The sequence below is a fragment of the Vibrio sp. D417a genome, assembly GCF_030248595.1.
GTDB classification, from domain to species: domain Bacteria; phylum Pseudomonadota; class Gammaproteobacteria; order Enterobacterales; family Vibrionaceae; genus Vibrio; species Vibrio alginolyticus.
Map to the genome: position 1 here is coordinate 1 of NZ_JAHGAM010000018.1, position 57,671 is coordinate 57,671.

Annotated in this window: 45 protein-coding genes (1 of these 45 running past the window's edge); 21 read left to right on the plus strand and 24 right to left on the minus strand. The window is 44.1% G+C overall.

Features of this window, described 5'->3' with window-relative positions; genetic code table 11:
* Nucleotides 1-105: 105 nt before the first annotated feature.
* Entirely contained in the window at nt 106-1,794 is a 1,689-nt protein-coding gene (ushA, locus tag KI742_RS17185) for a bifunctional UDP-sugar hydrolase/5'-nucleotidase UshA (protein ID WP_017634888.1), read from the minus strand.
* A gap of 752 nt (nt 1,795-2,546) precedes the next feature.
* Between ushA and KI742_RS17190 the strand changes: the two genes are divergently transcribed.
* The gene (locus KI742_RS17190; RefSeq protein WP_017634886.1) at nt 2,547-3,062 is read left to right on the plus strand and encodes a GNAT family N-acetyltransferase; all 516 of its coding nucleotides are present in this window, start codon (nt 2,547-2,549) and stop codon (nt 3,060-3,062) included.
* Between the two features lie 147 nt (nt 3,063-3,209).
* On the opposite strand, the gene rplY is transcribed toward KI742_RS17190, so the two are convergent.
* From rplY to KI742_RS17215, 5 genes are all read right to left on the minus strand, one after another.
* Entirely contained in the window at nt 3,210-3,488 is a 279-nt protein-coding gene (gene rplY, locus KI742_RS17195) for a 50S ribosomal protein L25 (RefSeq protein ID WP_005378066.1), read from the minus strand.
* 284 nt (nt 3,489-3,772) lie between these two features.
* On the minus strand, nt 3,773-5,122 hold the full coding sequence (locus tag KI742_RS17200) for an ATP-binding protein (RefSeq protein WP_285384791.1): 1,350 nt from the start codon (nt 5,120-5,122) through the stop codon (nt 3,773-3,775).
* Nucleotides 5,112-5,771, minus strand: coding sequence for a response regulator transcription factor (locus tag KI742_RS17205; protein ID WP_005378073.1), 660 nt, complete (start codon nt 5,769-5,771; stop codon nt 5,112-5,114). Before KI742_RS17205 ends, KI742_RS17200 begins: the two co-directional genes overlap by 11 nt.
* A gap of 76 nt (nt 5,772-5,847) precedes the next feature.
* Nucleotides 5,848-6,273, minus strand: coding sequence for a PepSY domain-containing protein (locus KI742_RS17210; protein ID WP_025766855.1), 426 nt, complete (start codon nt 6,271-6,273; stop codon nt 5,848-5,850).
* Nucleotides 6,274-6,368: 95 nt separating this feature from the next.
* Entirely contained in the window at nt 6,369-8,120 is a 1,752-nt protein-coding gene (locus tag KI742_RS17215) for a DEAD/DEAH box helicase (RefSeq protein ID WP_285384792.1), read from the minus strand.
* Nucleotides 8,121-8,241: 121 nt separating this feature from the next.
* Between KI742_RS17215 and rsuA the strand changes: the two genes are divergently transcribed.
* From rsuA to KI742_RS17230, 3 genes are all read left to right on the plus strand, one after another.
* Nucleotides 8,242-8,943 carry a 16S rRNA pseudouridine(516) synthase RsuA gene (gene rsuA / locus KI742_RS17220; protein WP_285384793.1) on the plus strand — a complete coding sequence of 234 codons (702 nt, stop codon included), beginning with the start codon at nt 8,242-8,244 and terminating at the stop codon, nt 8,941-8,943.
* A 437-nt stretch (nt 8,944-9,380) separates the two neighbouring features.
* Nucleotides 9,381-10,583 carry a Bcr/CflA family multidrug efflux MFS transporter gene (locus tag KI742_RS17225; RefSeq protein ID WP_017820848.1) on the plus strand — a complete coding sequence of 401 codons (1,203 nt, stop codon included), beginning with the start codon at nt 9,381-9,383 and terminating at the stop codon, nt 10,581-10,583.
* Nucleotides 10,583-11,245, plus strand: a complete 663-nt coding sequence (locus tag KI742_RS17230) for a DUF2913 family protein (RefSeq protein ID WP_005378053.1) — start codon at nt 10,583-10,585, stop codon at nt 11,243-11,245. Before KI742_RS17225 ends, KI742_RS17230 begins: the two co-directional genes overlap by 1 nt.
* A gap of 30 nt (nt 11,246-11,275) precedes the next feature.
* Here KI742_RS17230 and KI742_RS17235 read toward each other — a convergent pair whose 3' ends face one another.
* Nucleotides 11,276-12,727: a DUF2867 domain-containing protein gene (locus KI742_RS17235; protein WP_064353822.1), complete on the minus strand. Its 1,452-nt coding sequence runs from the start codon at nt 12,725-12,727 to the stop codon at nt 11,276-11,278.
* A 94-nt stretch (nt 12,728-12,821) separates the two neighbouring features.
* Between KI742_RS17235 and KI742_RS17240 the strand changes: the two genes are divergently transcribed.
* The 8 genes from KI742_RS17240 to fabV all read left to right on the plus strand — a co-directional run bounded on the left by KI742_RS17240 (nt 12,822) and on the right by fabV (nt 25,181).
* On the plus strand, nt 12,822-14,198 hold the full coding sequence (locus KI742_RS17240) for an MATE family efflux transporter (protein ID WP_104979009.1): 1,377 nt from the start codon (nt 12,822-12,824) through the stop codon (nt 14,196-14,198).
* Between the two features lie 187 nt (nt 14,199-14,385).
* Nucleotides 14,386-15,057 (plus strand): ABC transporter ATP-binding protein, encoded by a 672-nt coding sequence (locus KI742_RS17245; protein ID WP_005378040.1) that lies wholly within the window; start codon nt 14,386-14,388, stop codon nt 15,055-15,057.
* Nucleotides 15,038-17,491, plus strand: a complete 2,454-nt coding sequence (locus KI742_RS17250) for an ABC transporter permease (RefSeq protein WP_005378038.1) — start codon at nt 15,038-15,040, stop codon at nt 17,489-17,491. The genes KI742_RS17245 and KI742_RS17250 overlap by 20 nt, the downstream gene beginning before the upstream one ends.
* Nucleotides 17,491-18,615: a lipocalin-like domain-containing protein gene (locus KI742_RS17255; protein ID WP_025766852.1), complete on the plus strand. Its 1,125-nt coding sequence runs from the start codon at nt 17,491-17,493 to the stop codon at nt 18,613-18,615. The genes KI742_RS17250 and KI742_RS17255 overlap by 1 nt, the downstream gene beginning before the upstream one ends.
* Before the next feature lie 330 nt (nt 18,616-18,945).
* Complete coding sequence (nhaA, locus tag KI742_RS17260; RefSeq protein WP_005378034.1) at nt 18,946-20,097, plus strand: Na+/H+ antiporter NhaA; 1,152 nt, start codon at nt 18,946-18,948, stop codon at nt 20,095-20,097.
* Between the two features lie 717 nt (nt 20,098-20,814).
* A complete protein-coding gene (locus KI742_RS17265; RefSeq protein ID WP_005378033.1) occupies nt 20,815-21,450 on the plus strand; it encodes a TetR/AcrR family transcriptional regulator in 636 nt (211 codons plus the stop codon).
* A 71-nt stretch (nt 21,451-21,521) separates the two neighbouring features.
* Nucleotides 21,522-23,804: an acyl-CoA dehydrogenase gene (locus tag KI742_RS17270; protein WP_017634878.1), complete on the plus strand. Its 2,283-nt coding sequence runs from the start codon at nt 21,522-21,524 to the stop codon at nt 23,802-23,804.
* 174 nt (nt 23,805-23,978) lie between these two features.
* Nucleotides 23,979-25,181, plus strand: a complete 1,203-nt coding sequence (fabV, locus tag KI742_RS17275; RefSeq protein ID WP_285384794.1) for an enoyl-ACP reductase FabV — start codon at nt 23,979-23,981, stop codon at nt 25,179-25,181.
* A 73-nt stretch (nt 25,182-25,254) separates the two neighbouring features.
* On the opposite strand, the gene KI742_RS17280 is transcribed toward fabV, so the two are convergent.
* Both KI742_RS17280 and KI742_RS17285 read right to left on the minus strand, forming a co-directional pair.
* Nucleotides 25,255-26,937 (minus strand): aspartate:alanine antiporter, encoded by a 1,683-nt coding sequence (locus tag KI742_RS17280; protein WP_005378028.1) that lies wholly within the window; start codon nt 26,935-26,937, stop codon nt 25,255-25,257.
* A 175-nt stretch (nt 26,938-27,112) separates the two neighbouring features.
* Nucleotides 27,113-27,379 (minus strand): GrxA family glutaredoxin, encoded by a 267-nt coding sequence (locus tag KI742_RS17285; protein ID WP_005378026.1) that lies wholly within the window; start codon nt 27,377-27,379, stop codon nt 27,113-27,115.
* Between the two features lie 377 nt (nt 27,380-27,756).
* Here KI742_RS17285 and KI742_RS17290 point away from each other — a divergent pair, with 377 nt between their 5' ends.
* Complete coding sequence (locus KI742_RS17290; RefSeq protein ID WP_017634877.1) at nt 27,757-29,001, plus strand: iron-containing alcohol dehydrogenase; 1,245 nt, start codon at nt 27,757-27,759, stop codon at nt 28,999-29,001.
* Between the two features lie 76 nt (nt 29,002-29,077).
* On the opposite strand, the gene KI742_RS17295 is transcribed toward KI742_RS17290, so the two are convergent.
* The 5 genes from KI742_RS17295 to KI742_RS17315 all read right to left on the minus strand — a co-directional run bounded on the left by KI742_RS17295 (nt 29,078) and on the right by KI742_RS17315 (nt 34,795).
* Nucleotides 29,078-29,932 (minus strand): MurR/RpiR family transcriptional regulator, encoded by an 855-nt coding sequence (locus KI742_RS17295; protein WP_005378021.1) that lies wholly within the window; start codon nt 29,930-29,932, stop codon nt 29,078-29,080.
* A 311-nt stretch (nt 29,933-30,243) separates the two neighbouring features.
* The gene (panP, locus tag KI742_RS17300) at nt 30,244-31,890 is read right to left on the minus strand and encodes a pyridoxal-dependent aspartate 1-decarboxylase PanP (RefSeq protein ID WP_258495016.1); all 1,647 of its coding nucleotides are present in this window, start codon (nt 31,888-31,890) and stop codon (nt 30,244-30,246) included.
* 211 nt (nt 31,891-32,101) lie between these two features.
* Nucleotides 32,102-32,614: a hypothetical protein gene (locus tag KI742_RS17305; RefSeq protein ID WP_017634875.1), complete on the minus strand. Its 513-nt coding sequence runs from the start codon at nt 32,612-32,614 to the stop codon at nt 32,102-32,104.
* Between the two features lie 208 nt (nt 32,615-32,822).
* Nucleotides 32,823-33,728 (minus strand): lysine exporter LysO family protein, encoded by a 906-nt coding sequence (locus KI742_RS17310; protein WP_005378011.1) that lies wholly within the window; start codon nt 33,726-33,728, stop codon nt 32,823-32,825.
* A gap of 146 nt (nt 33,729-33,874) precedes the next feature.
* Nucleotides 33,875-34,795 (minus strand): HDOD domain-containing protein, encoded by a 921-nt coding sequence (locus KI742_RS17315; protein ID WP_285384795.1) that lies wholly within the window; start codon nt 34,793-34,795, stop codon nt 33,875-33,877.
* A gap of 369 nt (nt 34,796-35,164) precedes the next feature.
* Between KI742_RS17315 and KI742_RS17320 the strand changes: the two genes are divergently transcribed.
* On the plus strand, nt 35,165-35,752 hold the full coding sequence (locus KI742_RS17320) for a TfoX/Sxy family DNA transformation protein (RefSeq protein WP_005378007.1): 588 nt from the start codon (nt 35,165-35,167) through the stop codon (nt 35,750-35,752).
* Between the two features lie 193 nt (nt 35,753-35,945).
* On the opposite strand, the gene KI742_RS17325 is transcribed toward KI742_RS17320, so the two are convergent.
* From KI742_RS17325 to KI742_RS17335, 3 genes are all read right to left on the minus strand, one after another.
* On the minus strand, nt 35,946-36,494 hold the full coding sequence (locus KI742_RS17325; RefSeq protein WP_005378006.1) for a hypothetical protein: 549 nt from the start codon (nt 36,492-36,494) through the stop codon (nt 35,946-35,948).
* A 291-nt stretch (nt 36,495-36,785) separates the two neighbouring features.
* A complete protein-coding gene (locus KI742_RS17330) occupies nt 36,786-37,283 on the minus strand; it encodes a response regulator (protein ID WP_130546680.1) in 498 nt (165 codons plus the stop codon).
* Entirely contained in the window at nt 37,280-39,220 is a 1,941-nt protein-coding gene (locus KI742_RS17335; protein ID WP_213910998.1) for an ATP-binding protein, read from the minus strand. Before KI742_RS17335 ends, KI742_RS17330 begins: the two co-directional genes overlap by 4 nt.
* A 186-nt stretch (nt 39,221-39,406) precedes the next feature.
* Between KI742_RS17335 and KI742_RS17340 the strand changes: the two genes are divergently transcribed.
* From KI742_RS17340 to KI742_RS17350, 3 genes are all read left to right on the plus strand, one after another.
* Nucleotides 39,407-40,675: a DUF945 family protein gene (locus KI742_RS17340; RefSeq protein WP_285384796.1), complete on the plus strand. Its 1,269-nt coding sequence runs from the start codon at nt 39,407-39,409 to the stop codon at nt 40,673-40,675.
* A 137-nt stretch (nt 40,676-40,812) separates the two neighbouring features.
* Complete coding sequence (gene serC, locus KI742_RS17345) at nt 40,813-41,907, plus strand: 3-phosphoserine/phosphohydroxythreonine transaminase (protein ID WP_285384797.1); 1,095 nt, start codon at nt 40,813-40,815, stop codon at nt 41,905-41,907.
* Between the two features lie 83 nt (nt 41,908-41,990).
* Nucleotides 41,991-43,322, plus strand: coding sequence for a D-serine ammonia-lyase (locus tag KI742_RS17350; RefSeq protein WP_206957341.1), 1,332 nt, complete (start codon nt 41,991-41,993; stop codon nt 43,320-43,322).
* A 97-nt stretch (nt 43,323-43,419) separates the two neighbouring features.
* Here KI742_RS17350 and cydC read toward each other — a convergent pair whose 3' ends face one another.
* The 3 genes from cydC to trxB form a co-directional block, all read right to left on the minus strand.
* Entirely contained in the window at nt 43,420-45,141 is a 1,722-nt protein-coding gene (cydC, locus tag KI742_RS17355; protein WP_104979018.1) for a cysteine/glutathione ABC transporter ATP-binding protein/permease CydC, read from the minus strand.
* Complete coding sequence (gene cydD / locus KI742_RS17360) at nt 45,134-46,921, minus strand: cysteine/glutathione ABC transporter permease/ATP-binding protein CydD (protein ID WP_285384798.1); 1,788 nt, start codon at nt 46,919-46,921, stop codon at nt 45,134-45,136. Before cydD ends, cydC begins: the two co-directional genes overlap by 8 nt.
* Nucleotides 46,922-47,024: 103 nt before the next feature.
* Nucleotides 47,025-47,984 carry a thioredoxin-disulfide reductase gene (gene trxB, locus KI742_RS17365; protein WP_005377991.1) on the minus strand — a complete coding sequence of 320 codons (960 nt, stop codon included), beginning with the start codon at nt 47,982-47,984 and terminating at the stop codon, nt 47,025-47,027.
* 359 nt (nt 47,985-48,343) lie between these two features.
* Here trxB and KI742_RS17370 point away from each other — a divergent pair, with 359 nt between their 5' ends.
* Nucleotides 48,344-49,000 carry a 2OG-Fe dioxygenase family protein gene (locus tag KI742_RS17370; protein WP_005377989.1) on the plus strand — a complete coding sequence of 219 codons (657 nt, stop codon included), beginning with the start codon at nt 48,344-48,346 and terminating at the stop codon, nt 48,998-49,000.
* Nucleotides 48,984-50,219, plus strand: coding sequence for a cysteine desulfurase-like protein (locus tag KI742_RS17375; RefSeq protein WP_005377986.1), 1,236 nt, complete (start codon nt 48,984-48,986; stop codon nt 50,217-50,219). The genes KI742_RS17370 and KI742_RS17375 overlap by 17 nt, the downstream gene beginning before the upstream one ends.
* A gap of 90 nt (nt 50,220-50,309) precedes the next feature.
* On the opposite strand, the gene KI742_RS17380 is transcribed toward KI742_RS17375, so the two are convergent.
* Nucleotides 50,310-51,134 (minus strand): DUF2797 domain-containing protein, encoded by an 825-nt coding sequence (locus KI742_RS17380; protein WP_005377984.1) that lies wholly within the window; start codon nt 51,132-51,134, stop codon nt 50,310-50,312.
* 333 nt (nt 51,135-51,467) lie between these two features.
* Here KI742_RS17380 and KI742_RS17385 point away from each other — a divergent pair, with 333 nt between their 5' ends.
* Complete coding sequence (locus tag KI742_RS17385; RefSeq protein ID WP_031781257.1) at nt 51,468-52,805, plus strand: GGDEF domain-containing protein; 1,338 nt, start codon at nt 51,468-51,470, stop codon at nt 52,803-52,805.
* A gap of 142 nt (nt 52,806-52,947) precedes the next feature.
* On the opposite strand, the gene KI742_RS17390 is transcribed toward KI742_RS17385, so the two are convergent.
* The 3 genes from KI742_RS17390 to KI742_RS17400 form a co-directional block, all read right to left on the minus strand.
* Nucleotides 52,948-54,318, minus strand: coding sequence for a DASS family sodium-coupled anion symporter (locus tag KI742_RS17390; protein WP_017634863.1), 1,371 nt, complete (start codon nt 54,316-54,318; stop codon nt 52,948-52,950).
* A 219-nt stretch (nt 54,319-54,537) separates the two neighbouring features.
* The gene (locus tag KI742_RS17395; RefSeq protein ID WP_005388862.1) at nt 54,538-55,272 is read right to left on the minus strand and encodes a vancomycin high temperature exclusion protein; all 735 of its coding nucleotides are present in this window, start codon (nt 55,270-55,272) and stop codon (nt 54,538-54,540) included.
* Nucleotides 55,273-55,426: 154 nt separating this feature from the next.
* The gene (locus KI742_RS17400) at nt 55,427-57,115 is read right to left on the minus strand and encodes an NAD-dependent malic enzyme (protein WP_005377977.1); all 1,689 of its coding nucleotides are present in this window, start codon (nt 57,113-57,115) and stop codon (nt 55,427-55,429) included.
* A 213-nt stretch (nt 57,116-57,328) separates the two neighbouring features.
* Between KI742_RS17400 and KI742_RS17405 the strand changes: the two genes are divergently transcribed.
* Nucleotides 57,329-57,671, plus strand: partial view of a helicase-related protein gene (locus KI742_RS17405; RefSeq protein WP_161441510.1) — the start only. Its footprint extends 2,012 nt past the window's final position; only the first 343 of its 2,355 coding nucleotides appear in the window; it begins with the start codon at nt 57,329-57,331; its stop codon lies off the right edge, out of view.

The window sequence follows — 57,671 nt, forward strand, 5'->3', positions numbered from 1 at the left end:
TTAGGGCTGAAAATAAAAAACCGAAGCACAAAGCTTCGGTTTTAAGGAAAGCCCTGACGAAATTGCTTGTAAAAGCTCTTAGTGCCAGGGGTAAGGTGTTGAGTATTAGCTACCAGATGCAGGACAGCCTTTTACTGGTTGGCCATTACTGAAGTACTTGATGTTCTCTAAGTTCTTGTTGTAGTTATCCGCAGAGATTTGTGGGTTGTTTACGAAGAACTCGCGCAAAACGTATGCATCGGTTAGCTGTGTAGATTGAACATCGATGATTGGATAGTTATCGCCACCAGCAGCACTGAAGCTGATTACAGAGAATGTGTACGTTGCGTCTAGATCGAAGCCTTTATTGTTAATATCGGTAATGGTTACTGAGCCAGCATCACAATTTACATCTAAAGTGATGTTATCTAGTTGAGCGTAAGCACCAGAGCCTGCAGATTTCGTCGCAACCACATCTAAGTATTCTTTAACTTCTTTACCTGTCATAGTTGCTTTAGTCACGAAGTTACCAAATGGCTGAACCGTTAGTACGTCACGGTAAGTGATATCACCATCTTGGATTGAATCACGCACGCCGCCAGAGTTCATCACACCAAAGTCAGCATTTACCGTTTTGTAAGTACGGTATGCCTCGCCGAGTAGGTGACCTAGGTTAGTTTGTTGAGAGCGAACTACGTTACGATCACCTTCTAACTTACCCGTCGTATTAGAAATCTTCTCATCTAATAACTCTTGACCTTGTTGTTGGTATGGCAGTAGTAACGCTTTTACCGTTGCATCTTGTTGAATTCGTTCACCGATAACTTCATCGTTTTCGTCTAGAAGGTTTACAGGAATCAGTGCGTAATTCGCTAAGTGAAGCTTGCCGTCGTAGTATTCGAAGTCTGCACGACCCACATATTTACCCCACTCATGCGCTTGCATAATCCAAGTGCCTTTTTGTTGGTCTGGGGCACAATCATCCCCAGGTTTGAAATCAGCATACTCATTGGTACCTGGTTCCATACATACAGGGTTTTGCGAGTGACCACCGATGATAGCGTTTAGCTGTCCTTCTTCAAGAGAGCGAGCGAGTTTCACGTCACCTGGTGCTTCACTACCGTTTTTACCATCTTCGTAGTGACCCATGTGCGTCGTTGCAAATACTAGGTCTACCTTTTCGTTCTCTTCGATTTCCTTCAGTACCTTTTTGATTTCTACTTGAGGGTCTTCGAAGTGGATGTTTGATACGTTGTCTGGATTGACTAGCTTCGCAGTGTCTTGCGTTGTTAGACCAATAACAGCGATCTTAAGGCCGTTGATAGTAAATACTTTGTAAGGGTCGAAGTAACGCTCGTTTGTATCTTTTTTATAGATATTCGCAGCCAGCATAGGGAAGTCAGCTAGCTCGGCTTGCATATCGAGAATATCTAGTGAGTTATCAAATTCGTGGTTACCGACAGCCATTGCATCGTAACCAAGTAGGTTCATCCCTACGAAGTCTGGAACCGCATCTTGCATGTCTGATTCTGGTACACCGGTATTAATATCACCGCCAGATAGCAGAATGGTTTCACCGCCTTTTGCTTCGACTTCTGCGCGGATAGATTCGATTAAAGTGTGACGCGCAGCCATGCCGTATTCGCCGTCGCTGTTATGCCAAAAGCGACCATGGTTATCGTTAGTGTGGAGAACGGTGAACTTAGTACAAGAATCTGCAGTCTCGCAGGTTACTGGAGAATTGTCGCTGTCTGAGCCGCATCCTGCTAGCGCAGCGCCCACTGCCACTACCAAAAGAGATTTGGAAAACTTCATAAGGGATCCTTTCTTTGTGATTTTGTTATTGTTACGGCGTGAAATATACGGAATTAATGTGAAACTTTAGTGATCTATCTCTTATTTATACTTCTATCGGAGAAATGAATTAATAAGCCTGCAAACTACGTCTATAAATAAACAGAATTGGTATTTAGTATTTATTTTATATCGCTAGCTCTATTTTTTGTGAGGTAGTTAATTGAATGTGTGTTGTTTGTGTGAATCAATGCGCATTTTTACGAAGTATTACGCTGATTTTGGTGATTATTTTGCCAAGTTTATGTTTTTCCTAATAGGTATGACACAAATCGTTATAAATTTTCGCTCTGATGATGAGGGGTGGCGGTTTGTATGCATAATGAACAGCACAGAGCTTAAACTCATTTGATCATGGCTTTATTCTGCCAAACTCTATCAAAAATTGTATTTATCTCTTTACTATAATTGCGATCGTTTAGAAACCTTATGCTTTAAGCATCGTTTATTTATCCTCATCCGATACCTTATCGTGCTTATTCCGCATTTGACACTCGAGTGTTTAAACAAATAGATTCAACCTAATGAGTCAAAATGAAAAGTAAATAATGGATCGTTCTTCTTCGAATATTATGATGTGAACTATCATTTAATTAATGAAAATGAAATGGATTAATGTAAAGCGTTGCGACTGTAGCCGTTATCTTTGAGCTTTGGTTTAAAGGGTAGGGTTAAAAGAATTTGTAAGTGGTGAACGCTAATAAAGGATGCTTATGAGATACACAGTAAGGGACGCACTCAAAAAGGAAGCAGCCCAAATCGCCAAGATACACGTTGATTCTTGGCAGGTGGCGTATAAAGGATTAATGCCAAAGAGCTACATAGAGCAGTTTACGATTGAGCGTCGAGAAAGGATGTGGGCACGAGTGATGACGGAGCAACTGGCCCAATTGATCGTAGTTGAGAGGCAAGGAGAAATTGTTGGCTTTTTAAGTTACGAGTTACCTAACCACACCAGCGAAGATAAAACGGCATTAGTGACATGTTGCTACGTTACGCCGCTACATTATGGGCAAGGAGCAGGAAGTGCACTGTTAGATGAGTTAGAGACACGTTTGCTCTCTACGTCAGTTATGCAGATCAGTTTGAAAGCACTGGATACTAATCAACAGGGGCTTAACTTTTACAAGAAGTGTGGTTTTGTGCGTACTGGAGAGGAAGAGTCGGAAGTGATTGAGAGTATGACGCTGACCGATCTCACTTTAGTGAAGTATATTGCCCGCTCATAAATCAAATGCTATATGCCAAATATAGTAAAACCCCGGAGGTGGTAAGACTCCGGGGTTTTGAAATTTTTTAGATGTCTCGGTTGGTAAGTCCGATTATCTTTTATGCAAAAGGTTTGGATTTAATCCGATTAATTCCTTGGTAGGGAATTAGATACGGATGAAGTCCATGTGTTCAACTTTTGGCTTGAACGCGTGACGTTGAACGTCTTGTGGCTTAACTTTAACTTCTTTGCCATCGATAACTAGAACGATGCCTTCGTAGAATTCAGGCTTGTCCATTTGGTTTACGATGTCGTCGTGGTTAAGAACGATAGCTACTGCTGCTTCTTCACCGCCGTATACAACTGCAGGGAATTTGCCAGCGTGACGTAGGCGGCGGCTCGCACCTTTACCTAGTTCAGTACGTACTACTGCTTCGAATTTCATAGTATTTACTCTCAAATTAGTAAAAATCAAATGTTCACAATCAACAATGCGACCTTGTTGTTCGTGGTAAAGCTTGAAACAGGAACTGTTCAAGCGAGCGCGGATACTATCATTCCACTTATAAATGGGCAACCCAAATCGTATCCAAATCAACAAAAAGGTATGATTTAGCGGGGTGGAAGGCTATCCCTTTTAACGCTTTGCTTGGATTTTGTTCACATCGACTTCATTTTCATCGGTTTACTAATCATGGTCCGAAGAACAAAGTTTATGTGTTATATGCTTTATGTTCGGCTGAGATGTAAGACTAAAGATGCTTTTAATCCACCTAAAGCGCTTGTATCCAATGTTAATTGACCTCGGTAACTGTGTGCCATTTCACTGACTATGTTTAGACCAAGACCTGAGCCAGGGGTTGTTTCATCCAATCTAACTCCTCTCTTGATTACTTGACTCAGTTTCTCTTTAGGGATGCCTGGCCCATCATCTTCAATAATGATGTGTATATTTTCCTTATCCTGAGAGGAGTGTACACGAATCATGCTGTTGGCCCACTTATAGCCATTTTCTAGCAAGTTACCTAGCATTTCATCGAGATCGGTCTGCTCTACTGCTACATTCAGCTCTGAATCAAGTTCATTAATTAAGGTAATGCTTCGGCTCGCATACACTTTATCAAACGCCATTGAGATAGCATCCACACGATCTGCTGGGTTCGACTTCACTGACAATATGTTCATCGATCCGGCCATACGGGCACGACCCAAATGGTAATCGATATGGTCTTGTATTTGATTTATTGGAGCTCGGAGACGGGATTGTGCCTCAGGTTCTAACGTCTGAACTTCATTTTTTAGAACAGAAAGTGGCGTTTTAAGTGCATGAGATAGGTTACCTGCATGATTGCGAGCTCTCTCTAGTAATTCTTGGTAATGGAACAGTAGAGCGTTGAGGTCGAAGATTAGAGGAGAAATCTCTTTTGGGTAGGTTTCTTCTAGACTCTTTTTATTACCAGACTTCAGCTCGGCTAATTCTTTTTGTAGCTTTGTAAGCGGACTCAATGACCAAGCAATTTGCAGTAAAATGACGGTAAGTACGCCCGCGAATAATAAACCCAAAATAAGCCAAAGTTGGCCGATTAACGTCTGAAGGGTATTTTTAATGGGCTCTTCGTCAATACCAATAATAATGTGAATAGAACCATCGTAATCAGGAAGATACAGCGCTTTTTCTAGCGTAATTAGTTTTTCGCCTCTTGCTCCATACGCATCTTTATCCAAACCTTTGTATTCGATTTTTTTGTCCCACAAAGAACGAGAACGTTCGAGGCTTGCCTCTGTAGAGGCACTCCAATACAAACCACTGTAAGGTCGGTTAAATCGAGGGTCTGATAGCTGAGCTGTGAGTGAAAGATGCCCGGTGTTATCGACTTCTAACTGTGCGGCGACTTCATCCATAAAAATGCTGAGCTGTGAGCGAGTGTCATCAACCATATAGTTGTAGACCTGCGTCGGTATCGTCACACCAGCGGCGAGGATCATTGCCGTTAACCAAACGATCGCCGCTAAAACGAGGCGACTTTTGATACTCAGTCGTTTTATTGCGTTTAACGGTAGCCTGTTTCTATTCGGCATTTAATTGGTATCCCAACCCTCGGACAGTTTTGATGATCTTTGGTGCGATTTTTTTACGAATTCGGCCGATAAAAACTTCGATTGTGTTGGAGTCACGATCAAAGTCTTGTTTGTAAATGTGCTCGACGAGTTCGGTTCGAGAAATCACTTTTTCCGGGTTATGCATAAAGTAAGCGACCACTTTATACTCTAGCGCCGTCAAGCTTACCGCTTGACCTTGCCACATGACTTTAGAAGTGCGTGTATCCAAGCTCAAGTCGCCAATTTGCATCACAGGAGAGGCATTACCAGAGGCTCTTCGCAGCTGTGCACGAATACGAGCGATAAGCTCAACCATTTCAAATGGTTTAGTTAGGTAATCGTCTGCACCTGCGTTTAAGCCTTCAACTCGCTGCGTTAGGGTGTCGCGAGCGCTTAGAATCACGACAGGAGTATTAATGTTTTCATCTCTGATGCCTTTTAGGACGGTAAGACCATCCAGTTTTGGCAAGCCGAGGTCGAGAACAATGGCGTCCCATTCTTCCGAAGTCGCGCGATACAGAGCGTCTATGCCATCTTGGGACAATTCTGGTACCCAGCCGGTACTTTCTAATGTTTCGATGATTTGCTCGCCTAAACGAGGATCATCTTCAACAACAAGTATTTTCATATTGATGATTCTTATTATGTTTGGATTTTTATCGAAGTAAGTTACGCATCGTGTCTGGATTACGCATTAGACAAGTTTAGTTGTTTTGCGGCTTTAACGCTTTGTTAAAGCTGCGACCTTTGATCTCAAGCATTTCCAGCGTGGCGGCGTCGTACTCAACTTTCAGGACGCTATTGTTGTACAGAATTTTCAATTCATACACCCAAGCACCTTCATCTTCTTCAAGCTCGACCTTGATGATGCGGCCGTATAGGTCGTTTTCTACTGCGGCGTAAAGTTCCGAAAATGGTCGTATATATCCTTGTTGAACCGCGCGATAGACCTCATCTTGATCTTCATCGAATTCGATGCGTGTTCCTGGCTTTTCGACATCTTGCACGATGGCGTGGCCATTTTGTGATGTGTACTCGTTGCCATGCTTGGCAAAACTTGGTGCACACATGAATGTCGTGATAAGGCCGAAAAGTAACGCAGAATGTAGAGAAGTCGTTGCTTTATACATAGTCAAACCTTTTCTGGAGCGTTAGCCGCAGTATATCGGAGATAGATGAACAGAGAGTGAATCAGCTAATTAAGTTTTGCCATGTGTTGTCGATGTTATTTCAACTCATCTTCAAAAATTTTATCTCGCAGCTTCCAAAAGCGACCAGATTTTCTAGCAATAACAAACTGAGGCAAACGGAAACGATGTTGATTAGCGACAACGCGTGTCGGTGAAGCCTCTTCAAAAGGGAGATGCTTGTCTGCTAAGTGGGGACGTACGAACTGATCTTTAAACGTTTGTTTTTGTTTTTTGGTACCCAATGACCAAAACTCATGAACTAACGCATTGCCTTCGCCTTGGTATGGTTCACCAGAATACGTCACTTTTAGCTGAGATTTACCATCACTGGACTTAAATACAGATAGGTCCATTTCTGTGCATTCAAAGATTAATGCATCTTTGAGATTAAGGGCTTCTTTTAGCTTTTTATCTGGGTCAACGAGCGTCGCGTCACACTCATGACAAATTCGTGCAGCGATATCGTTGTCCGCACCACATTCACCACAGTATTTGGCACGAAAACGGTAGCCACAGTGTTCACGTTCGCCTGTGTCTTCATCTTCAAAGTAACCTTGGCAACGTCTGCCAAAGTGTTCAACCAAGAAACCGTTACTATCCAACTTACCCCAGAAGTTGTTATTGAATCCGCAAGCCGGGCAAGGAATCGTGATAATTTCACTGTCAGAGTCTGGTTTTGGATCACCGACTTCAGGTTGGTATAAATCGTAGCTGTTGCCTGCGTAATCAAGCACTAAACATTCTGATTTTCCGTCTGATAAGCGTAATCCTCGTCCTACTATCTGCTGGTACAGACTGACTGACTCTGTTGGTCGCAAAATCGCGATTAAATCGACATGCGGCGCATCAAAACCGGTTGTCAGTACCGAAACATTGACCAAGTATTTTATTTGACGATTCTTGAACGCTTGGATGATCGCATCGCGCTCCGGCGTAGGTGTATCACCAATGACGATTTCAGTTTCGCCTTCTGGCAATAAACTGTGTATCTCCTGTGCGTGTCGAACAGTTGCAGCGAAGATCATGACCCCTTGGCGCTCTTTCGCATATTGCATGATTTGCTCAACAATTTGTGGAGTCGCACGTTTGGCTTTATCGATCACCATGTCCATTTCTGCTTCTTTGTAGCGTCCGGTGTTAGCGGGCTTCAGCTGAGAGAAGTCGTAAGACAAAACGGGCGCATCCATCATGCGGGCTGGAGTGAGGAAGTTTTCGTCGAGCAAGTAACGGATCGGCAGTTCGAAAATACAATCGCGGAAGAATCGAGGCTCTTCGGTTCGCACTTGACCTCGGGTGTGATACTGATAAATCCAGCCCATTCCTAAACGATAGGGCGTTGCAGTTAGTCCCAGCACCTTAATGCCAGGGTTCAGTTCTCGTAAGTGAGTTATAACTTTTTGGTAGCTGCTGTTTTTGTCATCTGGCACACGATGGCACTCATCAATAACGAGCAGAGAAAACTGGTTTTTGAACGAATCTAAGTTACGTACGACCGATTGAACCGAAGCAAACACGACTTGCTGGTCAGTTTCTTTTCGTCCCAATCCTGCTGAGAAGATAGAACCTTTTAAACCATAACCTTCATACTTCGCGTGGTTTTGCTCGACCAGTTCTTTTACGTGGGCGAGGACTAACACTCGTCCTTTCGCAAGGCGAGCAAGTTCTGCGATCACCAAGCTTTTCCCGGCACCAGTTGGCAGCACGATCACTGCTGGTGTCGAGTGTTTACGAAAGTAATGAATAACGGCTTTAACCGAGTCGGCTTGATAAGGACGAAGTGTGTACATGAAAATATGTGAAATTGCTCAACTATTCGAACGAGGAACGCTATAATACCTGACTTTTATACCCAAGTGACCTTTAAACCAAGATTTAGAGGTCACTTGGGTATAATTCAATGAGGTATTCATGCGTTTAGATAAATATTTGTGTGACGCTCTGGGTGCAACACGCAAACAGGCAACAAAGATCATCAAAAGTGGAGACATCACCGTTGACGGCGAGGTTCAAAAAAGTGGTGCATTTAAAGTACCTAAAGGTGCGGAAGTGATGTGGGAAGACCGTGTTATTGGTGCTCCTGGTCCTCGTTACATTATGTTGTATAAGCCTGCTGACTTTGTTTGTTCACATGAAGATGGCTACAACCAAACTGCATTCGCATTGCTTGATGAGCCTAAAATTGAAAACCTTCACTTTGCGGGCCGATTAGATGTCGACACAACTGGTTTAGTGTTGATTACGGATGATGGTAAGTGGTCTCACCGTATTACCTCACCTAAGCATAAGTGTGAGAAAACGTACCGTGTTTGGCTCGTCGATGCTATTCAGTCTGATTATGCGGAAAAGCTCGAACAAGGCATCATTTTGCGCAATGAATCAGAAGCAACATTGCCTGCTCGTTTGGAAATCGTGAACGAGGCCGAGAATGAAGTATTGTTAACTATCGTGGAAGGTAAGTATCACCAAGTGAAACGTATGTTCGCGGCGTTAGGAAATAAAGTTGAGTACTTACATCGTGAGCGTATTGGTTCTATCGAACTTGATGAGGCACTAGAACCAGGTGATTATCGCTACCTCACGCAAGAAGAAATTGATTCTATTTGGAATTAATTGTCGGCATGGGAAATTCTTTAGTTCCTAATAGGAACTAGTCTTTTGGTAGGAATTGGCTCAAAATAAATTTTCCTACCAAAATTAGTGCCTAGACAATTCCGGTGTGTTTACTCATCTCAGTGATACGCCTTTGCATTTAGCTGAGGCATGCATACTCTTATTGCAAAGCCTTCGGCTACGGTGAATGGAATGATGGTGTCAACGCCATCATTTTTACTGCATTGTGTTTGTTTCCCATAAACACATTTCGCTTTCACATGCTTTTCTATGTCGAGTTCGTCAAGGTCACACCTTGGTACATATTTGCCCTTATGATTCTCGAACGTTGGATAGAACAGGTTTTTGGCTTCTACATTCAGCGATATAAGAACTGTCCGTTATTTTCACTTTGTTCTGCAAGTATTGACGGTAGGGCTCCAACAAGAGGTAAAAGAATGACAGAAAAAGCTCAAAGTGCTCCGCAATCCCAAATCAGTTTTCTATTGTTTCTGGTACTAGGAGCGATTGGTGCTTTGACGCCTTTGGCGATCGATATGTATTTGCCTGCGATGCCGACAATTGCGAAAGATTTGGGGGTCGCGCCTGGCGCGGTTCAGATTACGTTGACGGCTTATACCGCGGGTTTTGCGATCGGCCAGTTAATTCACGGGCCGCTCGCCGATAGCTTTGGTCGCAGACCTGTGTTGATTTTAGGCGTACTTTTCTTCGGCTTGGCTGCCGTTGTGAGTGCGACAACAAATGGCATTGATGCGCTGACCTATGTACGTACGGCACAAGGTTTTGCTGGCGCGGCAGCGGCGGTCATTATCCAAGCCGTCGTGCGTGACATGTTTGACCGTGAAGACTTTGCACGCGCAATGTCCTTCGTTACTCTGGTCATTACTATTGCGCCGTTGGTGGCACCGATGATCGGTGGCCATCTCGCGATTTGGTTTGGTTGGCGTTCCATTTTTTGGGTACTAGCTATTTTCGCTGTAGTTGTGATTTTTCTCGTACTTTGGAAAATCCCTGAAACGTTACAGCCTGAAAATCGTCAGCCTCTTCGTTTCCGCACGACGCTGAGAAACTACGCCAGATTATGCTCCAATCCTGAAGCGATCGGTTTGATGCTCTCAGGTGCGTTTTCATTTTCCGGAATGTTTGCATTTTTGACGGCGGGTTCGTTTGTTTATATTGATTTATATGGTGTTCGACCAGACCACTTTGGTTACCTATTTGGTTTGAACATTGTGGCGATGATCATCATGACCAGTATTAATGGTCGCTTGGTGAAGAAAGTTGGTTCCCATGCCATGCTTCGTTTTGGGTTGTTCGTGCAACTTTTGGCGGGGATTGGTTTATTCGTAAGTTGGTTAATGGACTTCGGATTATGGGGCATTGTACCTTTTGTTGTGCTGTTTATCGGTACATTGTCGACGATAGGTAGTAACGCGATGGCGCTGCTTTTAAGTGGTTACCCATCAATGGCGGGTACGGCGTCGTCTCTAGCGGGGACATTAAGATTCGGTATCGGTTCATTGGTTGGTGCGCTGGTGGCATCACTGCCCGGGAATGTTGCTTGGCCGATGATCATCGTAATGTTTGCTTGTTCTGTGCTTTCAGCACTGTTTTATTGGACTTTAGGAAGAAAGGCGTAATGTCTAATTACACCAAAGAAATTCAAAACTTGGTTAACTCAGCACTTGAAGAGTTAGATCAAGAGCATCGCTCAGGTAAGTTAGCCAATGCCCCTGTTGCGAATAACCATTATTTAGTGCGTTGGGTAACAAAGGCGCTAAAATCACAACGTTTCGGACGTACGGTAGGCGATGACTTAACGCGTTGGCAAAAAGCAGGTCGCTCAAAGGGGAACGATGCTGGTTTGTTGTTTATCTTCAAGCGTATTTCTGCTTTTTATGCGCAATTCTTCCCTGAAGGTGAAGACTCCAAAGTGTTCAAAGATTCAGATATTGAGTCTTTTCTTGATTTGATGGAGCAAGCAGGCTGGGAAGTCTCGACGTCTGAGCAACTGATTGGGTGCGGCAAAGTACAAATCTTCACTGAAGGTCAAAACTCTTTAGCGTTATGTGCAGACCAATGCGAAAGCTGTTTTGATGGCGAGTTGCTCGTAAAGCCAATGAGTTGGTTTGTACGTGGCAATCATGCTGAGTTTGTTGAGAAAGCAGCGCAAGCGGGCTTTATGGTACATAAGGTAACAGACTACAAATCGATGGTGAAATACCATGGCGAGTACCTTATTTTTCCCGCAAACGAAGGCAACCAGTTAGCCGAAATTCCACTCTCGTTCAAAGCTGACTAAAGTGACATTTTGAGTGTTTAGAAGCCCCTGTTATTGGGGCTTTTTGTTTTCTAAACGGTTTGCTTCTTTCGCGATGGCTTTGACCATGCCTTTAAATATGAAAAGATGGGCTGGCATCATTGCAAACCAATAAAGCAGCCCAAGAAACCCTTGCGGGTGCCACCAGGCGGTAATATCCAGCTCTCGTTCGTCACCGAGATCTTTGATGGTAATTTCTAAACGCCCAAGGCCTGGGCCTTTCATACCAAAAAACAGTGAAAGAAACTGATTATTATCGCAGCGAATCACTTTCCAAGAGTCAATAAAATCACCGACTTTAAGCTCTGGTCCAGGAGGAGAAACGCGAATCGGTTTTCCGCCACCAAAAAAGATATCGAGCCATTCACGTGTACGCCACAAGATGTTGGCAAAGTAATAGCCTTTTTCGCGACTCCCGATCTTTTGCGCCACTTTCCATAATGCTGCCGCTGAGGCTTGGGTTTTAATGCTCGCTCCAGCTTGTTTTGGGTAATAGCCATATCCTGGTTGCCATCGACGAAGCGCTGCGGGTTCAAACCCCCAGACATTACTGCGTACAAATGTGCCTTCATCTTGAATGGTATCAGTTACCGCTTGCTCGTAGCTGATCAGCGTTTGAGGAAATCGTTCTTCAATCGCTTTAGAGTCTGCAATGTAGTCGTGCTCTAAGCCCGCAAGTAATGCTTTACCGATACTAGTTGGCACTGAGGTAACTAAACCTAGCCAGTACGATGCCATTTTCGGAGTAAGTAGCGGGGTCGACCACAACCGATACGGCTTGTTCGTGATTCGGCAAATGACTTTGAACTGCTCGCGGTAGCTAAGTGTATCTGGCCCTCCAACTTCATAAATTTCACTTTCTTCTGGATAGGGGGCTTCTGCTAACTTCAACAAATAGTGGTTGAGATTGGGCAAGGCGATAGGGTTCGCTTTTGAGTCGACCCATTTAGGCGCGATCAAAATAGGTAAGTTGTAGACAAAGTCACGCATGATTTCGAAAGCGGCAGAGCCGGGGCCGATGATAACGCCTGCACGCAATTCAGTTACTGGAATACCAGACTGTCGAATTATTTTTCCCGTGGCTTTACGAGCGGCTAAATGGCGAGAGTTTCCGGTTTGAGGTTGAATGGCACTCAAATAGATAACATGCTCGACGGAGCTTTGTTCCAACGCATATTTGAAGTTCAAAGCAAGGTTTAGTTCGTACTCAACAAAGTCATCACCTTGAGCCATCCCGTGCACGAGAAAAAATACTAAATCAAAATCGTTCACTACAGCCTTCGTGGTCTCTGCGTCAGCCAAGTCGAGATACCTTAACGTTAAATTAGGGTGAGGCTGAGTTCTTGACTCTAAATAATCAATATGTCGCGCCGCTGCTGTGACGGCGTAACCTTTATCTAAAAGTAACGGAAGAAGTTGAGAGCCAATGTAACCCGAGGCGCCTAGCACCAACACCTTTTTCATTATCTGTCCTTTTATCGTTGGTGGAATAAACACCACAGAGTATAATCATGAGACACTTTCCCCATTCTATCAATAAGTTGTCGTTGGAGCGCTTGTGACTTTTCTTTCTCAACTCTCAATACACGCAGATAAAGCATTCTTACGTCGTTTATTTGCAATCGCGTTACCAATTACACTGCAAAGCATGATGTTTTCAAGCCGAAGCCTCGTCGATGTTCTTATGCTTGGTCAACTTGGTGAAGCAGAAATTGCCGCAGTTGGAGTTGCTGCGCGCGCGACTTTCGTCACCACCATTATGTTAGTTGGGGTGACAACGGGTGGTGCATTGTTAACCGCTCAATATTGGGGGGCTGGCGATAAAGTTGGGGTGCGTCGCAGTACCGCTTTAACATGGATGATCGCAATGATGTTTGCTGCGATTGCTGTTGCTTTGTTTGTTGTTTTTCCACAGCCCATCATGAGTTTGACTACCGATTCACAAGAAGTGATTGAGCTGGGGGCCAGCTATCTCATTATTTCGTCGGTTAGCATGTTTGCTGTTGCATGTGTGGCCAGTATGTCGGTGGGCCTAAGGGCGATGCACCAACCAGGCTTAAGCACTTTTTTTAGTGGTATAGGCATTTTATCTAATGTGTTTCTTAACTGGGTTTTAATTTTTGGTCAATTAGGCTTTCCTGCTCTGGGTATTACGGGAGCAGCGATCGCAACGGTAATCAGTGGCGCGATCGAAGTAGGTTGCCTGTTTGGTTATCTATGGTTGAAAAAACACATAATCGCATTTGGTTGGGATGATATACGCGCAGGATTGGTCTTAGATAAAATTACGCGTTTCTTGAGCCTCTCTTTGCCAACCACATTTAACTTCTTGGCGTGGGCTGGTGGGCTGTTTGCTTATCACGCCATCATGGGGCAAGCAGGCGTACAAGGTTTGGCGGCACTTTCCGTAATGACACCTGTTGAGTCGATCGCATTGGCGATGATGATTGGTTTATCGAATGCGGCTGCAGTTCTAGTCGGGAACCAGCTCGGCGCTCGTAATTTTGAACCCGTTTATTATCAAGCATGGGCTACGGTCATTTTGAATGTGCTTATCGCATTTGTGGTCGCCATCTTGTTGATAGTGTCAAATCAATGGATCCTTAATGCGTTTAGTGCACTGACAACAGACACTCGCGAGCTAGCTGAACAGTTTATGGTGATTCTAGCGTTGGGTGTCGTGTTACGCTCGGTGCCGATGATGGCGATTGTTGGTGTATTACGCGCGGGCGGTGATGTTAAGTTTTGTTTGTATCAAGACATCTTGGCGCAGTGGGTGATCGGGATTCCACTCGCAGCATTTGCAGCGATTTATCTCAATTGGGACCCACAATGGGTTTACTTACTCTTTTTGACGGAAGAAGTTGTGAAGTGGGCGATTTGCTTGCCAAGAATGGTTAGCCGAAAATGGATGAAAAACCTGATTGGCCAGTAAGGAGGAACAGAGTTTATTTTGGCTGCAAAAATCTGCTCAAAACGTCAACAAAATTAGCAACAGAAAGTGAATCGAGTTGCATTTGTACTTCCATAGTGTGATCAAGCATTCAAAATACTTTCTACTAACAGGATTTTAGTGTAGATTCTGATCCCAATTTTTAAACACCATCCGAGCGGCATAATCAATGTTAAAACTGTCAGACCTATGTAAAGGCTATGTAGACGGGGGAGAGTTTCACCCTGTATTACAAGGGGCAGAATTAACATTGCAGCAAGGCGACCAAGTTGCTCTGATGGGAGAAAGTGGTTCGGGTAAAAGTACTCTGCTGAATTTAATCGCCGGATTAGATACTGCTGACTCTGGTGAAGTGCAGTTTCCAAATTTTGCTATGCATGAAGCACCGGAGCATTTAAGAACCCTTTATCGCCGCAACAATATTGGGAATATCTTCCAACAATTCAACCTGCTTCCTACACTTAATATTGCCGACAATATTCGTTTTTGTCGTCAGTTAAAAGGTCTGCCGGAAGATAAAGAGTTGTGGCGTCAAATTCTTTCTGCTTTGGACTTAATGCCATTGCTAGGACGTTATCCGGAAGAGGCGTCTGGTGGTCAGCAACAACGTGCGGCGATTGCTCGTGCACTCTATATGGAGCCAAAAATCCTGCTTGCTGATGAGCCAACTGGTAGCCTAGACGAGCGAAACGCAGAAGCCGTAATGCGCTTACTAACGAGTCTCGCTCGCCAACTGGAGTGTACTTTGCTGTTAGTGACGCACAGTGAAAAAGTGGCCGCCCATATGGAAGGAAAGATTCGACTTCAAGGAGGGCAGCTACATGTTATGGCCCGTAGTTAAGGCACTACTCGGTCATTACCGTCGTTACCCTCTACAAATTATTCTTGTCTGGCTGGGATTAACTTTAGGCGTGTCCCTCCTTGTTGGTGTTACTTCTATCAACCAGCATGCAAAACAAAGTTATGCTACTGGGGAAAAGCTTTTCTCCAATCCTTTGCCATACCGAATCCGAACGAAGCACTCTGCCAATAAAATTCCTCAAGGTTTCTATATTCAGTTACGTCGAGCTGGGTTCAACCAATGTGCACCGTTTGACGTGCTTCATCTAGATGCCAAGACCGATATGAGCCTGATGTTGGTGGGGATAGATCCTGTCGCGATGATCCCACTACAACAAGGAAAATCGCTAGGTGAGATGCCTGTTTTATCTCTAATGAAGCCTCCTTATCCTATTCTTGTTAGTCAAGATTTGGCCGCTTACATGAGTTGGCAGGATGGGGACTTCATTGAGATGAATGACGGAAGCCGTCTTGGGCCTATTCAAGTAGATAAGGACAAGATGCTTTCGGGTACTCGGCTGGTTACTGATATATCGTTGTTGCGTATGCTCAAGCGGAGCTCAGGTTTGTCTGCGATTTCTTGTGGTGAAATGCCAGAGGAAAAGCTAATAGCACTGAAAAACATGCTGCCAAACGGAATGACGCTCGTTAGGAATACGCGTACAGAGCTTGAGTCGCTAACTAACGCATTCCATATGAATCTCACCGCGATGGGAATGCTGTCGTTTTTGGTCGGGTTGTTTATTTTTTATCAAGCGATGTCTCTGTCTTTCATCCAGCGACAACGTTTGGTAGGTATTTTGAGACAGACTGGTGTTAACGGAACACAGTTAGCGCAAGCTTTATTACTAGAGTTGTCTTTGCTCGTCTTTATTGCGTGGGCGTGTGGTAACTTTTTTGGCTTGATCTTAGCAAATGAACTTATCCCAGCAGTGTCTTCGAGCCTGAGTGATTTGTATGATGCCAACGTAGGCTTAACCATAGGATGGTCATGGCAATCTAGCTTATACAGTCTAATCATGGCAGCGATGGGTGCGTTGATATCGTGTCTGTGGCCATTAATCCGTTTGTTGAAGTCACAACCAATCCGCCTTTCTTCTCGACTGTCGCTAATGCGATTTGCTGGAAGAGAGTTCTCTTGGCAGGCGCTTGCGGCATGTGCGTTTTGTGTCGCTGCAATAGCGGTATATCAGGCGCCGAAAACACAAGAAACCGGCTTTGCTATTATTGCGCTGATGTTGGTTAGTGTGGCGTTGTTTATGCCATTTATTATGTGGCATATGTTCCAAAGTTTTTCTTATACCATGCGATGGGTTCGTGTCCGTTGGTTTTTTGCTGATGCAGCAGCCAGCATGAGCTATCGCGGTGTGGCTACGATGGCGTTTATGTTAGCGCTGGCGGCAAACATTGGTGTAGAAACAATGGTCGGAAGCTTTCGAGATACAACCGATAAGTGGCTAAATCAGCGATTAGCCGCTGATGTGTACATCTATCCGACCAACAATTCAGCCGCTAGGATGAGCGCATGGCTCCAGAATCAACCTGAGGTGAACTCGGTTTGGTGGCGCTGGGAAAAAGATATGCCGACCGAGCATGGTGCTCTGCAAGTTGTGAGTACGGGCTCTTCTGAAGGTGAGCTAGACTCACTTACCGTCAAGTTAGGTGTCCCAAATTACTGGTATCAACTGCACGCTACCAAGAGCTTAATGGTCAGCGAGTCGATGGCCTTGAAGCTGGATATCCGCCCTGGCGATTTCATTAACTTGCAAGAACCGCTTGGTGGTGATTGGCAAGTCGTAGGCGTTTACTACGATTATGGAAACCCATATAACCAGGTGATGATGTCGCACCGGAATTGGCTGTATGCATTTGCAGGTACGGGTAATGTTGGTCTTGGCGTAGTATTAAAAGATAACGTCAATGGAGAAGGGCTGAAAAATCGCTTAGAGAATGTATTCCGTCTCCCGCAAGATCGTGTGTTTGATAACGGCAATATTTATAGCCAAGCAATGAGAGTGTTTGATCATACCTTTGCGATAGCGGGAACCTTGGGCAATATCACGCTGATTATTGCCGTGTTTGGTTTATTCTTTGCGACGTTGGCAGGAGAGCTTTCACGGCAGCGGCATTTTTCCTTATTAAGGTGCATGGGTGTGTCCGGAAAAGAACTTGTCGTATTAGGTGGTTTGCAGCTATTCGTCTTCGGAGCCATTTCTGCGATTATTGCAGTGCCGCTCGGCTTGGCGCTCGCACATTTGATCGTTGATATTATCATTAAGCAATCATTTGGCTGGTCTCTAGAGCTTCAAACGATTCCATGGGAGTATGCTCAAACCATTGCTTGGGCGATGCTTGCCATCATGGTTGCTGGCGCATTGCCAGTTATTAGAATGATCAAAAGTACACCGATGAAGTCATTAAGGGACGCGTTGTAATGAAAAAAATGGGCTCTAAAAAACGCTTGTTGGTTTCAACGCTCATTGTTGTTACGTTCGCTTTTCTGACTGGGGCTGCTTTTTACTCAACTTTTTGGTTAGAGGCGACAGCAACACGAGAAAGCGAACTTGATTCTATCTTAACGCGTGAAAATCAAACGATTTTCGAGCCTGTACTACCTAATGAGCATGTCTCTTTACCCTCAGACTTTCGCTTTCATCCCGAGTATCAGCATGAATGGTGGCACTACTTTGCGAAACTAAAAGATGAGCAAGGCAAGATCTACAATGTTCAATGGAGCTATTTCAGGGTTGCGACGGACGAGCGAGAAACCAGCGGTTGGCAGAACCCTCAATTGTACATTTCACATGTTGTCGTCAGTCATGGCTCGCATGTATGGAAAGAGCAACGGGTAGCTAGAGGTGGGATAGGCCAAGCTGGTATGATCAATCGTCCTTTCAGGTTATGGATTGATAATTGGACCTGGCGATCACTCGGTGCGACGCCTTTCCCGGGTAACTTGAATGTGAATACTGATACGTTTGGACTTGAGCTCAATACCATGACAAACGGCCCCTTTGTCGTGAATGGAGACAAAGGTTTCCAAGTTAAACATGCGTTGCAATCTGTTGCTTCTTTCAGCTTCAGTGCTCCATTTTTAAAAGTAAAAGGCAGCTTAAGCTTAAATGGTAAGCGATTCTTAGTGACGGGTTCTGCTTGGGCGCAAAAAGAGTGGGGCAGCGGCTTAATTGGTGAGGGGCAACAAGGCTGGGATTGGTTTGTTTTCAATTTAGATGATGGTCGAGCATTAACTGTTAGCCGTTATCGTCACCATGGGCAAACACCGCACGTGTTTGGCACGTTGTCGACACGCTCAGGTAAAGTCATCAACCTCTCAGACGATGATATCAGTATCAAGCCAATGCAAGTGACCAGTTTATCCAATGGAAGAAGGTTACCTTTGCAATGGATTATCAATATTCCGAAGCATCAAATTAATTTGACTACCCGCATTATCAAGTCAGATATGTGGCTACCCTTTGTAATACCTTACTGGGAAGGGCCTACTTTAGCCTCCGGCTCCAATGAGGCTTGGGGCTTTATGCAGCTGACAGGCTATTGAGTTGTGAAGAAAACCACCCCCTACGGGTGGTTTTTTAGTGCGCGAAGCTTCCTAGCTTTTTCTCAAAAGTACGGGGTTATCATGATGGTACAAGCCGTGTTATGCTGATTTTCTCATCATCTTGATAAATATTTGGTGCGACAAAAACAAATACGATCTCCGATCAAAATTGAGTGTCATGTTGGAAAATACGATGTATAGTAAACTTAACATCGAAAAAACCGAAGTTTATACTCTGAAGAAGCGATTATTCTAAAGTTTTCGACAGCTATACACTCTTATCACTCTTTGTTAATCGTTTATCAAGATAATAAATATAAGGACGAAACCATGAACGATGTCATTCGTGACTTTTTCAAAATGGAATCAGCAGGTGGTATTCTTCTCGTAATCGCAGCGGCAATTGCGATGACCATTGCTAACTCACCGCTGGGCGAAACTTATCAATCTGTACTGCATACTTATGTATTCGGTATGTCAGTTTCTCACTGGATTAATGACGGCCTAATGGCTGTTTTCTTCTTACTTATTGGCCTTGAAGTGAAGCGAGAGCTACTTGAAGGAGCGCTAAAATCAAAAGAAACCGCAATTTTCCCTGCGATTGCAGCGGTTGGTGGTATGTTAGCCCCTGCTCTTATTTACGTTGCGTTTAATGCTAACGACCCAGAGGCGGTTTCTGGCTGGGCAATTCCAGCTGCGACGGATATTGCATTTGCTCTAGGTATCATGGCGCTACTAGGTAAGCGCGTACCAGTAAGCCTTAAAGTGTTTTTGTTAGCTCTCGCTATCATCGACGATTTAGGTGTGGTTGTTATTATTGCACTGTTTTACACAGGTGATCTTTCTAGCATGGCGCTGCTTGTTGGCTTCATCATGACTGGTGTCCTGTTCATGTTGAATGCGAAGGAAGTAACGAAACTGACGCCATACATGATAGTCGGCGCGATCTTATGGTTTGCGGTACTTAAATCTGGTGTTCACGCAACACTTGCAGGCGTAGTGATCGGCTTTGCTATTCCTCTTAAGGGTAAACAGGGCGAACATTCCCCACTTAAGCACATGGAGCACGCACTTCATCCATACGTGGCATTTGGTATCTTACCTCTATTCGCATTTGCAAATGCGGGGATTTCGCTAGAAGGCGTATCGATGTCAGGCCTAACTTCAATGCTGCCATTAGGTATTGCTTTGGGGCTACTGGTTGGTAAGCCTCTAGGTATCTTCACCTTTAGTTGGGCAGCTGTGAAAATGGGTGTAGCTAAGCTACCGGAAGGCATTAACTTCAAACATATCTTTGCGGTCTCTGTGTTGTGCGGTATCGGTTTTACAATGTCTATATTCATTTCCTCTTTAGCGTTTGGAAATGTAAGCCCTGAGTTTGATACCTATGCTCGACTAGGCATCTTAATGGGCTCGACGACAGCCGCGTTACTTGGCTACGCGTTACTGCACTTTTCTTTGCCTAAGAAAGCGCAAGCGTAAGATACACACTGTTTAGTAAAGCCTCCCATTCGGGAGGCTTTTTTATGTCTGCAGATCGGCACATCAACCACTTCAGGGTGGTTACTTTTGTGACCAACTAAGGTCTAGCTTATGGAGTTGGGGCAAATCATCGAAAGAGGCGCTTGGTAAATCTATAGGCGAAAAAAAGCCCAGCCGAAAATTTGACTGGGCGGATACAAACATAGGAGTTAATAAGAAAAAAGCAGCAACGTAACAATTAGATGGAAACAAGTTTGACGGCCAGTGAAACTTCAAATGCCCTAACTGTTACGTATATTCAGACCGAGCCTTTTCCAAACAGTTCCATTTTTTTTCAAAAAATTTCTACTTAATGCTTTCTAGCTTCTTACACATCCGAAAGTAATAGAAAAATCGAGATGGATTACCAACTTGGCGAAGTTACTAACTTCTGTGTTTCTCATTTTATCTCCCCTAGAACCGAAGATGTATTTCATACTCTCGTCGCTCACTCCAAGCCGCCAAGGCTATTGTTAGCATTTCAATTGCGATGGACTGAGAAGTTTGATCGTTTTCTTCTGACAAGCCTCACTGGAGTATTCGATTGAATTTCAAAAGATTAGATCACACCTTTTACTGTCTGGTCAGACCAATTGGTTAAAGTGTGATGTTAATCATTTGTTAATCTTAAGTTTCGGGAGTATATTTTCAAACAGTTGTTTAATACGAGTGATTAAAATGGCCCCGAGAACATCAACAAAAGAAAAAATACTCGATGTCGCAGAAGGACTCTTTGCTGAACATGGCTTTAATGATACTTCGCTAAGAACGATAACAGGTAAAGCTAACGTTAACTTAGCATCGGTAAACTATCACTTTGGCGATAAAAAAACGCTGGTTAGAGCGGTTTTAGATAGGTATTTAGAAGCACTAATGCCGAGCATTAAGACTTCATTAATTGAGTTAAACACGCGCGATAGCTACAACATGGACGATGTCTTTGAGTCATTGCGATTACCTTTACGTACATTAAATGATGTACGCCCAAATGGTACTGCGCTATTTATGTTGTTAATTGGCCGCGGTTATACAGACGTTCAAGGTCATCTACGCTGGTTCATTACCACCAGATACGAAGAGGTACTGAACCTTTTCACTTTCTCGATAATGAAGGCGAACCCGGAACTATGTGAAGAACAGTTGTTTTGGCGGTTGCACTTCACGTTAGGAACCTGTGTATTTACGATGGCTTCAAGCCAGGCTCTTTCGGAGCTGGCAGAAAGTAAGTTTGAAAAGGAAGTCGATGTGAAATCTGTCGTCGATTTACTGATTCCATATTTGTCAGCAGGAATGTCAGCAAAGCAGTTGGCATAAGACAAATAAGAAAGTTAAACCAATAATAAGATTATACCCCGAGCGGTTACGTGAACAAAAGGATCTGAACTATGAGCTCTCTACGAAGAAAATGGATTAGTGACCCGGCTTTTAAAGTGTTCAAAAAAGTATTGCCACCTCTGTCTAGCACCGAGAAAGAGGCGATGGAAGCGGGTAGTGTATGGTGGGATGCCGAACTATTCTCAGGCAAGCCAAACTTCACAACATTGCATCATTATCCAACGCCTACACTGACGGCAGAAGAGCAGTCATTTATGGATAATGAGCTTGAAACCCTGCTAGAAATGCTTGATGACCAGAAGATTGTCAAAGAAGACAGGGATTTACCACCTGAAGTATGGGAATACCTACGTAAAGAGCGATTTTTCTCTTTGATCATCTCGAAAGCATATGGTGGTCGTGAATTTTCCGCTTTGGCGAACTCAACCATTGTTTCTCGTATTGCGACTCGAAGTATCAGTACCGCGGTATCGGTAATGGTACCAAACTCTCTTGGCCCTGGTGAGCTGCTATCGCACTATGGTACGCAAGAGCAAAAAGATTACTGGTTGCCTCGTTTAGCTGATGGTACAGACATCCCTTGTTTCGCCCTAACTGGCCCTGAAGCGGGTTCTGATGCGGGTGGCATACCTGATCAAGGCGTGGTTTGTTACGGCACCCATGAAGGCAAAGAAGTGCTTGGCGTGCGAGTTAGTTGGAATAAACGCTACATCACGCTTGCGCCAGTTGCGACAGTGCTCGGGTTAGCATTTAAACTGCAGGATCCTGAAGGGCTACTTGGTGACAAGAAAGAGGTTGGCATTACATGTGCGTTGATTCCCGCTGACCATGAAGGTGTCGAGATAGGCGAACGCCATGATCCTCTGGGGTCTGCGTTTATGAATGGTCCTACTCGTGGTGAAGATGTCTTCATCCCTATGGACTGGTTGATCGGTGGCGCTGATTATGCAGGTAAAGGTTGGCGTATGCTGGTTGAGTGTCTTTCTGCTGGTCGCGGTATCTCTCTCCCAGCGCTTGGCACAGCGATTGGTCACCTTACTACACGTACAACAGGTGCTTATGCTTACGTGCGTAAACAGTTTGGAATGTCGATCGGTAAGTTTGAAGGTGTTGCAGAAGCAATGGGGCGCATTGGTGGTCTTACTTACCTACTAGAAGCGACGCGTACGCTAACGACGACTTCTCTCGATATGAAAGAAAAACCTGGGATTGTAACCGCGATTGCCAAGTACCACATGACGGAAATCGCGCGTACCATTCTAAATGATTCGTTTGATATCCATGCGGGTCGTGCGATTCAAGATGGTCCAATGAACTATCTTGCTAAACATTACCTTGGTATCCCGGTTGCTATCACTGTTGAAGGCGCGAATATTCTGACTCGTAACCTGATGATTTTTGGTCAAGGTGCGACTCGATGTCACCCATATGTTCTAAAAGAAATGGAAGCTGCGGCGAATCCAGATTCTGAACAAGGTGCGAAAGAATTTGACAACTTACTCTTTAAACACATCAAGCACGCTCTCGGTAATACATTCGGTGCATTTGGTGCAGCACTAACTGGTTCTCGATTTGTTAACGCGCACATGAGTGGCCCAACCCAGCAATACTACAAAGACATTACTCGTCTCAGTCGTGCACTTGCAGTAAGTGCAGACTTTGCGATGTTAACCTTAGGTGGAGACTTGAAGCGTAAAGAAATGATCTCCGCACGTTTGGGTGATGGATTAAGCTATCTATATATGGCATCTGCTGCCTTGAAAAAGTATGAAGATGAAGGCCGTCAACAAGGCGATCTAGACTTCGTTCATTACGCTGTTCAACACTGTTTGTATAACGCTTCTAAGTCATTAAATGAGGCTTACACCAACTTCCCTGTGAAATACGTTGGCGGTGTGCTTAAGGGGCTATTGTTCCCGCTTGGTAATCATTTCAATAAGCCAAGTGATGAGCTGTGTGTGAATTTGGCTGAAGCGATGATGACGCCAGGCGCGCAACGTGATCGCCTCACGCATCTGTGCTACATCGGAAAATCAGAGGATGACAGCGTAGGCTTAATGGAGAATGCATTCCTTGCAATGTACGACATTAAACCTTTGGAGCGTAAACTTATGAAGGCAGCGAAGGATGGTAAAGTGGCTCGTAAAGGTCTGCTACATGATCGTTTGCAGCAAGCATTTGAAGCAGGCGTGTTAACTGAACAAGAGATTGATCAAATCATGGCTGCAGATAAATTGCGCTACAAGGCGATTCAAGTTGACCACTTTAGTCATGACTTTTCTGAAGTGCGAACTCATAGCCCAAAAAAGTCGCAGTTGAATCCGGCGGCATAATAGACAACTAATGTTAAGAAAAGCACCTCAATGAGGTGCTTTTTTGTATTCTTGGGGAGTGGATGGTGGGATAGTGCTCCAACCACTTGCCTTTTAAGAGCATTTTTACAGAAATTAGATGCGAAATCCCAACGAAACTTTTATCCTAACAAGGTTTTTTAAAGGAAGTTGAATATGATCATCAAACCTAGAATTCGTGGATTTATCTGTACTACAACGCACCCTGTTGGTTGTGAAGCTAACGTAAAAGAACAAATTGCGTACACCAAAGCGCAAGGTCCAATCAAAAACGCACCTAAGCGTGTTCTTGTTGTTGGTGCATCAAGTGGCTACGGTCTATCTTCTCGTATCGCTGCGGCATTTGGTGGCGGTGCATCAACTATCGGTGTTTTCTTCGAAAAAGAAGGTACTGAGAAGAAACCAGGTACAGCAGGTTTTTACAATGCCGCTGCTTTTGAAAAGCTAGCGCGTGAAGAAGGTCTGTACGCAAAAAGCTTAAACGGCGACGCTTTCTCAAATGAAGCGAAACAGAAAACTATCGAGCTGATCAAAAAAGACTTAGGTCAAATCGATATGGTGGTTTACTCACTGGCATCTCCAGTACGTAAAATGCCAGAAACTGGTGAATTAGTTCGTTCATCTCTTAAACCTATCGGTGAAACTTACACATCAACGGCTGTTGATACCAACAAAGATGTGATCATCGAAGCTAGCGTTGAGCCTGCAACAGAAGAAGAAATCAAAGACACTGTCACTGTAATGGGCGGTGAAGATTGGGAACTTTGGATCAATGCGTTGTCTGATGCTGGTGTTCTTGCTGAAGGTTGTAAGACCGTCGCGTACAGCTACATTGGTACTGAGTTAACTTGGCCAATTTATTGGGATGGTGCACTAGGTAAAGCAAAAATGGACCTAGACCGTGCAGCGAAAGCGCTAAACGACAAGTTAGCAGCAACAGGCGGCAGTGCCAATGTTGCGGTACTTAAATCTGTTGTAACTCAGGCGAGTTCTGCAATTCCTGTTATGCCACTGTACATCGCAATGGTATTCAAGAAAATGCGCGAAGAAGGTGTACACGAAGGCTGTATGGAACAAATCTACCGTATGTTCAGCCAACGTTTATACAAAGAAGACGGTAGCGCGGCAGAAGTTGATGAGATGAACCGCCTACGTCTGGATGACTGGGAACTTCGTGACGACATTCAGCAGCACTGTCGTGAGCTATGGCCTCAAATTACGACTGAGAACCTAAAAGAGCTGACTGACTACGTTGAGTACAAAGAAGAGTTCTTGAAACTATTTGGTTTCGGCGTTGAAGGCGTAGATTACGAAGCGGATGTGAATCCAGCAGTTGAAGCAGACTTCATTCAAATCTAATCACAGACTAGATAACCAATAAACAAAAGGCGCTCATTGAGCGCCTTTTTGTATTTCATAGCCAAAGTGAGTATTAACTTAGTATTATCAGTATCGTACCAGCTAGCGTCATTAAAATATTCGCAATCGCATAGGTACCCGCATAACCAAGGGCTGGGATGGTGGACTTAGCGTAGTCGTTAACGACATCCATAGCTGGAGCGCAAGTACGGGCGCCAATAATGGCACCGAAGAGCAGGGCACGGTTCATCTTGAGTACGTGTGCGCCAACTAAGTAAGCCAGAACTACAGGCACGACACTGACAATAAATGCCAAACCAATGACTTTTGGACCTACTTGCGTTAGGTGCTCGAACATCTTTCCACCTGCACTTAGACCAATTCCCACCATAAAGAACATTAACCCTAGATCTTTGACCATATTCAGCGCCCCTTGTGGGACATAACCGAAAGTAGGGTGATTTGCTCGTAAAAAACCAAGCGTAATACCGGATAACAGAAGACCCACCGCATTACCCAAACTGAAAGACACCTGACCGAATGTCATTGTGATGAGGCCAAACAGAATACCCAAAATAAAGAAGCTACAAAAAGCGAGCAAATCGGCCATTTGACTGTGGATCGAGATGAAACCGATTTTTTCCGCCAGTCCATGTACTCGGCTTTTCTCGCCGCTCACTTGAAGGACGTCCCCTTTAGCGAGCACAATGTCTAAGTCCATAGGCATTTCAATCTGAGCGCGAACTACGCGGTTTAAGAAACAGCCAAACTCAGACAAATTCAAATCCGATAAACGCTTACCAGCGATAGCGTCACTTTTTACGACGATTTCTTCTTCAACGATGCGCAAATCAAGCAAGTTACGGTCGAATACTTCTTTACCATTACGGAAGCTAGGGTCTAAGCGAGCATGGCTGTCAGGGAAGCCAACCAGTGCAATTTCATCTCCCTCTTGCAAGATAGCATCACCATCTGGGTGGGCGAGAATACCATTGCGACGGATTCGTTCAATGTAACAGCCAGTTTGACGATAAATACCCAGTTCTCGCAAGTTTTTACCATCAGTCCAGTCAATTAGCTCTGGGCCCACTCGGTAAGCTCGAATAATGGGTAAATACACTTTTCTCTGGCTTGAATTTCCAAGGCCACGCTCTTGTGCGATTTGCTGCGCGGAATCAGAAAGGTTTTGTTTTTGCAGTTTTGGCAACAATTTAGCAAACATGATCATGCTAATTAAGCCGACCAGATAAGCCATCGCGTAGCCTACGGATAGATTTTCTAATACCAGAGAAAATTCCATATTCCGCGGTATAGTCGCAAGGCCAGAGTTAAGAGCATCTTGTGCACCAACCAGTACTGGCGTTGCGGTCAATGCGCCTGCCATCATACCTGCGGATAAGCCAAAATCGAGGCCGAAATAGTGACTCAAGCCATACGTTAAGCTGACCGCAGACACGAGAACAGTCATGCTTAAAATAAAATAATGCTTACCATCTCTGAAGAATATACCAAAAAAGTTTGGTCCAGCTTCAATGCCAACGCAGTAGATAAACAGCATAAAGCCAATGGTTAAAGCTTCTGCATTAAATGAGAAACCAAGGTGGCCCATTACCAAAGAGGTAATAAGAACGCCAATAGAGTTGCCTAATTGTAATTTGCCAAATCGAATTTTTCCGATGGCAAGGCCAATGGCTAATACGACGAAGATTAGAAGGATAGGGTTTTGCTCGAGAAGGTATACGACGTCTATGTTCACTGTGTGGCTCGGTAGAGTGTGTGCCAAAAAAGATTAAGAACTGTGAATTGTAACTAAATATAGCAAAAAGATAAGTGAATTTTTTTAGGTTTTACCATTAGTTGACTTAACGTAATAACCAGCTGAAAAATAATAAAAAAGCCGCATGAAGCGGCTTTTTTGAAAACAGTCTTTATTACTCGTCAAATAGACCTAGGTGCTCTTTCGCGTATGCTTCGAACTCGTCGCAGCCACCGATGTGCTCTTGGTCGATAAAGATCTGAGGAACGGTTTCAACTGGTTTACCAACTGTTTTCTCAAGATCTGCTTTAGAAATACCTTCAGCGTGAATATCAACGTAACGGTAGTTGAAGTCATCACGTTTTGCTTTTAGCGTTTCTGCGTGCTCTTTTGCACGAACACAGAAAGGACATGCAGGGCGACCAAAGATAACAACGAACATAATCTTATTTCTCCTAAATCTATTCTTTTTTGAAAGCGTACAAAACATAGCGGCTGAGTGCGCTTTCTTTTGTTGGAGTAACTATGCCCGATCCAGATACGGAAATAAAGCGGCAATTACCTCTTGGTTCTATAGGTGAAATCTATCGAATAAAAACTAAACGCGCGTTCTTATTTTACGGCTCTGAAGTATGTGAAGTGACGCATAAAAAACATACATTCTAAAGGGTTAATGATGGCAAGGTGGAATTGGTCAATTTTTTTTGTTTAAAAAAATTGCAATCTATTTTGGCTATACGCAAATAACTTCAACTCTTACATAAGTGTTAAATCAGAGGGCGAGAGGTTATTTGGGTATATTCTTTTGGGAGGGTGTGTATGTTTCAGTTTATGACTGCAACAAGGATTATATTTGGTGAAGGTGCACTTCAATCTTCATTATCCGTTATTAACCAATTTGGCTACAGTGTTTTGCTGGTTACTGGGCAGGATACCCAACGAGCCGCCCCCATTATCCAATACCTTAAAGCTCAAAATATGCGTTACCAGCACGTAGCTATCGTTGGTGAACCATACATCACGATGGTAGAAGAGACCGCAGTGCTCGGTAGAAAATTCCAACCTGATATGGTGGTTGCGATAGGTGGTGGCAGCGTCATCGATATGGGCAAAGCCTTAGCCGCCATTATTCCCAATCAAGGCAATGTTTACGATTACGTAGAAGTGGTAGGAAGAAGCGTCCCTTTAAAAGCAAAGCCTCTTCATTTTATTGCAATTCCTACGACAGCAAGCACCGGTTCAGAAGTGACCAGAAATGCTGTGCTGAAATCTGGACAAGATAAAGTGAAAGTGAGTCTTCGAAGCCCTGATATGCTCGCAGACGTTGCCATTGTAGACCCGACACTTACTTACGGGACCGACCAATACACATCTGGACGTGGCGCAATGGATGCGTTCACTCATTTAATGGAAGCATATGTGTGTGGTGAGCCAAACCCTCTTACTGATATGGTCTGCGAAGAGGGGCTACGCCGTTTAAGCCGTTCAGTGATTGCCGCTTGTAAGCAAAATAATCATAAGGCGCGCTCTGATTTATCGTTCGCTGCATTGCTTGGTGGTATGGCGATTACTAATGCCAAATTAGGTGCCGCTCATGGGTTAGCATCGGCGTTAGGAGGTAAGTTAGACGCCCCCCATAGCGTTATTACGGCTCGCCTAGCTCCGCACGTGATGCAGGAGAACATTAACGCCGCTAAACTTGCGGGTAGGAATGATGTGATAAGTCGTTATCGCAAGCTGGCCCAATTAGTCACTGAGCGAGTAAATGCTAACGAACACGATGGAATTCTTTGGGTAAATATGGTGCTAGATAAGTTAGCGTTACCGCTACTGGCTCAATTTGGAGTATGCCAAACCTCTTTTGAGCAAGTGGCGAATGATGCGCTTAAATCAATGGCAATCAAAGGGAATCCTTTACCCCTGAATCAGGAACGTTTGATTTACATATTGCAGCAAGTCTGTGATTGTAGCGGAGAGTGCGCAGCTGAGAGTGCACAACATGTCAGTTCTGTTGAAGTACTGGAATCAAGAACGGACTTATCGAGTGTCAACGACTTAGGGTGATTGCTCCCTTAGCAGCATTAAAACAAAAGGGGAGCCTTGAGCTCCCCTAGATAAAGTATGGACTAAGCTTTAGTGCTTAGTACTGGCTTAGTTTGTCATAGCGACTGTCTTTCAACGCATCTTTTACGCGTTTTAGGTTCTCACGGAAACCAGTACCACGGCGAAGAGTGAAGCCAGTTGCTAGCACATCAATCACTGTCATTTGTACAACTCGGCTCGCCATTGGCATGTAAACGTCGGTATCTTCTGGAATATCGAGCGTGATAGCCAGCGAGCTTGCCTTTTCTAGAGGAGAATCCTTCGCTGTAATCGCAATAACCGTTGCGCCATTTTCACGAGCAAGGTTCGCTATTTCTACCTGACTCTTTGTTCGACCGGTATGAGAAATAAGAACCACAACATCATTATCACTGCAGTTGATACAACTCATGCGCTGCATAACAATATCTTCAAAACAAGTAATTGGAATATTAAAGCGAATAAACTTGTTTTGTGCGTCTCGGGCAACAGAAGATGATGCACCAAGGCCAAAGAATGAAATGCGCTTCGCTTGCGTTAGCAAATCGACCGCACGGTTCACTTGCATTGGATCTAGGCTATTTTTCGCGACATCTAAACACGCCATCGTCGATTCGAAAATCTTATGGGTGTACGCGTCTGGGCCATCGTCTTCTTCCACATTACGGTTAACGTAAGGGGTGCCGTTGGCTAGGCTCTGTGCCAAGTGAAGCTTAAAATCTGGAAAGCCCTTGGTGTCCAGACGACGACAGAAGCGGTTTACAGTGGGCTCACTAACGTCGGCCATTTTAGCCAGCGTTGCAATGCTTGAATGAATTGCAGTTTGTGGAGACGCCATAATTACTTCCGCAACTTTGCGCTCTGACTTACTGAAATTCTCCAGGTTTTTTTGAATTTTTTCTAATGTATTCATAGTGTTCACGAGGGTATAGAGAACAACTCGCTGGCTCTGCTAACGAAAGGAAACACGAAGATTCCGGAGTAGAGTGGGGCGTTAACGAAAACAACCAGCGCCATAGAATCAGTATAAACCTGATCTTCAATCAGTCTAAACCAATAACGGGTACTATTTAGTGAGAATTTGACAGGCCTCAAACAAAATGTTGTAAAAACTACAGAATTGGATGTGTAAACGAAGTTTTGTTGCGCTAGTCGCACGATAATGATGTTTGAGTTACATCAAAACGAAAAAAAATTTCAAATTGATGTAACTCGATCTGGCTGTTAAGACGATTGAATATCAACAACCAGCTGTTGAATTCTTTTCATCAAATTTGGTGCTTGCTTGGCGATTTCGCGTTGTTCATCAAGCACTGAGCTCAAAATTTCTTTTGTGGTCAGTGGATTTGCCAAAACCACTCTAAACACTATCGTATTCATGCGTTGCCATTGGTCTGGGTTCAGTCTTGTACGTGAAACGAACGATTTGCCCGTTTCGCGCTGACGCTTTTGAATAAACTGTGTTAACTCATTGATCAGCTCATTCAGTTGTTCTTTTTGTGAGCCTTCTGCTTGTGCTAATGCTTCACGGATGAATGGCGGCAAATAACGGTATGTGAGCAGACAAAGCTCTGGTTCAGAAACTAACTCGAAATCATCTTGCTGTTTGATTAAATCCGCAAAGTATCGAGCTTTTTCAATGCTTTGGTCAATCAGAAGCTCGTAACCTGGGCGACTTATGATGTGCATTGCGGCGTAGACCAACATCGCCATACCCGAACGTGAACCTTCTAATGTATGGCTGCCTAGGTCTTTTGAACCTTTGCGCAATATATATTGAGCGTGATGCTCTATGGATTTCATTGCGTCAGGGTCTTTGAACAGAACCATACCAGCGCCCATCGGGATGTAGAGCTGCTTGTGTGCATCAATAGTTACTGAGTCTGCCATTTCCACGCCTTTAAGAAGGTGACGGTGATGGTTAGACATAAGTGTTGCGCCACCCCATGCGGCATCCACATGGAAGTGACAGCCGTGGGCTTGGCAGACTTCAGCGATTTCAGGCAATGGATCAACATTACCTGTCTCTGTTGTGCCAGCCACACCAATAACAGCAATAGGTTTGATGTTTTGTTTTTCGAGCTCAACAATTTTTGCTTTAAGGTCGTCGACAATAATACGGTTGTTGGTATCGGTTTTAACCGCAACCAAGCCCTCTTGGCCTAGCCCTAATACATCGGCTGCTTTCTTAAGGGAGTAGTGACCACGCTCAGACACTAGCACCGCTAAGCCATCATAGCCATAGTGCTTCATGGCTTTAAAAAGGCCTTCCTTTTCCACGCCTTTAAATGAGCCATTGGCTCTTAACGCTTTGTTACGTGCTACCCAAAGCGCAGTGATATTGGCAATGGTGCCGCCGGAACAAAATGCGCCTAATGAGTGGTTTGCACTGTGCATCCACTGATTGTAAAAAGTATCATTCTGACCATATATCAAGCGATGCAGCATACCCAAAACTTGACGCTCAAGTGGCGTAAAGGCTTTGGAAGTCTCTATTTTTACCAGGTTTTGGTTTAAGGCGATCATGATCTTTGACAGTGGCATCAAGAAATAAGGCAGTGCCGATGTCATATGACCAATGAAGCTTGGTGAAGATGTGTGAACTGAGTGCGACACCAAAGTGTCGAGTAAGTGCTCTGTATGATCTGACACGAACTCTGGCTGCTCAGGAATCTGAGCAGAAGAAAAGTCTTTTTCGATTTCGCGTAAAGGCTTTTCTTCTGCCACGATGTGTTCACGAAGAAATTGATTTAGATTTCGCGAGAGGCTCTCGTCAATTTTAGTTAACGTTGAGTCCGGACCTTCTGGGACAGTGAAGATCTTTAGCAAGCTCTCAAAGCTAACATCAGCGGTTTTTTGTTCCTTAACCATAGCAAAGAATCTTTGTAGTTATTTTGGTAATGCGAGCGGCACAATCTAAACTAAAACGGGCGCAAAGTCCCGTTTTAATTGTTGAAACCCAAGTTGTAGAAATGAAAATTTTAGGTGAAGGTTACGATATTCACATTAAAAAATTCTAGATTGAGTACGTTAAAACACTCTGATGTTATCGAATGCTAATCAACGACTAATGCGAGCAATCTTAGTCACATTTCTGCTTTTCAATCTTTTCTATTGACTGATTGTACTTATTAAGTGCGGTATCAATTTGTTGGGGATGACTAAGCAGATCAGCGAATGCTGAACGAAGCTCGTAGTTTTTTGGGTGGTTAGTTGATTGACGGTCGCTAAATGTCTGTTTTGCAACTTCACCTAACTTATCGCTTCGGGTCGCTAACTGCTTAACGTCATGTTGCTCTAGTTTTAACCATGCTTCGATTGGCTGTTCCGTCGCAACGCGGCTAGGGTCGTTCTCTAGAAAGTAGTGAACCGCTTCGCGGTTTAATTCAAAGTGATGTTTACGTCCATCCAAGAACCATTGACTAACTTCTTTCAGATCTGGATATTGGGTAACCGTCAAATCAACAAGATCTTGATACCACTGTAGTGAGGCATCGACGTAGCCATCGTATTTGCTAGCAAGACATTGTTGATCTGCGGCAAGCGTAAAAGTTGAGCTTGTAGCGAGGAGCGCTGCAACGACAAAGCGTTTCATTCTTCTTCCTTCTGGTTGTTATCCCTTTATTAACGCAATGCACATCAGTTGATGTTTCTCCCTTCTTTCTATTTGGTCGTGACAAATCGTTGGGCTGAATGACGAAAAGAAAGAGGGGTCTTGCCAAAAAATATTGACCACTTTGACGTTAACTGGGTATTTAAATTTTTGCCGTATTGTAATGGATGTTAAAGCGAAAACCTGAGATCTAGCTAGCAAGTGATACAAAGAAAAGCATCATAACTGGTACCAATAAACTCAAAATAAAGCCGCTAACGATAGCAACAGGAACACAACGCACACCACCGGTGGTTTGAATAACGGGTAGGGTGAAGTCCATTGCTGTTGCACCGGCATAACCAATTGCGGTGCACGGATAGCTACGAATAAAGAGAGGAATGGCAACCAGTGCGACTAGCTCTCTCATCAATTCAATCAAGAACGACGCGCCACCAAATACCGGACCAAAAGCGTCACCCATTAAAATACCTGCGAGTGAATACCAGCCAAAACCTGAAGCCATTGCGAGTGCTTGATAAAGAGGAAGATCCAAAAGCACCGCTGCAAGAACGCCACCAAGCATACATGTTGCGATGACAACAGCCGCAATGGCCATTCCTTGTTTATTTAATAGGATTTGACGCAGAGTAAGTCCACTATTGCGCAGCTGAATACCAATAAAAAATAGAAGTAGAAAGAGTATCCATTCGCTTGCTGTATCTACCCAACTCAAATCAATGGGTAACAGCAGGCCAACCACTAACCCGCCGCCAACGACCACGATAAGCTTAACAGACTCTAAAGCCATCGAAGATAACGGTAGCTTCTTTTGATTTTGATTGGTCTGGAGTGGGATAATTTTATCAATAATAGGCAGAGCCAACAGGTTGCAGGCACTTAGACACAAAAAAAACGTACTCGCATAGAGGAGAATACTTTGTAAGTTGCTGCTTAAATTATCGAGCGCCGCTAAGCTAAGACCCATCAACGACAAAATGACGTAAATAAGGTAGGACGTTGACTGATTGATCTTCTCCAATAACGAAGATCGAGATATAGGAATTAGATACCCCACCACAAGCGGAGCGAAAATAAATAGCATCCCTGAGAACATAAAGCTCAATGATTCCTTTTTGAGATAACATCAACACGCATAAATCAAATTATCTATCGGTTGAAATTAGAGACATTTCACCACACACAGCTCAGCCTTGAGCGAATCGTTTTATCGCGGATAAGGTATTATCAGAAAGCGATAAATTACAAACCGCTAGCATTGAGTACAGCACGGATTTGATCATTGAAGTCAGTATCACTCATGTTACTAAGTTCATACAAGACTTCTGCACCAGTTAAGTTGAATTCAACTTCATGTTCGTCAATGCGTTCATCGTGATTGCGGAACATCAATAAATGATGCGCAATTCTAGCGATGTCGAGATAACTCACTTCTGGTCGCGTTAACTCGTATTTTTCGTTTGAGGATACTTCTCTGAAGTCGTTGTCAAACCCCCAACGCTCAAGTACCAGTTTACTTGTGGCAGAACAACGTGTTTGGAAGATCTGCAATGCAATATCTGGGTCTAAGTAATTGCCCCTATCTAAGTACAAGTGGTACTCATTAATTAGGCAAAATAACCCTATATCGGCTAATAGACCGACCAATAACGCCTTTTCTTGCTCTAGATGACCATAAGTGCCTGGCTCGTGGCTACGAAACGATTGAACCAACATCACCATGACGGCACCGAGCTCACGCGATATCGCCGCACTCTTCACCAAGATGGCATTGCATTCTTTAGTGAGATTAACTGAGTGTTTAAGTTGCTCGATCGCTTGTGCGGTAACAATATCACGTACACGAAGTATTCCGAGACGAGATACCGCTGTAGTTAAGTCGTTGCAGGTGATATTTCTGCGATTGAAAATCACAGAGTTAGCGACTCGTAAAACGACCGCTGCTAATCCGGGATCTTCCAATAAACAGTTAGCAACATCGGCAATCGTGGTGTGTTCTTCGACACATAAATGCTGAATTTTAAGCACGACATCAGGAATAGGAGGTAACGAAATCTTACCCGTGGCGATGGACTGTTCTACCAGCTGAGCAAACTCGGATTCCAGTGCGTTTATAAGCTTATCTTTATTATTTGGCAGCCAAAAAAATGATAAATGTTCCATTGTGACGCTGTACTTGAGATCTTTCGTACAGTGTACCCTTACAGCGTATTCTTTATCAATTAAATGCGTATTATGTGCCCGTAATTGCCAGCGAGATCATAATGATGGCGCGTTTTAGGCATGCTATGCGTCAAAAAAATATCACCACACAAACAATAAGTGTGAAACTAATCACGTATGCAGAATTTATACTTTTTTATATGTGACCTATGTCCTAACTTATTTTTCAACGTTAAGTATGATTAAGCAAGTTGGTGAGCACAACTCACAAAAATATCGCCAACAAATCGACATTTATAATTCGCTATAAGCTGCTGTTTATCTGGTGACATCGCTAATCGGGGTAATTTATTCAGATTAAAGAGGTCAATGGACATGACAGACCAAGCTTTTTTTAAATATGTACGCACCTTCAGTGAGTACCAAAAACGTTCTATGTTCGGTGGTATTGGTTTATTCACCGATGATGCTATGTTTGCGCTTGTCAGCAATGATTGCTGCTACTTACGTGGTGGTAATGGGCTAGATGAAGTGTTTACTCAACTGAGCTGTGAGAAGTATAAGCACGTCAAAAAACAGACGACGGCAACCGTAAATTATTATGATGTAACCGATTTATTCGAATCCGGATATGTAGGGCTTGATGAACTGGTACAGAAATCAATTGAATACTCAATTAAGGAACGGAAATATCAAAAGTCCTCTGCCAGTAGACGCTTAAGAGACTTACCCAACATGCAACTAACCCTTGAACGTATGGTCAAGAAAGCCGGTGTTGATGACGTAGAAACCTTTTTAGAACTTGGACCTGTAAAAGTCTTCAACAAAGTTAAAACGGCTTACGGTAATGATGTTGATGTAAAGCTACTGTGGAAATTTGCTGGTGCAACTGATGGCGTACATTGGAAACTGATCCAAGAGCCGCGTAAAAAACAGTTATTGGCACTGTGTGACTAAGCGAAGCTGATCGCACAATGATTGACTCGTTTCGATGGAGTTAGCGGGTCGTAAAGGCAAGTGTGAAAAGCGGAAAAAGGACGTTGAAGTTTTTTACCACTTCATTGAGTTAGTCATTAAATTAGACAAAAAAACCGAGGCAGAGACCTCGGTTTTTGTTTTTTTAATTTGCTCTTTTCTTACAGCACAAATCTTAAAACTTAAAACGCGTAGTGAACATTACCTGATCACCGTAAAAATCGTTGATACGTGCTTCAGCACCCAAAGAGAAAAGCTCTGTTGAGTGGAATCGAGCGTAGGCAGAGCCAGTCCAATCGTCATCGTTATCGATAGAAACGTAGCCGACTTTGCCGCCTACTTCTAATTGAGGGCCCAACCATTGGCGAACACCTAAGTTCAGCTCCATACCAACATCTGTGCTGCTCTCATTCGAAGGTTGCACAACGCGCATTAGCATTTCACCAGTAAGATCTGCCCAGTTGTTTAGCGGAGAATGGAAGCCAAAGCCTGCAGCTGAGTCAAAATCACTTTCAAACTCAGAGTCAATACGAGCAATAACATGCGCGTTCGGGTGAATTGATTTGCTGAATCCAGCACCAAATGTCACAGGACTTGCGCCAATACGTGCTTCGAAATAGTCGTAGCTAAAGTTGCTCATAGTTGCTGGCGCATTGCGATCGTTTGCAGCTAGGGCATGGCTTGATGCCACTAGTAAGGCAGCGGCTAATAGTGTTTTACGCATAACTAACGATAAACCTTGTTCATTATTTCCATGGATTCAAGCAACCACTTGAACCGTAATCTGATTTGTCCGACATCATAATAAAAAGGAAGGTCCACGACCAACAAAAATGTGTCGATGTTTTGTCAATTAACTTAATAGTTCCTTGGTTTAAGCAAAAACTACGCCATATACGTAGTGTCCGAGAATTTCACTCGGACAAGTAACGATGTTTTTCTAACCTCGCTCTACTATGCGAGGTAAGGTGGTGCAATGAGTATCGTTGAGTTCAAGTTAGAACCAAACACTTTATTACTCGCCAAAGCTTGCTCTTCTTTCTGCCATGGCGTTGAGGACTGCCTCAGAATCAAGGATTTGAGTCCAGGATAGCAGGTTATCATCATTCTCAATCACAAACGCGGTAAGCTGAGACACGATTGCTTTTCTCAATGCTTCACCTTTCCAAGGTTTGGCAATGTAATAATCGAGACTCGCGTTATTTACGGCTTCTACGGTGTCTTCCAAACCAGCTTGTCCTGTGAGTAAAACTTTGCGCGCTGCTTTTGTGTCACCATTTTGACTGAGTTCGATTAAGAAGCTGATCCCAGTTTGTTCCGGCATAATGTGGTCACATAAAATGAGCGCAAGCTGAACTTCTTCTTCCGCCATCTCCTCAATCACCTGCCGAGCTTCAGTCACCGATTCCGCTCCTTCGACGACAAAGTTCTCCTCGAAGGGAGCAAGATCTTGGAGCACGCTATCCAAGACTTCTCGTTCGTCATCGACACATAAAATTAGATACTTGGTCATGTTTCATCTCCTTTTTCGATGACTGGTAACCAGACGGTCATTCGTGTGAACTGGCCGATCTCTGATTCGACGTCAATCCACCCTCTGTGTGCTGTTACGATTTGCTGGCAGATGGACAGCCCGATGCCTAAGCCAAAGTTACCTTCTTTTTTTGTGGTGAAGTTCAGCTCGAAAATGGCGTCTCTTTGCGATTCAGGAATGCCACATCCATTATCTTCAAATGAGATAACGGCATAATGTGTGTGCTCTTTTTCTACAAGGCGTGTTTGTATGTTTAACACCCCTTTTTCTGGAAATGCGTCAATGGCGTTAGAGACCAAATTCGTCCACACCTGTTGGAGTGCGATCGGTTGACAAAGGATGGAAGGCAAGTTTGCATAGTCGGTTGAAACTTGGTGCATTTTTAATTTGTTCTCGAAAATCACCAAGGTGTCTTCAATGCCCTCATGAATATCGGCATAGTGCAGGGTCTCATCATCTGACCGAGCATATCCTTTCAGGCTTTTTACCATATCAGCAATTCGTGCTGCACAGACATTAATTGAGCGAAGTGTAGAACCTGCTTTGTGGTATTGCTCTAGTGTATTGAGAGCATGATAAGATGCTTGCTGCTTTCTCGTTAGTTGGGTAAGTAGCTCTTGATCGGACTCTAATCCAAGGCTCACCACTTTTTTTGCCAATGCTCGGTCTGGAAGAGTATGGCTAAGCGCTTTTACGCGTGATCTGAGCTCGGCGGTTGAAGCGGGTTTTGAGGTTTGCGCTTTGCTCAGTAATTCAATGCCTTTGGTTTGTATATCGGAACTTGGCGCATCGTTAAGTAATCGTTCTAGCGTATGCGTTAAATTCTCTACGCCCCTCAATATCGCGGCTACTGGATTGTTTAGTTCGTGGGCTACTCCCGCAACCAATTGACCAAGCATCGCCATTTTTTCTCTTTCAATGAGCTGCTGGTGGGCTGATTCTAAAGATTCGAGCGTTTTTTGAAGTTGCAGTTTGGTGTTGATGCTTCTTTGCAATCGGCGGTTGAAGTGGCGTAAAAGCAAGTTTGTAAAAAGAGGCAGTAAGTTTGAGTCGCTTTGCATCACTTTATTGAATACGTTGCGATCGAGTTTGATAACTTCTGTTTTGGTTAGTGTTAGAGCTGTCGAGAAAGAACATTCCCCAGTAACAAACGACATGCCTCCGACAATATTCCCTTTGTTATGGCGTACAACCTCTCGCTGCATGCCTTGCTCATCGCGCTTGTACAGAGCCACTTCACCTTCGGTGATAAACCACAAAAAGCAATTTGGCTCGCCTTCCACGGTTAATAAGTGTTCAGGTGAGTATGTACGGCACGCTCTTGTTTCGTCATTATCTTTGAAAAATTGTTGGAGAGCGGAGATCACTTGCTCGGCTAACTCGGCATCAGACATCGAGTGGTAGTCGTGTAAGAATCCGGCTTGATAATGGCTCATCTGGTTATTGATGTGCGCTCGCAACAAGCTGTGATGATCCAATATCTGACTGTAACTTAGCAGGTCTTCTTTGCCATTTCGCAAGATAAATTGGGTCAGCTCTTTTTGCACTGTGTTAAATAAGACGTGATCTGGCAAAGGTTTAGTGAGGCAGTGGTCGAGCCTGCCCTCATTAACGGCAGTGAGAATTGCCTCTATATCAGACGAGCAGCTAATAAGAATTTTTCTTGCTTGCTCGGTATGTGGCATCCGGTCTAAACCAATAAGAAAATCCACGCCGTTAAAATGAGCGTGATGGCTCGCTATAACTAAAGCAACAGTCTGTTCTCTTTCTTCTAGATACTCTAAAGCGCTTTGAGCCTCTTCTATCGATTCGACAGAAAAAATATCAAACTTACTTGAGAAGGCAGACAGCTCCAATCGAAACTGTTCAGCACTGATTGGGTTGTTGTCGAGACACAACACAGCATAACGATTCACAGATGTTTTAGCTCCGGTTAAAACTTCGCCACGCAAACTTTAACAATAAAAGGACATGATGAGTGGGAGCCAAGTATGATTCCTGATTAATGGACTAGAATAAGCATCAATAGTCTGATTTGTCTCAATGTTTTCTCCGCAGGTGGTTTGGGGTAGACTGACCGAAAATATCTAATAAGTGACGTTATGCAAAATCTTAAAAAAATCGGCGCCATTGGTGGTGCTATCTCATTAGCACTGTGTTGGCCATTGGCTGTCGGACAAATTGGTCAGTCCATCATTGAAGATGGTATTACCAATATGAATGATGAAATGATTAAAGGCGAAGTGGTCGAGTATCAGCGTGGTTATTTGTCTTCAATCGTGCTGACTCGTTATTCAGTTGTTGATCCTGAGCTTAAAACGCAGTTAGAGCGTGACGGTATGCCAACGACGTTTGACGTAACCAGTGATGTTAGCCACGGTCTAACAAGCCTAACAGCAGATTCAAAATTGGTGGACAATGACTTTTTGCCTCTCACGATGCATAGCCAGACTCAACTAAATGGCAATACAGCATTTATCCTCGACCTAGACAGTTGGCATTATCGTAACGAAGCGCAAGGTGTTTCTGTTTCTACAAGCCCTGCAAAAGTAACAGGTGATGTGACGGTATTGGGTGATCTCAATTACCAAGTTTCCGTTCCTTCTGTTCAAGTGGATTTTGAAAACGGTGAAGAGCTTCATCTGAATGCATTGACAGGGCAAGGTAAAGGAAAGCAAGCAAAAGGCTACTGGCTGGGTGAGCAATCTTTTTCTCTCGAGAGGCTGGATGTGGTCGATTCGAACTTAACGCCTGTCTTTTTGATTCAAAATGCGAGCTACCGTGGTAACACTACGATGAATGAGTCTGGTGATAAGCTGAACAGTCAATTAAACCTAGATGCTAAGAAACTGCGTTTAACTGATGGTACGGATGTCGATAACTTTAAGTTGGATTTCTCAATTGCAGATGTGGATAGCCAGTCTTTTGATCAAATTATGTCTATCTATCAAAGCTCTCCTATGTTAGATGAGCAGGAAATTGCGAATTTATTGCCGCATGTCGATACGCTGTTTAGCAAAGGTTTTGATTTATCCGTGAACGAGCTTTCACTCGCGTTCGGTGACGGCAAGTTCCACAATGAGTGGCAACTATCCATCCCTGAAGGTACTGAGCATATTACTCAAGATCCAATGAAGTTGGTGACGGCCACTACTGGTGAACTTAGCACTTACTTCTCTGATGAATTAGTAACGCATTACCCATTTATTCAAGAAGGGATTGATGAGCTCCTTATTATGGAGTTGATCGAAAAAGTAGAGGGCGGTTATCAATTAAAAGCAGAAATTGGTGAAGGCAAATTGAAGTTCGAAAATGGGCATGAGTTCCCATTGGTGGCTCTACTTATGCCTGCTTTGATGCAACAACAGTAATTCGTGTTGTTGCGAATTTGTTCCAATTCAACGCTTAGTCTTTAAAAAGAGGTCGTAAGACCTCTTTTCTTGTTTTTATCACTGCGAAAACGTGATATTAATTTCGTAATATTTACATAGCAGGAGCAATGAGCATCATGGAACAAAATACGGACAACGTATTTAACTTCAGTGCAGGGCCAGCAGGTCTGCCTAAAGCAGTTATGCAGCAAGCACAAAAGGAACTAATCGATTGGCAAGGTCTTGGCACTTCGGTCATGGAAATCAGCCACCGAAGCAAAGAGTTCATCAAAGTTGCAGAAGAAGCCGAGCAGGATTTACGTGATCTTCTGAATATTCCGGACAACTATAAAGTGCTGTTCTGCCAAGGTGGTGCTCGTGCTCAGTTTGCTGCTGTTCCTCTAAACTTACTTGGTGATGCCGATACGGCAACTTACATCGATGGTGGTTATTGGGCTGAAAGCGCGGTAGCTGAAGCGAAAAAATACTGCGAACCAGACGTGTTTGATGCAAAAACAGAAATCAACGGGAAAGTCGCGGTTCTACCTGCAAGTGAATGGAAAATTGCTCCAGAAGCGGCTTACGTTCACTTCTGTCCAAATGAGACCATTGATGGTATTGAGATTAACGATCTTCCTATCACCGACAAACCGATTGTTGCTGACATGTCTTCGACAATTCTTTCTCGTGAAATCGATGTGTCTAAATACGGTGTGATTTACGCGGGCGCTCAGAAAAATATTGGTCCTTCCGGCATTGCTATTGCTATCGTGCGCGATGATTTATTAGGTATGGCGAAGCAGGTACTACCAAGTATTTTGGATTACACTGTTTTGGCAGAAAAAGAATCAATGTTCAACACGCCACCAACCTTTGCATGGTACCTGTCTGGTCTTGTTTTCAAATGGCTGAAGGCACAGGGTGGAGTAAAATCGATTGAGCAAGTGAACCGCGCTAAAGCCGCGCTACTGTATGATTACATCGATCAGTCTGATTTCTACCGTAATGGCGTGCACTCAGCAAACCGTTCTTTGATGAACGTGCCATTTCAACTTGCTAAGCCTGAACTGGATGCAACCTTCCTTGAGCTAGCAGACTCTAAAGGGCTGAAAGCGCTAAAAGGTCACCGAGCAGTTGGTGGTATGCGAGCATCCATTTATAACGCAATGCCGCTAGAAGGTGTTCAAGCGTTAGTAGACTTCATGCAAGAGTTTGAGAAAAACTACGCGTAAGCTCAAACTGATAGTTATTCTCCAAAGCGTCGCTATTGCGGCGCTTTTGTTTATCTCAACTCACATCATTCCAGGAAGGTAAAATGACCAAGGCAAATATTGAAGCGCTGACTAAGCAGTTCCCACTCTTGGCAGCACTTATTGATCTTGAAGAGGTTTGTTGGTTTAACCCCCATATCACTTCCTTGGAGGAAGGCTTACCTCATGTCGGGTTAGATGAAAAAGATATTCAAGCGGCGAGTGAACGGCTAACACGATTTGCGCCTTATTTGATGAAAGCGTTTCCCGAAACGGAAACGTCGCGTGGCGTTATTGAGTCCGCAGTGGTGGATATTCCCAATATGAAAGTGCGTTTGGAGCAGCAATACGGCACGCCAATATTGGGCCATTTAATGCTCAAAAAAGACAGTCATTTGCCAATTTCTGGTTCGATCAAAGCGAGAGGTGGTATTTATGAAGTGCTCACTCATGCAGAAAAGTTGGCGTTTGATGCCGGCTTGCTCTGTGAAAGCGATGATTACAGCAAATTGTTCAGCAATGAGTTTCGGCAGTTTTTTAAGCAGTACAGTATTGCGGTTGGCTCAACCGGCAATCTTGGTATGTCCATCGGCATCATGAGTGCGAAGCTGGGTTTTTCAGTTTCAGTCCACATGTCTGCGGATGCGCGGGAATGGAAGAAAAATAAGCTCCGGTCACATGGTGTTAATGTCGTAGAGCACCAAGAAGATTATGGTATTGCTGTCGAGCAAGGTCGTAAAGAGGCAGAAAAAGATCCCAACTGTTTCTTTATCGATGATGAAAACTCACGGACGCTGTTTCTAGGTTACTCTGTTGCGGGTGAGCGTCTTAAGCAGCAGTTTGATGACTTGGGAATCGTTGTTGATGAGCATCATCCATTGTTTGTTTATCTTCCTTGTGGTGTTGGCGGTGGACCTGGTGGGGTGGCATTTGGCTTGAAGGTAGCATTTGGCGAGCATGTCCACTGTATTTTCGCAGAGCCAACGCACTCACCGTGCATGCTGTTGGGCGTACATACAGGCTTGCATGACGATATTTCGGTGCAAGATCTGGGTATCGATAACATCACCGCCGCTGATGGTTTGGCAGTCGGGCGTGCCTCGGGATTTGTCGGAAGAGCGATGGAAAGGCTACTTGATGGTTTTTACACCATTGATGACGCTCGTATGTATCACCACTTGGGTGAGTTAAGTGAACTGGAAGGTATTAATCTAGAGCCTTCTGCATTAGCCGGTATGATTGGGGCAGTGCACGTCTCGAATAACCATGCTTATCAGTCTCGAATGAAATTTGACGAAGAAAAACTCAAAAACGCAACACATCTTGTTTGGGCAACAGGTGGGGGCATGGTTCCGGAAGATGAAATGGCGGCTTATCTCAAAAAATCTGGTCGGTAAATCAGCACTGTATACGTGCTTAATTAGGTAACTAATAATACAGGAATAACAAAAGGGCTCATCGTTTGATGAGCCCTTCTCGTCACTGAAAATCGAATTATAGAGATTGTAATAGCTGGTAGTAACGACCTTTTTGAGCGAGTAGCGTTGGATGGTCGCCTTGTTCGATGATCTCACCTTGTTCCATCAAACAGATGCTATCCATACTTTCTAGCTCTATCAGTCGGTGTGTAATGAATACTACTGTCTTATTAGCAAAGTGTTCATTGAAAAGCGCCATCACTTTTTGTTCCGTACGCTTATCGAGGCCTTCAGTCGGCTCATCTAAGAGTAGGATTGGGGCATCACGTAGCAATGCTCGAGCAATACCGATTCGGCGTTTCTCACCACCAGATAACTGACGACCGCCGTCGCCTAACCAAGCGTCTAAACCCGGCTCTTCAAGAAGTCCGCCAAGCTCGACTTTTTGTAAAATAGTAGACAGTTGCTCATCACTTGCGTCCGGAGCGGCCATGAGTAAGTTGTCACGTAGTGTCCCGTTTAGTACATCTACGCGTTGACTGACCACAGTCATTGCTGCTCGCAGGTCCGACTCGCTCCAATCTTGCAGTTTTGTACCACCGATTCGAACTTCACCTTGGTTTACATCCCAGTAGCGACAAAGAAGCTGAATCAGTGTTGATTTACCTGAACCTGTTTGACCTACAATCGCTGTTTTAGTGCCCAACGGTAGTGAGAGTGACAAGTCTTTCAGCACCTTTTGCTGACCGTCAGGGTAAGTGAAGTCAATGTTGTCGAATTCAATGTCTAACGTTGTGCCTTTATGTTTCGATTGCTCAGGGAAGACAACGTCAGGTTCAGCCAAAATTACTTCATTTAAACGACGAGCAGAAGTCAACGTTTGACCCAGGTACTGGAATGCGCTCGCGATAGGCATCAGAATCTCAAAGCTCGCCATGGTTGCAAACGCAAACAGCGCAATCCAAGGATCAGGAGCACGACCACCTACGCCGTCTGCAGCAAACCAAAGCATCACAACCAGTGTAATGCCGTTCACCAGCATAAGCAGTCCTGAAGCCATGCCCGTTAAATTCGCGTTCACAAATTGGTTAGACAGCAACTGCTTCTGCTTCTCTAGAATGAGATTACGATAACGTTCTTCTGCTCCAAAGATACTCAGTTCACTGTAGCCTTGAAGCCAGTCCAGTGTCGCCACTCGCAATTGCGCTTTATGATGAGTGAGATTCTCGCCATTGTTTTTACCCAGTTTATAGAACAGTACTGGCCATACAAACAACATGACGGTAAGAATCGAGCCAAGCAGTAGGGCGAGATGCCAATCAAAGAAAGCCAGGACAGCCGTTAAACTCAATATGCCAAAAACACCAATCACGACAGGGCTGATAAGTCGAAGGTAAACGTGATCCATCGCATCTACGTCCGCTACTAGGCGGTTGAGCAGATCGGCATCACGCATCGTAGAAACACGACCCGGAATCAGTGGTGCAAGTTTCTTAAAGAAGAAGATACGTAGATCGGTAAGCAGCTTGAACGTTGCATTGTGGCTAACGACACGTTCTCCCCATCGACCTGCGGTTCGAGCCATTGCAGCGCCGCGTACCCCGGCACCTGGTAACATGTAGTTGAAGGTCTCACGAGCAACCGTCAAGCCTGCCACCGCTGCGGCTGAAATAAACCAACCTGATAGCGTTAATAAGCCAATAGACGCCGCTAAGGTCAGAAATGCCAGTAGCATACCTAGCGAAAGACCAAACCAGTGTTTCTTATAGAGTTTTAGATAAGGGAGTAAATCACGCATCTAAGTTCCCCTTGTCTGTTTCACGTTGTGCGAGGTTCGCTTCCAACATGTCTTTAAATAAGCCATCTTCTGTCGACAGTGTGGCGTAATCACCACGTTGAACAATCTGGCCGTCCTGCATAACAAGAATTTGCGATACGTTTTGTAAAGGCGCAAGTTGGTGAGTAATCATCAAATTCGTTGTGGCATGCGCATACTTGTTAATGCCTTCCATCACGAGTTTTTCACTGCGAGCATCTAAGCTTGCGGTTGGTTCATCTAATAACCAAAAACGACCATTTTGTAGCATGGCGCGAGCCAGTGCTAAACGCTGCGCTTGGCCGACAGATAAACCACCAGAACGATCAGATATCGGATAATCCAACCCATGCATTTCAACAAATTCAGCAGCGTGAGAGTCATTCAACACAGAATGTACGTCTGCATCCTGAATATTGTGCTTACCTAGTGTGATGTTATCTCGAATGCTACCGTGTAATAGCATCGGGTTTTGACCAATCCAGCTTACTGCCTCTCGCCATGTGGCTAGATCCAGTCGCGACAATTCACAACCATTAATCTTCAAGCTACCTTGATAAGGCATGAAACCGAGGATTGTGTTTACCAAACTTGTTTTACCTGCGCCACTTGGTCCAACCAACGCTGTACTTTTGTTGGCTTCAAGAGAGAAGGATAGGGGACCTGCGAGCTGCTTACCTTCCGGACTAAAAATGGTTAACTGGTCCGCTTCAATATGGATAGGGCTGTTTTTATCTAACGCTTGGGTACCATCTTTGATTTGATCGACTTCCAAATCCAGAAACTCGACAATGCTTTCTGCTGCGCCAACCGCTTGCTGTTTCGCATGATAGAACGTGCCCAAATCACGTAATGGCTGATAAAACTCTGGCGCAAGAATCAGAATGAACAAACCAGCAAAGAGCGTAACACCTGTGCCGTAGTAGCCGAAGTCCAGCTCCCCGATATAACTAAAGCCAAAGTAGACAGCGGTAATTGCGATAGAAATAGAAGTAAAAAACTCTAACACCGCAGAAGACAGAAACGCGATTTTCAGAACGTCCATGGTACGAGTACGAAAGACTTCTGAAGCCCCCTTTAGCGTCTCAGTTTCAGATTTTGTTCTATCGAATAAGCGAATGGTTGTCATTGCTTGCAAGCGGTCATAAAAGTGACCCGACAAACGCTGCATCGCTTTAAAGTTTTTACGATTTGCTTCTGCGGCTTTCATCCCAACCAGTGCCATGAAAATAGGCACTAGTGGTGCAGTGACCAGGAAGATCAAGCCTGCTGCCCAGTTTACTGGGAATACGACAACCAAAATGATGAAAGGCACTAGTACCGATAATGACATTTGAGGCAAGTAGCGTGAGAAGAAATCTTGCATATCTTCTACCTGCTCTAAGATGAGCGTTGCCCAACTGCCAGCAGGTTTGCCTTTGATGTAAGCTGGCCCAAGTTTATGAACTTTATCTAAAATGAGTTGGCGAATATAAACTCGAATTTGCTCCCCGCAACGGTAACCGGCAAGCTCTCGACCCCAGGTACAAGCAGCTCGACCGATAACCGTGCCACCGAGCCCAACAAAATGCCAAATGAGGTCGGCTTTGTCGACTTGGTCAATGATTAACTGGTGCAGAATGGAGGCGAGCAGGGCTGCTTGAGCCAATAAAAACACGCTTGAAAGTACGCCTAGGCCTATCGCAATCATAAGCCAGCGCTTGGCTAACTTACTTTGTTGCTTCAGCCACTTATTCAAGCTGCTTTGCTTTTTCTTATCCATCGTGAAGGCTTAATGATAATTGTTTTAATGAGGCGGTAGTATACAAAAGAAAACCCAGCGGGAATACCGCTGGGCTTTAAGGATATGACACAAATGTGAAAAGTTATTTGTCACCAAGTGAGTCTAAGAAACGTTCAGCATCTAATGCAGCCATACAACCTGTACCTGCAGAGGTGATCGCTTGACGGTAGTTGTGGTCCATTACGTCGCCAGCTGCAAATACACCTTCGATACTAGTTTGTGTTGCGTTGCCTTCAAGACCTGATTGAACGATGATGTAGCCATCTTTCATGTCTACTTGGCCTTCAAAGATTTGTGTGTTTGGCTGGTGGCCAATTGCGATGAATGCACCCATTACATCGATATCTTCTGTCGCACCGCTGTTCACGTCTTTAATGCGGACGCCCGTTACGCCCATATCGTCTCCCAGTACTTCATCGAGAGTGCGATCGGTATGAAGAACGATATTACCGCTTTCAACTTTATCCATCAGACGTTTCACAAGGATCTTCTCTGCGCGGAATGAATCGCGGCGGTGGATCAGGTGAACTTCTGACGCAATGTTAGATAGGTATAGCGCTTCTTCAACAGCCGTGTTACCACCGCCCACAACTGCAACTTTCTGATTACGGTAGAAGAAACCGTCACAGGTTGCACAAGCAGAAACGCCGCGACCTTTAAATGCTTCTTCAGACTCAAGGCCAAGGTATTTTGCTGATGCGCCGGTAGATATGATTAAGGCATCACAAGTGTACTCACCTGAGTCGCCTTTTAAACGAAATGGGCGTTGTGATAGCTCTACTTCATTGATGTGATCAAATACGATTTCAGTTTCGAAACGCTCGGCGTGTTCTTTCATGCGATCCATCAATGCTGGACCTGTCAGTCCCTCAGCATCGCCTGGCCAGTTTTCAACTTCAGTTGTGGTGGTTAGCTGACCACCTTGTTGCATTCCCGTCACAAGCACAGGGTTTAAGTTTGCACGCGCTGCGTAGACGGCAGCTGTGTATCCTGCAGGACCAGAACCAAGAATTAATAATTTACAGTGTTTTACGTCGCTCATTATGGCTCCAAAAAGGGCGTAACATTTCCCTCGATTGTATGGAAATTCTTAGTGCTTTAAAAGCATAAACAACGATTGTGATCGAATAATTGGTTATAGATTAGAACCCACTAAATATTGATAGAGAACGTTGACTTCTAGCATAAAATTCTATTCGTAGTAGAGAAGTCTAGTTTCAAATATTGCCAAAGCGTAAAACTGAAACATGACTCTGTTTTTGTGGTTTAATTTGGTTTGTTATGTTGTTTTAGTCGTTTTGTTGAAGCTATCAACGTTAAAAGCTGGTAATTGCAGAATATTTGCGTAACCTAGTGTGTAAATTAAATGTTAATTAATGTGCCTCATTAAAGGAGCAAATGATGTTACATTCACGTGAGAATACTCTACATTTAACACAGCTCAGCATGGCAGCAATTGAGCAGCTTTCCCCATCGTTTGAAGAACTGCCTCGTACCGAACATGCAGATGGTCAGTATCGACTACGACGTTATTCTGTGGTTGGCTTTGATAACGGCAAAGTCATCGACTTAAATAAAAATAGCTTTGTTCAATCCTCTGATATCAACCGATTTCAAGGTGATGTAGTAAGACAATTCGAGCCAATTGAGAAGGATATTCTTACCAGCGATGGATTTCGAGAAATGTGTGAATTGTTTGTCAATGCGAATCATCTGCCAAACGGTCAAGAAATAGAAATTCACCAAATCCGTATCAGGGCACTGGAAGAAGAAACCCAAGTAGCACCTGAAGGTGTGCACCAAGACGGTTTTGATCATATTGCAATGGTTGGTGTGGGACGCCATAACATCATCGGTGGCGACATCATGCTGTACAGCAGCCATAACCAAGCCCCATTTTTCCGTAAAGTGCTAGAAACCGGAGAGGTCGCAATCTTGGCTGATAGTAAGCTGTGGCATAACGCGTGCCCAATCCGCTCTGTTATTGATGACGAAGCGGGCCATATGGATGTATTTGTACTTACTGCTACGGATAAGCGTAATGAACTTCAATCTTAATCAGATCAGAGAGCAATTTCCGGCGTTGGCTCAATACCATAACGACAAGCCCGTGACGTTTTTTGATGGTCCAGGTGGCTCACAAGTGCCTCAACCAGTACTAGACAGCATGGTTGGGTATTTAGGTCGTTTCAACGCTAACTTAGGCGGGCATTATTTTTCTAGCCAAGTGACCGTTGACGTAATGCAAAATGCGCGTGAGTCGGCTCAGGCTCTACTTAATGCCCCTTCATCTGGCAATATTGTCTTCGGTGCCAATATGACCTCACTAACCTTTCAGCTTAGTCGCGCGATTAGTCGAGATTGGCAAGCAGGAGATGAGATCATTGTCTCCGCTTTGGATCACTATTCAAATGTATCCAGCTGGCAGCAAGCGGCAGAAGATAAAGGCGTTACGGTTCATCAAGTTCGTATCAACGAAGAAGATTGTACGCTTGATATGGAGCATTTAAGCCGCCTTCTTTCTGATAAAACGCGCCTTGTCGCTGTGACTTATGCATCGAACACGACGGGCTCTATTGTGGATGTACAGCAAGTAGTCAGCATGGCGCACAATGTTGGGGCACAAGTTTATGTGGATGCCGTCCATTATGCGCCTCATCATTTGGTTGATGTTCAAGCGTTAGGTTGTGACTTTTTAGCTTGCTCAGCTTACAAGTTTTTCGGACCACACGTTGGTATTGCTTACATAGCCGATCAGTGGCTTCACAGTATTCGCCCTTACAAAGTCGAGCCTGCCACTAATATAGGCCCTGGTCGATTTGAAACAGGAACGCAAAGTTTTGAAGGTCTTGCTGGTGTCGTTTCTGCGGTTGAGTATCTGGCTCAATTTGGTGAAGTCGGTTTACCTCTTCGCCAACGATTGGAGCAAAGCTACCAACTGTATGAACAACATGAGCAGCGCTTGAGTGAGCGTTTCTTGCAGCGTTTGAATGCATTAGATGGTGTCAATCTATTCGGTATCGCAAAGGAAGATAGCCAACTCCGCACGCCAACTTTTGCGCTAACGTTTGACCGATATTCTCCAGAGTTCATCGCGAAAACACTGGGTGAACATAACATTTGTGTATGGAATGGTCACTTTTATGCGTTGGGCTTAGTTCGTCAACTTGGTTTAGAAGAATCGGGTGGTGTAGTGCGAATTGGTTGTATGCATTACAACACAATAGAAGAAGTCGATATGTTATTCGATGTGCTAGAAAGCATCCTTGACGCATAACTAACGATTTCTTCCTAATAGAAAAACAAAAGCTCGAGTCAAAATCGAGCTTTTTTCATTTTTATTTGAATCAACGCGTTCTGCAAGCGATTACTCACTAACTTCAACTTCATAGGAAGTGAATTTTCTTACATTAATAACGCCGGTATCAAAGATGAGGTATTGACCTTTGATGCCTTGCAAAGTGCCAGTAACAACCGGGTTTTTATCGAAGTTATGCGAAGTGATCTTCGTTGGGTGCTGTTGTACCGGGTAGCTAAGGTCGGTAATGCTTTCGTTTAATACTTCAATGGCATCTTCGCCGAATTGCTGTTTTATCTCGGCAATTTTCTCTTCGACTAAAGGCAATAGCTCAGCAAAACGGTCCTGCAATGCCATAGGTTCACCGTCACCTTTTAGCAGTGTGCGCCAATTGGTCTTGTCTGCGATATGTTTCGCCAGTTCAACTTCAATTAAACCGGAGATATGGCGAGTTTTTACTTTAAAAATTGGCAAGCCCTGAGTCGCGCCTTGGTCAATCCAACGAGTCGGGATTTGAGTATGACGAGTAATACCAACTTTTAAGCTGGATGTGTTGGACAGGTAGACAAAGTGATCCACCATGCAATTCTCTTCACCCCATTGTGGTTCGCGACAAGTCCCTTGATCGTAGTGGCAGGTCTCTGGCTTCATGATACACATGTCGCAGCTTGCTAGCTTTTTCATGCATACAAAACAGTGGCCTTGCGAATAACTCTTTTTCGTTTTCTTTCCACATGAGCAACAAAAAATATTGCCAGTGTGAGTCAGTGTGAGCGTTTTACCCAGAAAAGGAGTTAAGTCGATTTCTTCCTCACCGACAGGAAGACGGTAGTTGACGGCACCGTCCAGAGAAGCACGCATTTTGTTTAGCGTGCCAGTTGCAATTAATGACATGACATTACTCATTATTGTGTTTTTGCACAGTATATACTGAAGTGGAGAAGAGATGCAGGGTTGACAGGAGCTTTAAAGTAAATGTCTTGCACTAAATTATTATGCATCGTGTTTTATTTTCTAAAAATTATGGCTGTGAAATGCTTCGCAAATAGAAGTTGGGCTGCACTTTTTAGAAATTTTAAAACGTGATAACGGTTCAAAATCCGTTACCATGTGTCGAAACTAAGAATTGAATGAAAAAGCGATTTTATTTCTTGATAAATCACCTTGATTTCATTTTTGAAATTATTGAACCCCACGTATTGTATAATCTCAGCAGGTCACTTGCCCATGAAGTGGATCCATAACTTTATCTTTGCTCTTTCTATTTGCACTATCAGTTTGGTTGCCCTTTATAGTGTGCTTGGCGATACGCGAAAGCTGACCATTACACCTGAGCATTTCAATATCTATGCAACTAAAGATGCCAGTGAAGGAGGTGTGAGTGAGGCAGATATCACATACGATCGGCAAAGCCTAGTCCTTAGCTGTGAACTAAAGCAGAGCTCGTATGCTTGGCCTTACTGCGGAATCTCGGTTTATACCGATTCAGCAACGCCAACACAGGGTATTGACCTTTCCAACTACCATACGATTCGATTGAAGGTGCGATATGAAGAGGCAGGAATAGGGGCTAACCCTAGCCACGACCTACGTTTGTATCTTCGCAATTATAATTCTGAGTATTCCAAGCCGGACGACGAGTACACCATTAAATATAATGGCATGCAGTTTTCTCCGTCGGGTTCGAGCGATATTGTCGAAATTCCGATTAAAAATCTTCAGGTGATGACCTGGTGGTTAGCAGATAACGGAGTCGCGATTGAGCACTCTGCACCTGAATTTTCAAACATCACACGTATTGATATTGCAACTGGGTCTGGTGCGGCACTTGGTAAACATAGAATTGTGATTGATAAAATTGAGTTTGAAGGCGCTTACCTTGCGCAAGAAACATTGTTGTATGCATTATTACTCTCTTGGATGGCGCTTGGACTGGCTTTTTCACTGCATGAGTTACGAAAAAATAGAGTGGCTTATGAAAAAGCGCAAAAGCGTCACCGTCATTTGGAAAAGGTGAATGATACTTTGCGAGCTCAAAACTATGAGTTTGCAGAGCTAGCGCATCGAGATGCTTTGACGGGCGCGATGAACCGATATGCTGTGCAACACTGGCTGGAACAACAATCTCGTCAGGTTCGCTGGGGGCATAACACCTTCAGTATTCTCTATTTGGACTTGGATAAGTTTAAAAAGGTGAACGACAAATTTGGGCACCAAATGGGGGATGACATATTGCGCGAATTTGTCATGGTGGTAGCGACTTCTATTTACTCAGACGATCGACTCGTTCGTTGGGGCGGCGAAGAGTTTGTCGTATTTTGCCCTGATACCAATATTGAACAAGCGTTAGAGAAGGCAGAAATGATTCGCAAAAATGTGGAGGATCATTTGTGGGTGCACGGTGAATCATTAACTTGCAGTATTGGCGTTGCCCAAATGCAGAATGAACGCGTCTCAGAAACCATGGCGAGAGCTGACGAAGTGCTGTATCAGGCGAAGCGCAATGGTCGCAACCGAGTGGAAGCTCATTATGGTTTACTTGCTTGCGAAAAGAAGCAAGCCTGATAGCCGTTCACTAAAAGGAAAGAAAAAAGGTGGCCAACTGGCCACCAAGAGGGAAACTGCTGAACACCACTTAGGGGGGAAGTTTGGGTTATCGATACGATTACCGTGAGCAGCAGTGTAGTGCTAATCGAACTTGCTATTTTTACCAGAACAACCAAGCGAAAAGCGTTAGTGCAGCAATACAGGCAATGTTTAATACGAAACCAATTCGCATCATTTCTTTTTGCTTGATATGACCCGTACCGAACACAATCGCGTTTGGAGGTGTTGCAACAGGTAACATAAATGCACAAGATGCAGCGACGGCAATCAGTGCAGAGAGAATAACCGGAGACATGCCTAAGGCTTCTGCAATGGTCGCAAATACAGGGACAAGTAGCGCAGCACTGGCGGTGTTACTCGCAAACTCAGTTAAGAAGACAACAAAAGCAACCACTGCAAGAATCGTTAAGAGAATACCGGCTTGCTCAAGGAAGCCTGACAAGCTATGAGCCAAAAATACGCTTGTTCCGGTTGCTTTTAGGACGTTACTCAGACAGATACCACCACCAAATAGGATTAACACACCCCAGTCGGTTGTTTTCTCAATATCTTTCCACTCGACGGCGCGAGAAGCACCAAGTAGAAGGATGGCGCCAATGGCTACAAGAGTATCGAACTTCGCGAAGCCACCCAGCATAGCGTTAATAGGCTTACTGAATATCCACAAAGTTACGGTCAGTAAGAAAATCGCCAACGTAATCATTTTGCCGTTTGTCCATTCGACTGGTTGATGGTCAAGGTCAAACTTGTGGCTAAGGTCAGGCTTAGTCATCGTGTACAATACGAGGATAGCGATTGGCATTAATACTAGGGAAATAGGTACACCAAACTTCATCCATTCAGTGAAGCTAAGGCCAACTTCAGCTGCTGCAATTGCGTTTGGTGGGCTACCAACCAGTGTTGCAATACCACCAATTGAAGCACTGTAAGCGATACCGAGTAGAACAAACAAAAAGGTGTTGTGGTTTTTCTTGGCGTCTAGCTTTGTCATCACACCCAGCACAAGCGGTAACATCATCGCGGCGGTGGCGGTGTTTGAAATCCACATTGACAGGCCAGCACTCACACCAAATAGCATGAATACAGCGACAGACATTTTTCCTCTTGCCAGCAATAGTACTTTATCTGCAATAGCTTGATCTAACTTTTGTTTATGTAGAGCCGCAGCTAGTGCAAAACCACCCAAAAATAGAAAAATGATGGAGTTGGAAAAGTTATTCAGTGCGGCTTGAGTGTTGAACACACCCAAAAATACCGCAAGTAGTGGTATGAGCAGCGCAGTAATGCTGACGTGAATCGCTTCGGTTAGCCACAAAATAGCAACAAAAACTAAGATGCTCAGGCCGGTTACTACTTGTGGTTCAAAGGGTAAGGTATTAAACAAGATAATGAACAATAGGATATTCGCGTTCAAAATCATGCTGTTGCGAGTGAAGAACCAATTCTTCAATGTCACAGCGAGTGCGGTCATGGGTAGTGCTCCTTTTGCATTGCCTTTTGTCGGTTTTTTTATGGCAAAGTAACTGACTTGTAGTTATTTATTGATGAAATGTTACTTTGAATGCGAAAAAGAGTTTTGCCTGAATCGTAGAGCAAATTAGAAAGTGTGATGTTGAGAATTGGAAATGGGTAGAAAACTACCCATTTGTTTTATAGAAATGTTACTAGGCTTGTGAGCCACGTTATTCCTCTATTCGACGGGGACTTGAAGAGGCTCGTTAGCTGCTTTATTTGGCTCTTTTACTGCGACGATAGGTTCTTGAGGGCCAAGAAACTTAGGCTGCGTATTGATAATGTACAGGTCTAAAAACGCTTTCACACGGGCTAGCAGTTCTCGAACACGCATCGATGTTTTTTGCTTGTTGGCCGTCGGCCCTGCTACCGCGAGACACTGCGCATCAATGCTGTAAGCATCAGCGATGAACAGTGCGCGTTCGCAGTGAAAGCGTTGAGTCACAATCAGAAATCGCTCCGAAGCAAAAATTTTTTTTGCTCGTACAATCGAATCTAAGGTACGAAAGCCAGCATAATCAAGGTGAATCACTTCTTCAGGCACGCCTGCTTTAAGTAAGTCGCGTTTCATTGTCCACGGTTCGTTGTATGAACGGTGGGCGTTATCACCACTCAATAAAAACTGTTTTACTTTGCCTTGGTTGTAAAGCTCAATCGCCGCATTAATGCGATGAGTGTAGTAAGTGTTGAGGATCTTTCCGATGTATTTACTGGTACCAAGAACTACGGCAACCTCATGTTGAGGGATTTGCTCGTATTCAGTGAAAATGCTCTCTTTGGCTTGTAAAACCACCCACCGGTCGATGGCTATAACAGAAACAAGCAGACTAAGTGCAGAGATCGACAAAATCAAAGCAAATCGCTTCCAGGAAAATTTCAGCTTCCACTTTGATCTTATGCGAGAAAACAACAAAACGTTTTATATCCTTAACTAAAAATGTAGTTCTCATCATATCTGATAGAAACAAAAAGAGAGAAGCCCATTTATGCCAAAATCTGGTTAGGATGATAAAAAAATAAAAGCCCCTACATGGTAGGGGCTAATTATTAAACGAATTGTCTCAAGCTTAGAACGCAGTGCGTTTGTAACGGCGGTAAACAGGTTGCCAGAACGACTGTTCAATCGCCACGTTCAATGCTTCATCAGTAATTTCTAATGCGACACCTTGTTCAATTGCCTTTTTACCAACGGCGAATGCGATTTTTTTCGACACTAAGTGGATTTCTTCCAGTGGTGGAAGTAGAGCCCCACGACCGTTGATTGCTAGAGGAGAACATGTTGCGAGCGCGCGGCTTGATTCCATTAGCATCTCGTCAGTGACACGTTTTGCATTGACAGCAAGTACACCAAGGCCAATGCCTGGGAAGATGTAGCTGTTGTTACATTGTGCAATAGGGTAAGTGCGACCTTCATGAACCACTGGCTCAAATGGGCTACCTGTTGCAACCAGTGCTTCACCATTTGTCCAACGAATGATGTCGTTCGGTGTCGCTTCCACGCGGCTTGTTGGGTTCGACAGTGGGAAGACAATCGGACGCTTACAGTGTTTATGCATTTCTTCGATGACTTCTTGGCTAAATAGGCCAGGCGCACCAGAAACACCAATTAATACCGTTGGCTTGGCGTTACGCATAACATCGAGTAGTGAGAAGCCATTTCCTTCATTTTCCCACTCTTTCGTATTGGTATGCTTTTGCACCAAGCGTTGTTGGAAATCAAGAAGGTTAGGCATGCCTTCTTGTAACAGACCCCAACGGTCAACCATGTAAACTTGTGAGCGAGCTTGCTCGTCAGAAATTCCTTCCGATACCATTTGTGCGATGATCGCTTCTGCGATACCACAACCAGCAGACCCTGCGCCTAGGAAGGTAATACGTTGTTTAGAAAGCTGAGTTCCTGCTGCTTTACAAGCTGCAAGTAGGGAACCAACAGTAACAGCTGCAGTACCCTGAATATCATCATTGAAGCAACACACGCGGTCTTTGTAACGCTCTAGAAGAGGCATCGCATTTTTCTGAGCAAAGTCTTCGAACTGGATCAAAGCATCAGGCCAACGGCGCTGTACCGCTTGGATAAACTCTTCTACAAATGCATCGTATTCTGCACCCGTAATACGAGGATGACGCCAACCCATGTACATCGGATCAGCTAAGCGTTGCGGGTTATTGGTACCCACATCAAGAACGATTGGTAGCGTGTAAGCAGGGCTGATACCACCACACGCGGTATATAGTGACAGTTTACCGATTGGAATACCCATGCCGCCGATACCTTGGTCACCCAAGCCAAGGATACGTTCGCCATCTGTCACAACAATCACTTTAACGTTGTGGTTTGCTGCGTTGTTCAGCAAGTCGTCAATACGGTCACGGTTCGGGTATGAAATGAACAGACCGCGACCACGACGGTAAATGTTAGAGAAGTTTTCACATGCTGCGCCAACAGTCGGCGTGTAGATGATAGGCATCATCTCAGAAATGTGATTTTGCACTAGGCGGTAATACAATGTTTCGTTGGTGTCTTGGATGTTACGCAGATAAATGTGCTTATCCATATCGCTTTCGAAACTTTTGTATTGCTGGTAGGCACGTTCCACCTGCTCTTGGATAGTTTCGGTCGACTCTGGAAGCAGACCTTCTAAGTTGAATGAACTACGTTCTTCAGCAGAGAATGCACTGCCTTTGTTCAAAAGAGGGGTTGCTAAAAGAGCCGGACCCGCATATGGAATATATAGTGGGCGTTTATCGTTGTTCATTGGGTGCCTTATGTAGGGTTGAAGGATGCGCACCAAATTTTAACGGGTTCACTATTTAGTTGTAAACATGCGTTGATGCACATCAATGTAATGTCGCAAAAAAATTCAGATACCGACGAAAATATCGGCAATATTGGTTGTTTAGAGATACCTAAAGCAGGATTTTTTTACTTGGGTATAATGTTTTGCATCATCAAATCAAATCCAATTTCTATGTTTCAACTACCTATCGACAGCCTGCAAGCCGAGTTTGACCATCATGTAAGCCTTAACCATCTTGTGGTGGAAGCCGAAACCGGGTCGGGTAAATCTACCCGCTTGCCCATGTGGGCGGCAAAACACGGACGCGTTCTGGTTATTGAACCACGTCGAATTGCTTGTACCTCGCTGGCTGAATTTCTTGCGGAGCAATCTGGAGGGCCAATAGGTCGCAAAGTCGGTTACGCGATCAAGCTTCATGCCTACTTTGATGAAAAAACCGAAGTTGTATTTGTGACTCCGGGGGTTGCACTGCGTTGGTTTTCGGAAAACAAGCTAGCAGACTTTGATGTCGTGA

What these genes read in the sequence shown, in the direction of transcription:
- ushA (WP_017634888.1), bottom strand. Translation starts at nt 1,794, where the DNA reads ATGAAGTTTTCCAAATCTCTTTTGGTAGTGGCAGTGGGCGCTGCGCTA.
- KI742_RS17190 (WP_017634886.1), top strand. Translation starts at nt 2,547, where the DNA reads ATGAGATACACAGTAAGGGACGCACTCAAAAAGGAAGCAGCCCAAATC.
- rplY (WP_005378066.1), bottom strand. Translation starts at nt 3,488, where the DNA reads ATGAAATTCGAAGCAGTAGTACGTACTGAACTAGGTAAAGGTGCGAGC.
- KI742_RS17200 (WP_285384791.1), bottom strand. Translation starts at nt 5,122, where the DNA reads ATGCCGAATAGAAACAGGCTACCGTTAAACGCAATAAAACGACTGAGT.
- KI742_RS17205 (WP_005378073.1), bottom strand. Translation starts at nt 5,771, where the DNA reads ATGAAAATACTTGTTGTTGAAGATGATCCTCGTTTAGGCGAGCAAATC.
- KI742_RS17210 (WP_025766855.1), bottom strand. Translation starts at nt 6,273, where the DNA reads ATGTATAAAGCAACGACTTCTCTACATTCTGCGTTACTTTTCGGCCTT.
- KI742_RS17215 (WP_285384792.1), bottom strand. Translation starts at nt 8,120, where the DNA reads ATGTACACACTTCGTCCTTATCAAGCCGACTCGGTTAAAGCCGTTATT.
- rsuA (WP_285384793.1), top strand. Translation starts at nt 8,242, where the DNA reads ATGCGTTTAGATAAATATTTGTGTGACGCTCTGGGTGCAACACGCAAA.
- KI742_RS17225 (WP_017820848.1), top strand. Translation starts at nt 9,381, where the DNA reads ATGACAGAAAAAGCTCAAAGTGCTCCGCAATCCCAAATCAGTTTTCTA.
- KI742_RS17230 (WP_005378053.1), top strand. Translation starts at nt 10,583, where the DNA reads ATGTCTAATTACACCAAAGAAATTCAAAACTTGGTTAACTCAGCACTT.
- KI742_RS17235 (WP_064353822.1), bottom strand. Translation starts at nt 12,727, where the DNA reads ATGAAAAAGGTGTTGGTGCTAGGCGCCTCGGGTTACATTGGCTCTCAA.
- KI742_RS17245 (WP_005378040.1), top strand. Translation starts at nt 14,386, where the DNA reads ATGTTAAAACTGTCAGACCTATGTAAAGGCTATGTAGACGGGGGAGAG.
- KI742_RS17250 (WP_005378038.1), top strand. Translation starts at nt 15,038, where the DNA reads ATGTTATGGCCCGTAGTTAAGGCACTACTCGGTCATTACCGTCGTTAC.
- KI742_RS17255 (WP_025766852.1), top strand. Translation starts at nt 17,491, where the DNA reads ATGAAAAAAATGGGCTCTAAAAAACGCTTGTTGGTTTCAACGCTCATT.
- nhaA (WP_005378034.1), top strand. Translation starts at nt 18,946, where the DNA reads ATGAACGATGTCATTCGTGACTTTTTCAAAATGGAATCAGCAGGTGGT.
- KI742_RS17265 (WP_005378033.1), top strand. Translation starts at nt 20,815, where the DNA reads ATGGCCCCGAGAACATCAACAAAAGAAAAAATACTCGATGTCGCAGAA.
- KI742_RS17270 (WP_017634878.1), top strand. Translation starts at nt 21,522, where the DNA reads ATGAGCTCTCTACGAAGAAAATGGATTAGTGACCCGGCTTTTAAAGTG.
- fabV (WP_285384794.1), top strand. Translation starts at nt 23,979, where the DNA reads ATGATCATCAAACCTAGAATTCGTGGATTTATCTGTACTACAACGCAC.
- KI742_RS17285 (WP_005378026.1), bottom strand. Translation starts at nt 27,379, where the DNA reads ATGTTCGTTGTTATCTTTGGTCGCCCTGCATGTCCTTTCTGTGTTCGT.
- KI742_RS17290 (WP_017634877.1), top strand. Translation starts at nt 27,757, where the DNA reads ATGTTTCAGTTTATGACTGCAACAAGGATTATATTTGGTGAAGGTGCA.
- KI742_RS17295 (WP_005378021.1), bottom strand. Translation starts at nt 29,932, where the DNA reads ATGAATACATTAGAAAAAATTCAAAAAAACCTGGAGAATTTCAGTAAG.
- panP (WP_258495016.1), bottom strand. Translation starts at nt 31,890, where the DNA reads ATGGTTAAGGAACAAAAAACCGCTGATGTTAGCTTTGAGAGCTTGCTA.
- KI742_RS17305 (WP_017634875.1), bottom strand. Translation starts at nt 32,614, where the DNA reads ATGAAACGCTTTGTCGTTGCAGCGCTCCTCGCTACAAGCTCAACTTTT.
- KI742_RS17310 (WP_005378011.1), bottom strand. Translation starts at nt 33,728, where the DNA reads ATGTTCTCAGGGATGCTATTTATTTTCGCTCCGCTTGTGGTGGGGTAT.
- KI742_RS17315 (WP_285384795.1), bottom strand. Translation starts at nt 34,795, where the DNA reads ATGGAACATTTATCATTTTTTTGGCTGCCAAATAATAAAGATAAGCTT.
- KI742_RS17320 (WP_005378007.1), top strand. Translation starts at nt 35,165, where the DNA reads ATGGACATGACAGACCAAGCTTTTTTTAAATATGTACGCACCTTCAGT.
- KI742_RS17325 (WP_005378006.1), bottom strand. Translation starts at nt 36,494, where the DNA reads ATGCGTAAAACACTATTAGCCGCTGCCTTACTAGTGGCATCAAGCCAT.
- KI742_RS17330 (WP_130546680.1), bottom strand. Translation starts at nt 37,283, where the DNA reads ATGACCAAGTATCTAATTTTATGTGTCGATGACGAACGAGAAGTCTTG.
- KI742_RS17340 (WP_285384796.1), top strand. Translation starts at nt 39,407, where the DNA reads ATGCAAAATCTTAAAAAAATCGGCGCCATTGGTGGTGCTATCTCATTA.
- serC (WP_285384797.1), top strand. Translation starts at nt 40,813, where the DNA reads ATGGAACAAAATACGGACAACGTATTTAACTTCAGTGCAGGGCCAGCA.
- KI742_RS17350 (WP_206957341.1), top strand. Translation starts at nt 41,991, where the DNA reads ATGACCAAGGCAAATATTGAAGCGCTGACTAAGCAGTTCCCACTCTTG.
- cydC (WP_104979018.1), bottom strand. Translation starts at nt 45,141, where the DNA reads ATGCGTGATTTACTCCCTTATCTAAAACTCTATAAGAAACACTGGTTT.
- cydD (WP_285384798.1), bottom strand. Translation starts at nt 46,921, where the DNA reads ATGGATAAGAAAAAGCAAAGCAGCTTGAATAAGTGGCTGAAGCAACAA.
- trxB (WP_005377991.1), bottom strand. Translation starts at nt 47,984, where the DNA reads ATGAGCGACGTAAAACACTGTAAATTATTAATTCTTGGTTCTGGTCCT.
- KI742_RS17370 (WP_005377989.1), top strand. Translation starts at nt 48,344, where the DNA reads ATGTTACATTCACGTGAGAATACTCTACATTTAACACAGCTCAGCATG.
- KI742_RS17375 (WP_005377986.1), top strand. Translation starts at nt 48,984, where the DNA reads ATGAACTTCAATCTTAATCAGATCAGAGAGCAATTTCCGGCGTTGGCT.
- KI742_RS17380 (WP_005377984.1), bottom strand. Translation starts at nt 51,134, where the DNA reads ATGTCATTAATTGCAACTGGCACGCTAAACAAAATGCGTGCTTCTCTG.
- KI742_RS17385 (WP_031781257.1), top strand. Translation starts at nt 51,468, where the DNA reads ATGAAGTGGATCCATAACTTTATCTTTGCTCTTTCTATTTGCACTATC.
- KI742_RS17390 (WP_017634863.1), bottom strand. Translation starts at nt 54,318, where the DNA reads ATGACCGCACTCGCTGTGACATTGAAGAATTGGTTCTTCACTCGCAAC.
- KI742_RS17400 (WP_005377977.1), bottom strand. Translation starts at nt 57,115, where the DNA reads ATGAACAACGATAAACGCCCACTATATATTCCATATGCGGGTCCGGCT.